The sequence below is a fragment of the Candidatus Palauibacter scopulicola genome (genome assembly GCF_947581915.1).
Lineage (GTDB): Bacteria > Gemmatimonadota > Gemmatimonadetes > Palauibacterales > Palauibacteraceae > Palauibacter > Palauibacter scopulicola.
Genome location: NZ_CANPWG010000068.1, coordinates 1 through 57,167, shown reverse-complemented (window position 1 = coordinate 57,167; position 57,167 = coordinate 1). Strand labels below are relative to the sequence as shown.

General features: G+C 69.6%; 52 protein-coding genes and 1 tRNA gene. 21 read left to right on the top strand and 32 right to left on the bottom strand.

Going from position 1 to position 57,167, the window contains the following annotated elements; genetic code table 11:
- Positions 1-345 (bottom strand): type II toxin-antitoxin system HicB family antitoxin, encoded by a 345-nt coding sequence (locus RN743_RS14955; protein WP_310780995.1) that lies wholly within the window; start codon positions 343-345, stop codon positions 1-3.
- A 140-nt stretch (positions 346-485) separates the two neighbouring features.
- Between RN743_RS14955 and RN743_RS14950 the strand changes: the two genes are divergently transcribed.
- Entirely contained in the window at positions 486-932 is a 447-nt protein-coding gene (locus tag RN743_RS14950) for an SRPBCC family protein (protein ID WP_310780994.1), read from the top strand.
- Between the two features lie 52 nt (positions 933-984).
- Here RN743_RS14950 and RN743_RS14945 read toward each other — a convergent pair whose 3' ends face one another.
- From RN743_RS14945 to RN743_RS14930, 4 genes are read right to left on the bottom strand one after another with little or no spacing between them, the layout of a single operon-like run.
- A complete protein-coding gene (locus RN743_RS14945) occupies positions 985-2,742 on the bottom strand; it encodes a M56 family metallopeptidase (protein WP_310780993.1) in 1,758 nt (585 codons plus the stop codon).
- Positions 2,743-2,747: 5 nt separating this feature from the next.
- Positions 2,748-4,016 carry a hypothetical protein gene (locus RN743_RS14940; RefSeq protein WP_310780991.1) on the bottom strand — a complete coding sequence of 423 codons (1,269 nt, stop codon included), beginning with the start codon at positions 4,014-4,016 and terminating at the stop codon, positions 2,748-2,750.
- Entirely contained in the window at positions 4,013-6,064 is a 2,052-nt protein-coding gene (locus RN743_RS14935; protein WP_310780990.1) for a M56 family metallopeptidase, read from the bottom strand. Before RN743_RS14935 ends, RN743_RS14940 begins: the two co-directional genes overlap by 4 nt.
- On the bottom strand, positions 6,061-6,444 hold the full coding sequence (locus tag RN743_RS14930) for a BlaI/MecI/CopY family transcriptional regulator (protein ID WP_310780988.1): 384 nt from the start codon (positions 6,442-6,444) through the stop codon (positions 6,061-6,063). Before RN743_RS14930 ends, RN743_RS14935 begins: the two co-directional genes overlap by 4 nt.
- Before the next feature lie 234 nt (positions 6,445-6,678).
- On the opposite strand from RN743_RS14930, the gene RN743_RS14925 reads away from it, so the two are divergent.
- Positions 6,679-9,159 (top strand): prolyl oligopeptidase family serine peptidase, encoded by a 2,481-nt coding sequence (locus tag RN743_RS14925; protein ID WP_310780987.1) that lies wholly within the window; start codon positions 6,679-6,681, stop codon positions 9,157-9,159.
- A gap of 97 nt (positions 9,160-9,256) precedes the next feature.
- On the opposite strand, the gene RN743_RS14920 is transcribed toward RN743_RS14925, so the two are convergent.
- The 3 genes from RN743_RS14920 to RN743_RS14910 form a co-directional block, all read right to left on the bottom strand.
- Positions 9,257-9,616 (bottom strand): helix-turn-helix transcriptional regulator, encoded by a 360-nt coding sequence (locus tag RN743_RS14920; protein ID WP_310780985.1) that lies wholly within the window; start codon positions 9,614-9,616, stop codon positions 9,257-9,259.
- Between the two features lie 165 nt (positions 9,617-9,781).
- On the bottom strand, positions 9,782-10,216 hold the full coding sequence (locus RN743_RS14915) for a type II toxin-antitoxin system VapC family toxin (RefSeq protein WP_310780984.1): 435 nt from the start codon (positions 10,214-10,216) through the stop codon (positions 9,782-9,784).
- Positions 10,173-10,484 (bottom strand): hypothetical protein, encoded by a 312-nt coding sequence (locus RN743_RS14910; RefSeq protein WP_310780982.1) that lies wholly within the window; start codon positions 10,482-10,484, stop codon positions 10,173-10,175. Before RN743_RS14910 ends, RN743_RS14915 begins: the two co-directional genes overlap by 44 nt.
- A 268-nt stretch (positions 10,485-10,752) precedes the next feature.
- Here RN743_RS14910 and RN743_RS14905 point away from each other — a divergent pair, with 268 nt between their 5' ends.
- From RN743_RS14905 to RN743_RS14870, 9 genes are all read left to right on the top strand, one after another.
- Positions 10,753-11,541 carry a glucose 1-dehydrogenase gene (locus RN743_RS14905; RefSeq protein WP_310780981.1) on the top strand — a complete coding sequence of 263 codons (789 nt, stop codon included), beginning with the start codon at positions 10,753-10,755 and terminating at the stop codon, positions 11,539-11,541.
- Positions 11,541-15,440, top strand: coding sequence for a hydantoinase B/oxoprolinase family protein (locus RN743_RS14900; protein ID WP_310780979.1), 3,900 nt, complete (start codon positions 11,541-11,543; stop codon positions 15,438-15,440). The genes RN743_RS14905 and RN743_RS14900 overlap by 1 nt, the downstream gene beginning before the upstream one ends.
- 68 nt (positions 15,441-15,508) lie before the next feature.
- Positions 15,509-15,856, top strand: coding sequence for a hypothetical protein (locus tag RN743_RS14895; protein ID WP_310780978.1), 348 nt, complete (start codon positions 15,509-15,511; stop codon positions 15,854-15,856).
- A 209-nt stretch (positions 15,857-16,065) separates the two neighbouring features.
- Positions 16,066-16,275 carry a hypothetical protein gene (locus RN743_RS14890; protein ID WP_310780977.1) on the top strand — a complete coding sequence of 70 codons (210 nt, stop codon included), beginning with the start codon at positions 16,066-16,068 and terminating at the stop codon, positions 16,273-16,275.
- Between the two features lie 4 nt (positions 16,276-16,279).
- Complete coding sequence (locus RN743_RS14885; RefSeq protein ID WP_310780975.1) at positions 16,280-19,135, top strand: leucine-rich repeat protein; 2,856 nt, start codon at positions 16,280-16,282, stop codon at positions 19,133-19,135.
- Between the two features lie 11 nt (positions 19,136-19,146).
- On the top strand, positions 19,147-19,374 hold the full coding sequence (locus tag RN743_RS16065) for an AbrB/MazE/SpoVT family DNA-binding domain-containing protein (RefSeq protein WP_343219051.1): 228 nt from the start codon (positions 19,147-19,149) through the stop codon (positions 19,372-19,374).
- A gap of 1 nt (position 19,375) precedes the next feature.
- Complete coding sequence (locus tag RN743_RS14880) at positions 19,376-21,184, top strand: AAA family ATPase (protein WP_310780974.1); 1,809 nt, start codon at positions 19,376-19,378, stop codon at positions 21,182-21,184.
- Between the two features lie 145 nt (positions 21,185-21,329).
- Positions 21,330-23,993, top strand: coding sequence for a M14 family metallopeptidase (locus tag RN743_RS14875; protein WP_310780972.1), 2,664 nt, complete (start codon positions 21,330-21,332; stop codon positions 23,991-23,993).
- A gap of 148 nt (positions 23,994-24,141) precedes the next feature.
- Complete coding sequence (locus tag RN743_RS14870) at positions 24,142-24,945, top strand: N-acetylmuramoyl-L-alanine amidase (protein WP_310780971.1); 804 nt, start codon at positions 24,142-24,144, stop codon at positions 24,943-24,945.
- Positions 24,946-24,967: 22 nt separating this feature from the next.
- On the opposite strand, the gene RN743_RS14865 is transcribed toward RN743_RS14870, so the two are convergent.
- Positions 24,968-25,612, bottom strand: coding sequence for a porin family protein (locus tag RN743_RS14865; RefSeq protein ID WP_310780970.1), 645 nt, complete (start codon positions 25,610-25,612; stop codon positions 24,968-24,970).
- A gap of 177 nt (positions 25,613-25,789) precedes the next feature.
- Here RN743_RS14865 and RN743_RS14860 point away from each other — a divergent pair, with 177 nt between their 5' ends.
- Positions 25,790-26,497, top strand: a complete 708-nt coding sequence (locus RN743_RS14860; RefSeq protein WP_310780968.1) for a hypothetical protein — start codon at positions 25,790-25,792, stop codon at positions 26,495-26,497.
- A gap of 10 nt (positions 26,498-26,507) precedes the next feature.
- Positions 26,508-29,255: a TonB-dependent receptor gene (locus RN743_RS14855; RefSeq protein WP_310780967.1), complete on the top strand. Its 2,748-nt coding sequence runs from the start codon at positions 26,508-26,510 to the stop codon at positions 29,253-29,255.
- Here RN743_RS14855 and RN743_RS14850 read toward each other — a convergent pair.
- A tRNA-Lys gene (locus RN743_RS14850) sits at positions 29,256-29,328 on the bottom strand. It lies immediately after the preceding gene.
- A gap of 93 nt (positions 29,329-29,421) precedes the next feature.
- Positions 29,422-30,000, bottom strand: coding sequence for a hypothetical protein (locus RN743_RS14845; protein WP_310780966.1), 579 nt, complete (start codon positions 29,998-30,000; stop codon positions 29,422-29,424).
- A 211-nt stretch (positions 30,001-30,211) separates the two neighbouring features.
- On the opposite strand from RN743_RS14845, the gene RN743_RS14840 reads away from it, so the two are divergent.
- Together RN743_RS14840 and RN743_RS14835 are read left to right on the top strand one after the other, a co-directional pair.
- Positions 30,212-30,427 (top strand): AbrB/MazE/SpoVT family DNA-binding domain-containing protein, encoded by a 216-nt coding sequence (locus RN743_RS14840; RefSeq protein WP_310780965.1) that lies wholly within the window; start codon positions 30,212-30,214, stop codon positions 30,425-30,427.
- Positions 30,424-30,822, top strand: coding sequence for a PIN domain-containing protein (locus tag RN743_RS14835; protein ID WP_310780964.1), 399 nt, complete (start codon positions 30,424-30,426; stop codon positions 30,820-30,822). The genes RN743_RS14840 and RN743_RS14835 overlap by 4 nt, the downstream gene beginning before the upstream one ends.
- 38 nt (positions 30,823-30,860) lie before the next feature.
- Here the strand turns inward: RN743_RS14835 and RN743_RS14830 are convergent, their stop codons facing one another.
- Positions 30,861-31,607 (bottom strand): class I SAM-dependent methyltransferase, encoded by a 747-nt coding sequence (locus RN743_RS14830; protein WP_310780962.1) that lies wholly within the window; start codon positions 31,605-31,607, stop codon positions 30,861-30,863.
- 189 nt (positions 31,608-31,796) lie between these two features.
- On the opposite strand from RN743_RS14830, the gene RN743_RS14825 reads away from it, so the two are divergent.
- On the top strand, positions 31,797-32,999 hold the full coding sequence (locus RN743_RS14825) for a hypothetical protein (protein ID WP_310780961.1): 1,203 nt from the start codon (positions 31,797-31,799) through the stop codon (positions 32,997-32,999).
- Here RN743_RS14825 and RN743_RS14820 read toward each other — a convergent pair.
- The 20 genes from RN743_RS14820 to RN743_RS14725 all read right to left on the bottom strand — a co-directional run bounded on the left by RN743_RS14820 (position 32,911) and on the right by RN743_RS14725 (position 48,300).
- Positions 32,911-33,687, bottom strand: a complete 777-nt coding sequence (locus RN743_RS14820) for a ribonuclease HII (RefSeq protein ID WP_310780960.1) — start codon at positions 33,685-33,687, stop codon at positions 32,911-32,913. The two genes, RN743_RS14825 and RN743_RS14820, sit on opposite strands and share 89 nt — an antisense overlap.
- Complete coding sequence (rplS, locus tag RN743_RS14815; RefSeq protein WP_310780958.1) at positions 33,660-34,031, bottom strand: 50S ribosomal protein L19; 372 nt, start codon at positions 34,029-34,031, stop codon at positions 33,660-33,662. The genes RN743_RS14820 and rplS overlap by 28 nt, the downstream gene beginning before the upstream one ends.
- 118 nt (positions 34,032-34,149) lie before the next feature.
- Positions 34,150-34,830 (bottom strand): tRNA (guanosine(37)-N1)-methyltransferase TrmD, encoded by a 681-nt coding sequence (gene trmD / locus RN743_RS14810; protein ID WP_310780957.1) that lies wholly within the window; start codon positions 34,828-34,830, stop codon positions 34,150-34,152.
- Positions 34,831-34,861: 31 nt separating this feature from the next.
- Entirely contained in the window at positions 34,862-35,431 is a 570-nt protein-coding gene (gene rimM, locus RN743_RS14805) for a ribosome maturation factor RimM (protein ID WP_310780955.1), read from the bottom strand.
- A 13-nt stretch (positions 35,432-35,444) separates the two neighbouring features.
- Positions 35,445-36,098 (bottom strand): 30S ribosomal protein S16, encoded by a 654-nt coding sequence (rpsP, locus tag RN743_RS14800; RefSeq protein WP_310780954.1) that lies wholly within the window; start codon positions 36,096-36,098, stop codon positions 35,445-35,447.
- A gap of 53 nt (positions 36,099-36,151) precedes the next feature.
- Positions 36,152-37,510, bottom strand: a complete 1,359-nt coding sequence (gene ffh / locus RN743_RS14795; protein WP_310780952.1) for a signal recognition particle protein — start codon at positions 37,508-37,510, stop codon at positions 36,152-36,154.
- Positions 37,511-37,704: 194 nt separating this feature from the next.
- The gene (locus RN743_RS14790; protein WP_343219053.1) at positions 37,705-39,009 is read right to left on the bottom strand and encodes an adenylosuccinate synthase; all 1,305 of its coding nucleotides are present in this window, start codon (positions 39,007-39,009) and stop codon (positions 37,705-37,707) included.
- Positions 39,010-39,042: 33 nt separating this feature from the next.
- The gene (locus RN743_RS14785; protein WP_310780949.1) at positions 39,043-40,452 is read right to left on the bottom strand and encodes a Fic family protein; all 1,410 of its coding nucleotides are present in this window, start codon (positions 40,450-40,452) and stop codon (positions 39,043-39,045) included.
- Positions 40,449-41,342: a dihydrodipicolinate synthase family protein gene (locus tag RN743_RS14780; protein ID WP_310780947.1), complete on the bottom strand. Its 894-nt coding sequence runs from the start codon at positions 41,340-41,342 to the stop codon at positions 40,449-40,451. The genes RN743_RS14785 and RN743_RS14780 overlap by 4 nt, the downstream gene beginning before the upstream one ends.
- Before the next feature lie 71 nt (positions 41,343-41,413).
- The gene (locus tag RN743_RS14775; RefSeq protein ID WP_310780945.1) at positions 41,414-41,593 is read right to left on the bottom strand and encodes a hypothetical protein; all 180 of its coding nucleotides are present in this window, start codon (positions 41,591-41,593) and stop codon (positions 41,414-41,416) included.
- 148 nt (positions 41,594-41,741) lie between these two features.
- The gene (locus RN743_RS14770) at positions 41,742-42,788 is read right to left on the bottom strand and encodes a D-2-hydroxyacid dehydrogenase (protein WP_310780944.1); all 1,047 of its coding nucleotides are present in this window, start codon (positions 42,786-42,788) and stop codon (positions 41,742-41,744) included.
- A gap of 13 nt (positions 42,789-42,801) precedes the next feature.
- Complete coding sequence (gene trpS, locus RN743_RS14765; RefSeq protein WP_310780942.1) at positions 42,802-43,854, bottom strand: tryptophan--tRNA ligase; 1,053 nt, start codon at positions 43,852-43,854, stop codon at positions 42,802-42,804.
- Entirely contained in the window at positions 43,851-44,144 is a 294-nt protein-coding gene (locus RN743_RS14760; protein WP_310780941.1) for a hypothetical protein, read from the bottom strand. The genes trpS and RN743_RS14760 overlap by 4 nt, the downstream gene beginning before the upstream one ends.
- Before the next feature lie 54 nt (positions 44,145-44,198).
- Positions 44,199-44,570: a hypothetical protein gene (locus RN743_RS14755; protein ID WP_310780940.1), complete on the bottom strand. Its 372-nt coding sequence runs from the start codon at positions 44,568-44,570 to the stop codon at positions 44,199-44,201.
- A 74-nt stretch (positions 44,571-44,644) separates the two neighbouring features.
- A complete protein-coding gene (locus tag RN743_RS14750; RefSeq protein ID WP_310780939.1) occupies positions 44,645-44,992 on the bottom strand; it encodes a hypothetical protein in 348 nt (115 codons plus the stop codon).
- A 134-nt stretch (positions 44,993-45,126) separates the two neighbouring features.
- Entirely contained in the window at positions 45,127-46,266 is a 1,140-nt protein-coding gene (locus tag RN743_RS14745; protein WP_310780938.1) for a DUF1611 domain-containing protein, read from the bottom strand.
- A complete protein-coding gene (locus RN743_RS14740) occupies positions 46,263-47,132 on the bottom strand; it encodes a PspA/IM30 family protein (protein WP_310780936.1) in 870 nt (289 codons plus the stop codon). Before RN743_RS14740 ends, RN743_RS14745 begins: the two co-directional genes overlap by 4 nt.
- A 29-nt stretch (positions 47,133-47,161) precedes the next feature.
- Positions 47,162-47,566 (bottom strand): CesT family type III secretion system chaperone, encoded by a 405-nt coding sequence (locus RN743_RS14735; protein WP_310780935.1) that lies wholly within the window; start codon positions 47,564-47,566, stop codon positions 47,162-47,164.
- Positions 47,566-47,886, bottom strand: a complete 321-nt coding sequence (locus RN743_RS14730) for a hypothetical protein (protein ID WP_310780934.1) — start codon at positions 47,884-47,886, stop codon at positions 47,566-47,568. Before RN743_RS14730 ends, RN743_RS14735 begins: the two co-directional genes overlap by 1 nt.
- A 150-nt stretch (positions 47,887-48,036) precedes the next feature.
- Positions 48,037-48,300 carry a hypothetical protein gene (locus RN743_RS14725; RefSeq protein WP_310780932.1) on the bottom strand — a complete coding sequence of 88 codons (264 nt, stop codon included), beginning with the start codon at positions 48,298-48,300 and terminating at the stop codon, positions 48,037-48,039.
- Positions 48,301-48,428: 128 nt separating this feature from the next.
- Here RN743_RS14725 and RN743_RS14720 point away from each other — a divergent pair, with 128 nt between their 5' ends.
- The 5 genes from RN743_RS14720 to RN743_RS14700 form a co-directional block, all read left to right on the top strand.
- Positions 48,429-49,643, top strand: a complete 1,215-nt coding sequence (locus RN743_RS14720; RefSeq protein ID WP_310780931.1) for an integrase arm-type DNA-binding domain-containing protein — start codon at positions 48,429-48,431, stop codon at positions 49,641-49,643.
- Between the two features lie 139 nt (positions 49,644-49,782).
- On the top strand, positions 49,783-52,914 hold the full coding sequence (locus RN743_RS14715) for a hypothetical protein (protein WP_310780930.1): 3,132 nt from the start codon (positions 49,783-49,785) through the stop codon (positions 52,912-52,914).
- 94 nt (positions 52,915-53,008) lie between these two features.
- Positions 53,009-55,015: a putative Ig domain-containing protein gene (locus RN743_RS14710; protein ID WP_310780928.1), complete on the top strand. Its 2,007-nt coding sequence runs from the start codon at positions 53,009-53,011 to the stop codon at positions 55,013-55,015.
- 49 nt (positions 55,016-55,064) lie between these two features.
- Positions 55,065-56,747: a putative Ig domain-containing protein gene (locus RN743_RS14705; RefSeq protein ID WP_310780927.1), complete on the top strand. Its 1,683-nt coding sequence runs from the start codon at positions 55,065-55,067 to the stop codon at positions 56,745-56,747.
- A 158-nt stretch (positions 56,748-56,905) separates the two neighbouring features.
- On the top strand, positions 56,906-57,167 hold a 262-nt coding region (locus RN743_RS14700; RefSeq protein ID WP_310780926.1), incomplete at its 3' end, for an Arm DNA-binding domain-containing protein.

Below are 57,167 nucleotides of genomic sequence, written 5' to 3'. Positions count from 1 at the left end.
TCATGCCGTCGCGGGTGCCACGCGGTCGCCGAGCGTGTCGGCGATCCATTGATTCAGGCTCTTCCCTTCGGCGGCCGCCGCGGCGGCGACGTTGGCGTGCAGCTCTGGCGGGATGCGCAGGTTGAACCGCCCCGAGTACCGGCGTCCCGGCTCGACGCCGTCCTCCTCGCACATCTCCAGAAACACCCTGAGCGATGTCTCGCCCTCCCTCCGGAGACCTGAAACGTCCCGGGCGTAGAAGTCCGCACCCCCATTCAGGCCGACGAACTCGCCCCGGAACATCTCGATGTCGGGGTCGAACTGGATGACGGCCCGATAGCCGCCGATCTCCATCGTGTTCCTCACGGCTCCACTCCGTTCTCCCTCAGCCAATTTCGAATGCTCGCCACGGCACCCTTTGTGTTCTTCGATGCTTGCGCTTCACAAGTCTATGGTATCGAATAATGGTACCACACGTCAACGACGGCACCGGGGGGAGGGGGACATTGAAAGACCGTGTCTTCACGGCGTTGCAGTGGGTGCCCAGCCCGCTGGAGCGGACCTTCGCGTTCTTCTCCGACGCCCACAACCTGGAGCGGATCACGCCGCCTTTCGTGAACTTCCGGGTCCTGACGCCGCCACCGATCGAGATGCGCGTGGGGACGTTGATCGACTACCGGCTGCGGCTGCACGGCATCCCGATCCGGTGGCAGAGCGAGATCACGCACTGGGATCCGCCTCACGGCTTCATCGACGAGCAGCGTCGAGGCCCGTATCGGAAGTGGATCCACGAGCATCGTTTCGAGGCGGAGGACGGGGGCACGCGCGTGGAGGACCACGTCACGTACGCGGTCCCGGGCGGCGCACTGATCGACCGATGGTTCGTGCGCCCCGATCTCGAACGCATCTTCGAATACCGCCACAGCGCCATCTCGGAAGTGCTGGGCAGGTAGCGCCACGTTCCCGCGGGAACGTCTTTCGCCTATCCGCGGGTGCGTGTGGCCGTCACCCGATCAGGCGCTGAAGCTCGGCGATCTCGTCCTGGAGCGCCCGTTCGACCTCGACCACTCGGGCAGCCGCGTCGAGGGTGTCGATCTCGCGCCGGACCTCACGAACCCTTCCATCGAGATCGTACGCCTCCATCTCCGCCCGGATCTCCGTGATCCTGCCGCGCAGAAGCTCAACCTGTCGCTCGGTCAGGGCTCCTCCCCGAGCCAGGCGGGCCACCTGTCCTTCGAGGGCCTCGACCAGACCTCGGCGGGCTGCGACGTGCCCGCGATGGTCAGAGATCCGCTCGCGCAGGCGAGCATCCTCGCCCCGGATCTGCGACGCGTCCTCGGAACCATGCAGCACCGTGAACATCAGGTGACGCCAGCGCCGCGCCGCCGCGTCGAACGTCTGGCGGACGCCATCGATGCTCCATTCGCGTTCGATCCCCCCTGAGCCGCGCGTGATCAGGAGCCGGTGGACGCTCCCGGCCCTCGACTCCAGGACCAGCCAGCTGCCGGCCCCCAGCGCCTGGACCGTCGTGCCGTCCGCACTCATGACCACCTCGCCGCTCTCCCGCATGCACAGGTGCATGCCCTCGACGAACCTCTCGATCGAGCGTTCGCCGCCGCGCCAATCCTCGAACAGCACGCCGTCGCCCAGCGGGAACATCGATGGTGCCGCATTCGTGGCACCCGAACACCGCACCGACTCCTGGATCGCGTCATCGACCGGGATGGGCCGGACGGCCGCGACGAAAACGCCAGCCGCACCAAGGACCGCGAGCGTCATGGCCGTGCGGAAGGCGCTCGAACGAGGACGTCGGCGTTCGAGAATGGACACGATTCTGCTCTCCAGTTGCGACGGGTGGACGATGGGCAGCGCCAGCACGCGGGGACCGGCGGAGAGACCCCTGGCCAGGACGAGAAGGTGCCGCGCGTAATGGGAGGGGCGGATGCCGAGAGCGAGGACCGCGTCGTCGCAGGCCTTCTCGCTGGCGAGGGTCGCGAGGCGGGAGGCGATCCAGCTCAAGGGATGGAACCAGTAGAGGGCGAGCACGGTCCGCCGCATGACCTGCCGCAGCGCGTCCCGCCGGCGCACGTGGATCAGCTCGTGGGTCAGGACGATGTCGCGCTGATCGGGGCCCCATTCGTCGGCGGACTCGGGAAGCAGAATCACCGGTTTCCACAATCCGCCCGTCATCGGCGTGAGCACCCGCGCGCTCGTCAAGAGCTTCACCTGGCCGCGGATTCGCAGTTCCTTGCGCATCACGCCGACCTGGCGCGCCCAGCCCGGATCTCGAAGCGGGTGAGCCGCACGTACCAGCGCGCGCAGGCGAAGCGCTCCGAACGCCAATGACGCCAGCGACACCGCGCAGCCCAGCACCCAGGAAACGAACAGGAGACGGACAAGGGCCGGGGAGAACTGCGTCGGCGGGTCGACCGCGAGACCGCCAACCGCGCCGCCGCGCGGATCTGCCGAGCCCTGCTCGTCCGCTGCGGCAGCCGCCGGTGCGACAGCGGGGGCTTCAACGGCGGGCGGATGGAAGGCCCCGTCGGCTTCCGGGAGGATCGGTACGTTCCAGTGCGGTGTCAGAACACCCAGCAGGGGCAGCGAAAGCACCACGCCGAACGTGATGGTCCACAACAGATGCAAGGTCTGCGGCGACCCGCGCCTTGCCAGCCACGCCAGCGCAAGTGCCAGCAGGAACAGGCACGTGACTTGTGCCGTCAGCGCGACGGCCCCCGGAGCCGTGGCCAGGAGCGAGGCGATCACCGGGCTCAGCGGATTTCGGGCGGCAGGCGCCGCACGGTGATGACAGGGACGTCGAACTCATCGGTCTCGACGAAGGCGACCAGGCCGCCCGGGCCGAACGCGCGCGGCATGCGGAGGACATCCGGCGCGAGCGTGCCGACATAGCGGCCGTCCGGCGCGAGCACGTCAACAGGGCCCGGCTCTTCGACGCCCGGCTCGGCGCTACGCTGGATCCACAGCGCACCGTCCCACGTCGTGCGGACGGCCGCGAGCACGGGCACCTCCGGATGGAACCGCATGTTCTCGACCGCTTGCCTCCGCCCCCCCATGAGGAAATCCATCGCCGCCATCGCCTCGGGCGACCTCGAACCCGTCATGATCGGATTTCGCACCCGCTCGAGGCGGCGTTCGCGCTCCTCCTGCCGCATGGACTCCGTAACCGGCAGCGGCCGGATGGGCCGGCGCAGGATACGCGACACCGCGCCGGAAGGATCGGTGAGCTTGATCGCGTAGGCCGACGAATCCGAGAACGCGACCCCGCCCGAGGGCAGCACGTCGAACAGCAGCCCCGGCTCGAACCCCCACTCGGGGCGCGACGCCATGGCCTCCGGGTCGTCGGCTTCGTGGTCTCGCTCCTGCAACGCGCGGGGCGCCCAGGCCTCCACCAGCGGTTGCTCCGACACCTCGTCCGCTGACAGGTCGAAGCGCCGGATGGCCCGCCCCTCCTCGCCGGTCGACGTGTCCCGGGCGCCGCCGACGGCGCTCCGGATTCCGGTGCGCTCCGGTCGCATGTCGCTACCCAGCTCCATTCCGAGCATATGCTCGAACTCGCCGCCCGGGGCGAAGACGTGATACCCCATGTGCATGATGTCCTGGACCAGCGTGCTCCCGTCGGCCCACACATACATCTGCCTCGGGGCGCGGAACTCGCCGGGACCATCGCCATCGCGTCCGAACTCGGTCGCGAGCCCGCCCGCGGGGTCCACGACAACGATGCGTGTCCGGCCCGAGAGCGGCGCCGTCTGGTCCATGAGGTGGAGGTTCCCCGAGCCATCGAACCACAGACTCGTGATGGACGAGAACTCGGCCCACGCGGCCTCTGCCGCGGCGGACCCGATGCTGTACACGAGTTCGAGATCGGGAGACAGCAGGCGATCCTCGGCGGGGAGATCCACGACCTCCTGCGCGACCGCTGCCTGCGCGTGGAAACCGACCGCGGCGAGAACCGCCACGAGGACCGCTGTGGGAGCCGCCGCAGCTCCGGCGCCGAGACGTCGGCGCGCAGCGGCCGTCATCGCGTCGCCCTCCGCAGTTCGTCGAGCACATCCCGAAGCGAACGCTCCACCTCCTCCAGCCGCTGCTCCAGACCCGGGCTTTCGGCCTCGCGTTTGATCAGTTCCGAGATCTCGAGGAGTTCGCGTTCGAGTTCGGACGTTTCGACCTCCGTCATCAGACCGGCCACGCCGAAGTCGATGTCCGCGATCCGTTCCGCGATGCCCGTGAGTTGGGTGTCGAGATCGGAGCGCCGGATCGTCTCCGTGATGCGGCGGAGCCCCATCTCCCAGGCCATGAGATCCTGCGCCAGTTCGCGGAGCGCCTCCGCCGGCTGCGCGTCGCGCAGGGCGGACTGCAGGTTCGAGAGTTCGTCGCGGTATCCGGAGATCCGGCCGTACAGCAGCACTCCGCCCGTGGTAGAGAACCACGCGTCCTGATAGTGGTTCATGACGGTGAACATCAGGTCGCGCCATCGGCGGGCCTCCGCGTCAAAGGGTTGTTGGACGCCGTCGACGCTCCATTCACGTGCGATCCCTTCCGGACCGCCGGTGATCGCGAGGCGGTGTGTCCGCTCGCCCGTCGATTCGATGACGAGCCAGCTGTCGTCGCCCAGCGAGCGGACCGCGGTGCCCGCGTCGTTCAGCGCGACATCGCCGTCTCCGCGCATGCAGAGCAACATCCCCTCGACGCGTCTCACCATCGTGAATCGCCCATCCGTCCACTTCCAGTTCGGCGCCACCCTGCCGCCACCCTGAAAGGCGAACGACCGGATCGAATCGGAGGACGCGACGCACTCCACCTCGTGCGGCGCGACGGATGAAGTCGTGCCGGCGGCGGGGGGCGTGGCGGCGCGAACGGCGGCGGCGCGGGCGGCGGCGAACGCGGCCTCTCGGGCGGATCGCTCGCGCGCGGCCTCGCGCCGGGTCTCGGCGGTGATTGTGGTAGCCTCGGGGGCCGCCTGCGAGATGGCGGCGGCTTCTTCGCCGACCTGGACCGGGCGCGCGGCGGCGACGAATACGCCCGCCATGCCGAGGACCGTGAGCGTCAGGGCCGCGCGCGCGAGGCTGGGGCGCGGACGTCGGCGCGCGAGGATGGACGTGATCCTCTGCTCGAGCTTTGAGGGTTTCACGATGGGGTGCGCCATGGGGAGCGCCAGCGCCCTCGGACCGCGGGGGAGGCCGGCGGCCAGGAAGAGGAGGTGCCGGGCGTAGTCCGAGGGCCGGGCACCGAGGGCGAGCACCTCTTCGTCGCAGGCCTTCTCGCTCGCGAGCTCGGCGCGGCGCGAGGCGATCCACACCAGGGGATGGAACCAATGCAGGGCGAGGACGACCCGGCGGATCAGTTGGCGGAGGGCGTCCCGCCGTCGCACGTGGATGAGTTCGTGCGTGAGGACCACGACCCGCCGCTCCGGACTCCACGTCCCGGCCGAAGCCGGGAGCAGAATCACCGGACGCCACAGCCCGCCCGTCATCGGCGTCGCCACCGCCGGGCCGGACAGCAGCCGAACCTCGCGGCGGAGGCCGAGCCGGCGTTGCAGCGTCGCGGCCGAGCGCATCCATTCGGGGTCGCGCACGGGCTTGGCCGTCCGCACCAATTTCCGGAGCCGGAGCGCCGCGAAGGCGAGCGAGGCCAGGGAGAGGACGCAGCCAACCAGCCACGCGATCCACGCGACCCGGACGACGGAGCGCCCCGCGGCCGCGCCCGCGGCGCTCCCCGCCGCATCCCCACGCGCGGCCAGCCGGGCCCGCACCGCCTGGACGAGGGCCTCCCGCATTCCGGCGACCTCCAGCGTCGTGATCAGGCCGGAGGGGCCAAGGGCGGGGTCGAACGTCGCGGAAGTGGCACGCTCGATCGCGGTCGCGGGCGACTCGCCGCCACGGGCCGGCAGGAGCGGGATCTCCCACGAGGGACCGAAGAGGCCGAGGACGGGGAGCGCGAGAACCAGAGCGAACGTCGCCGTCCACAGCAGATGCAGCGTCCTCGAAGACCCCCGCCGCATGAACCACGCCAGCGCGAGCGCCAGCAGGAGCACGAGCGTGACCTGGGCGATCAGCACGACAGGGCTCACCGTCCCTCCTCCGCCGCCTGCTCGATCATCTCCTGGAGGCGGGCGTGCTCCTCCGGCGAGAGACCGCCCTCGCGCAACTCGAGCAGCGTGGCCACGGCCCCCTCCACGGAGTCGCCGAAGAAGGTCTTGAGCACGCGCCGCATGGCCGAGCGTCGGGCGCGCAGCGCCGGCATGGTGGGCGAATAGAGGTAGCGGGGTCCGTCCGCTTCACTCACGAGGTGTCCCTTGTTCACCAGACCCCGCAGGATCGAGCGCACGGCCGAATAGGTCGGAGGATCCGCCATGTGCTCCCGGATCCGCGCGGCCGTCGGGTTCCCCAGTTCATACACGAGATCCATGACCTCGCGCTCTCGTCTGCTCAGCTCCGGAAGTGGGCTCACCGCGATCGTCTCCCTTCCCCTGCGACGTCTCACAAACCACTCGGGGGGCCGAAAATCCCCCTCGGAGAACGAAACCTGGCGCATGTGTGCTGAAAAATCAACACACCCTGCAGGCAACCGCTCTGATCAGAGGGTTGCACCTGGGAGCAAACGCCGTACGCCCATCGCTGTCACGCCCGGCTTGCCAGGCCTACTATGAGCGCAACCGGACCCATCCGCGCGGGAGCTTGCACCATGTCGATCCGTCGCTTCGCCGCCCCCATCTCTGCACGCGTCGCACTCGTCGCACTCGCCACCCTGCTTTTGCCGCCATCCGACCGGTTGGCCGCGCAGGAAGCCTACCGTACACCACCTCCGGACGTCGTCGACATCCTCGAGGCCCCGCCGTTCCCCCAGGCGGCGATGAGTCCGTCCGGTGACCGGATGATCCTCGCATACAGCGAGAGCATGCCCGGGATCGCGGACCTGGCCGCGCCGATGCTGCGGCTGGCCGGACGAAGGATCAGTCCGGTCACCAACGGCATGCACGCCGCGCCGCCATTCGTGCGTTTCTCGGTCGTCGACCTGGACGGCGGCGACACGCGCGACGTCACCGGCGCCGAGGACGGCCTGGGACCACCGCTCTGGTCACCTGCGGGCGACGGCTTCGCCTTCACGCGAACGACCTCGGACGGCGTCGCCCTCTGGCTGGCCGACCCGGAAACGGGCACCGCGCGAGCCCTTACGAGCCCAACGCTGAACGGCGCCCGCGGCGAACCCTGCGCCTGGATGCCCGACAGCCGTTCGCTGCTCTGCCATTTCGTCCCCGCTGGCCGCGGCGTCGCGCCCACCCCGGCGGCGATCCCCGTCGGCCCCATCACGCAGGAATCCGGCGGCGAGGCGGCCCCCTCCTGGACCTTCCAGGACCTGCTGGAAGACGCCCACGACGAGGCGCTCTTCGACTACTACCTCACGTCGCAGCCGGCCCTCGTCGACGCCGCCACCGGAGCCGCACAAGCCATCGGCGCCCCGGCGGTCTATGAATCCCTCGACCCTTCGCCCAGCGGCGACTACTACCTGTCCGTCCGCACGGTTCGCCCCTACTCGTACCTCGTGCCCGACTCCCGCTTCGCCAGGGAGGTGGAAGTCCTCGGCAGGGACGGCGCGCCCCTGCGCACGCTCGCCACGCTGCCGCTGGACGAGGGCGGCCCCGAGCACCTGGGCTTTCGCCGCGCCGGTCTCCGCCAGTTCTCCTGGCGCCCCGGCGTGCCCGCCACCCTGGCCTACGTGGAAGCCCTCGACGGCGGCAACCCCGCGCTCGACGTGCCCCACCGCGACCGGGTGCTGACCCTCGCGGCGCCCTTCGACGGCGAGGGCACCGAACTCGTCCGCACCGAGCACCGCCTGGGCTCGGGCGCCTTTGGCTTCGGCTACCCGGTCCTGTGGGGCGAGGACGGCGAGACCGCCCTGGTGTACGAATTCGACTGGCCGACGCGGCGGACCCGCGCCTGGGCCGTGCAGGCTGACGCTCCCGGCGCTCCCGGCGGCCAGCCCGCGCTCCTCTGGGACCGCAGCACGGACGACTGGTACGGCAATCCGGGCGACCCGGTCATGAAGCAGGACGGGGCCGGCAAGCCGGTCGTCCACATGGACGGCACGAGCATCTTCCTGGCGGGCCCGGGAGGATCTCCGGAAGGAGACCGGCCATTCCTGGACCGGCTGGATCTGGCGACCGCCGAGCGGCAGCGACTCTTCCACTCGGGCGCGGACAGCTACGAGACCGTGGTCGGTCTCGCGGACGCACGCGCCGGCCGGATCGTCATCCGGCGAGAGACCAGCGAGGAGCCCCCGAACTACCACCTCGTCGCGACCGCGAACGACGAGCGCACGGCCCTCACTTCCTTCCCCAACCCCCAGCCCCAGCTCGCGGGGATCACCAAGAGCAAGATCTACTACGAGCGCGACGACGGCATCCCGCTGTCGGGCGAGCTGTACCTGCCCGCCGACTACGAGCCCGGCCAGAGGCTCCCGGTCCTGGTATGGGCCTACCCGCGCGAGTTCGCAGACGAGGACGGCGCCGGCCAGGTCAGGGGCTCGGCCCACCGCTTCACGACCATCTCCGGCGCCTCGCACCTTCTGCTCCTCACGCAGGGGTTCGCGGTGCTCAACGACGCCGCGATGCCGATCGTGGGCGGCTTTGCGGCGAACGACACCTACGTGGAGCAGCTCGTGGCCAACGGCAAGGCCGCGGTGGACAAGCTCGTCGAGATGGGCGTGGCCGACCGCGACCGGGTCGGGATCGCCGGCCACAGCTACGGAGCCTTCATGACCGCCAACATGCTGGCGCACTCCGACGATTTCGCCGCCGGCATCGCGCGCAGCGGCGCCTTCAACCGGAGCCTCACGCCCTTCGGCTTCCAGTACGAGCGCCGCACCTTCTGGGAGGCGCCGGAGGTCTACTTCCGCATGTCCGCCTTCATGCACGCGGAGAAGATCAACGAACCGCTGCTCCTGACCCACGGCGTCATCGACAACAACTCCGGGACCTTCCCCGTCCAGTCCGAGCGCATGTACCACGCCGTAAAGGGTCTGGGCGGCACCGTCCGCCTGGTGATGCTGCCCCACGAAAGCCACGGCTACCGGGCCCGTGAATCGGTCCTGCACACCGTGTGGGAGATGTTCGACTGGATGCGCCGTCACGTGAAGGAGCGGCAGCCAAACGCCCTGGTCCCCTAATGAACCGTCTCCCTGCGATGCCCCCGCGTTCCCGAGACGTTCCCGCGGGAACGCGCAGGCAGGGGGGGCTGAGGGAACCGCCGTCAGCCGAGCACGATCACTCGTCGTCGAGGCCGAGCACGAGACGGCTCAAAGCCGGATCGTCGTACTGCTTCGGCCATCTCTCTCCGTCCCCTTCGATTCCAAGCCGCCGGCGCGACACCTCAAGCTTGTCGAAGTCGATCCCGGTCGCTTCCGGTGCGTGCGCGACCTGGGGTAGGGGCTCGAGCTTGAGGTCCACGCGCATACCGCAGGCTTGGGCGAGGGCCGCCAGGGTTCGCAGCGTCATATCGCGGGATCCGCTGAGGATTTGCGTGACGTTGGGACGGCTCGTACCCAGCGCCTCAGCGACCTCCGCGCGCGTGCGCCCCTGCATCTCCATGGCTTCGGCGATTGCCTCCGTCGCCCAGAGGATCAAGCGTTCCTCCTCATACAGCCTGCGAGACTCAGGACTGGCCGCCTGCCGCTCGGCCCACCCCCGATTGTTCGTCTCACTCATTTTGCGTTCCTGTTCTATCAGACAACGGACGCTCGGCCCAACCCTGCTACCTGTCTCTCCTCTCCTGGATCCACCCCGCACCTCCTACCGGATCTGGACGATGGTCACGCCCGAGATGTCGAGGTCGGCCCAGCTTCGGTCGGCGGTGAGGGCCGGGAGACCGAGGCTGCATGCGGTGGCCAAGCATGCCCGGTCACCCAGTCCGAGGCCGTGACGCTGCGTTTGCGGGCGATAGGCGCCGCTGAGCAGCGCCGCCTGGCGGTCGAAGGGAATGATCTCGACCCCCAATCCCCGGACGACGCTCGCCACCGTCACGGAGGACAGACCGTCTTGCGAGAGACGCGCCGCGACCTCGGCCACGTTCACGGACGACATGGCGGCTCCTCGCTTGAGCGCGCGTTCGACGCGAACCGCCCCCGGTTCATTTAGCAGGGCCGCCAGGACGGCCGAGGCGTCAAGGACGGTCTCGGCCGGTTCATTCACGGGCAGCTTCGGCTCGCCGTTCCAGGATGAATTCATCGACGACGCTCCCGGAGCCCTTCCGGTGCCGGCGCACGATGGCCTGCAGCCGCGCGAGTGCGGCGCTGGGGGTACGCAGCCGGATCGTGTCGCCCTCCAAGGCCATGATCAGTTGCTGCCGGCCCCGAATGTCCAATGCCCGGCGAAAGCGGGCGGGAACCACCACGCGGCCGGCTTCGTCGATCGTCACGCGTTCGGTGTCGGGCACCGAATCCGGCGTGGAGTCCGGCGAAGCATCGGTCGGCGACTTCCGACTCTCTTTCTTCATGGTATACTCCGTGTTTCTGGTATATTTTACGAAGATACCATGCCGAGAACCTAAGCACGAGAGGTAGACTTTGTAACCCGTCCGCGGTGAGATTCCGCTGTTGCATGCCACACGCCGCTTTCGTCGATACGATAGGGACCGCCGCTCCGACCTCCCCAGCTTCGCTCCGACGATCAACGCGGGATCATCACCGTGCAGCGGAGCGTGGGAAGCGCCGCATCGAGGAGGCGCGACAGGGGCACGTCAACCGAACCAGGAAGGGCTCAGCGTGATCACACTCGAGGGGAAGACGGCCATCGTCACGGGGGCGGCGAAGGGGATCGGCGCCGCGTGCGCGCTCGCCTTCGCCCGTCACGGGGCGGATGTCGTGCTGGGGGACGTGCTGGAGGAGCGCTGCGCGGACACGGCCCGCCGCATCGCGGAGGAGACGGGGCGGGAAACCCTCGCCGTGCGCGCCGACGTGAGCCGGGAAGACGACTGCGCGGCCCTGCTCGACGCCTGCACGGAACGCTTCGGCCGCTGCGACATCCTGCTCAACAACGCGGGGATCGTCGCCGCGGGCTCGATTCTGGACGCCGAGGTCGAGGACTTCGACCGGGTGCTGGGCGTGAACCTGCGCGGGACCTTCCTCGTCTCCCGTCTCGTGGCGCGGGACATGGTCGCGCGCGGGGTGAAGGGGTCGATCATCCACATGTCGTCGACGAACGCGGTGGTGACAATTCCGAACCAGCTCGCCTACGCGGCCTCCAAGGGCGGGGTCATGCAGCTCACGAAGGTGATGGCCATCGCGCTCGCGCCGCACGACATCCGGGTCAACGCGATCGGGCCGGGGACGATCGTCACCGACATCCTCGACTCGGTGATCGCCGACGAGGAAGCGCGGCGCACGATCCTCTCCCGCACGCCGCTGGGACGGTTCGGGGACCCGGCCGAGATCGGGACGGTGGCCGTCTTCCTCGCGAGCGACTACGCCTCGTACCTCACCGGGGAGACGATCTACCCGGACGGCGGACGGCTGGCGCTGAACTACACGGTTCCGCTGCGCGAAGACGGGTGATGGGCGGACCAGTGCCCGACGCACGGCTCGCCATCGACATCGGCGGCACCTTCACGGACGTGGCGCTGGAGACCGGCGGACGCCTCGTCACGACGAAGGTGCTCACGACCGCCGCCGCGCCCGAACGGGGCGTTCTCGAGGGCGTGCACAAGGTGCTGGGGCTCGCGGACGTCCCACCCTCCGCCGTCCGGCTCGTCATCCACGGCACGACGCTGGCCACGAACGCGGTCATCGAGCGGCGGGGCGCGCGCACGGCGCTCATCGTGACGTCGGGGCACCGCGACGCGCTGGAGATGGCGCACGAGAACCGCTTCGAGCAGTACGACATCGGCGTCGACCGCCCTGCCCCGCTCGTCCCCCGCCGTCTCCGGCTCCCGGTGGAAGAGCGGGTCGACCACCGCGGCCGCGTCCTCATCCCGCTGGAGGAGGACTCCGTGCGGGCGCTCCTCCCGACGCTCGAGGCGGAGGAGGTGGAGTCCGTCGCGGTCGGGCTCATTCACGGCTACGCGAACCCGGCCCACGAGCGGCGGATCGGGGAAATCCTCGACGCGTGGAGGCCGGGCCTTCCGGTGACGCTGGCCTCGGACGTGTGTCCGGAGGTGCGGGAGTACGAGCGGCAGTCGACGGCGTGCGCGAACGCCTATGTCCAGCCGCTCATGGCCCGCTACCTGACGGGACTCGCGGCTTCGCTGCGCGAGTCGGGGCTCGCCTGCCCCTTCCTCCTCATGACTTCGGGCGGGGGCCTCACGACGCTAGAGACGGCGGTCGCCGCGCCCGTCCGCCTGGTGGAGTCCGGGCCGGCGGGGGGCGCCATCCTCGCCAGCCACCTCGCGCGGAGCCTCGACCTCGGAGACGTCCTCTCCTTCGACATGGGCGGAACGACGGCGAAGCTGTGCGTGATCGACGGCGGACGGCCGCTCCACTCGCGCACCTTCGAGGTCGCCCGCAGCTACCGCTTCAAGCAGGGGAGCGGGCTCCCAGTGCGGATTCCCGTGATCGAGATGGTGGAGATCGGGGCCGGGGGCGGGTCGATCGCCGGCGTGGACGACCTTGAGCGGATCCAGGTCGGGCCCGGGAGCGCCGGGTCGGAGCCGGGGCCGGCGGCGTACGGCCGCGGCGGGGACGAGCCCACGGTGACGGACGCCGATGTCGTCCTGGGGCGGATCGATCCGCAGCTTTTCGCCGGAGGCTCGATCTCCCTCGACCGGGGACGGGCGGCGGCCGCGATCGAATCCCGCGTGGGACGCGAACTGGGGCTCGACGCGAGGCTCGCCGCGCTCGGGATCAGCGAGATGGTGGACGAGAACATGTCCAACGCCGCGCGCACGCACGCGATCGAGTGGGGGAAGGGGGTGGCGGGACGCACGCTCATCGCCTTCGGCGGCTCCGCCCCCATCCACGCGGCGCGCCTGGCGGACAAGCTGGAGGTGGACCGCTTTCTGGTGCCTGCCGACGCCGGCGTGGGATCGGCCGTCGGCTTCCTCCTCGCCCCGATCTCCTATGAGGTCGTGCGCAGCCGTTACATGCGCCTGTCCGGGTTCGATCCCGCCGTCGTGCGGGAGGTGTTCGATGAAATGAGAGACGAGGCGGAGGCCGTGGTCTCGCGCGGGGCGCCGGGCGCAGCGACGAGCGAGAAGGCGCGCGCCTACATGCGCTACGTCGGGCAGGGGCACGAGATCGGCGTCGATCTCCCCGGCGACCTCGATGACGCGGCGGAGCTGCGCGACGCGTTCGACCGCAGCTACGAGACGGTGTACGGCCGCACGATTCCGGGACTCGACATCGAGGTGCTGAGCTGGACGCTCGTCGTGTCGGCGCCCGCTGCGGAGGGCGCTGCGAAGGCCACAGACGTTCCCGCGGGAACGTCACCCCGTGACCGGACCCCGCCCGTCGGGCAACTGGCCGAAGCGGACGTTCCCGCGGGAACGTCGGCCAAGGGGCGAGCCGCCGCGGGGGAACCGGAGCCCGAGCGGCGGACCGAGCTGTGGGACGGAACGGGCGCAGAGTCGATGACCGCTGCGGTTCACACGCGCGCCGCGCTCGCGGAGGGGATCCGCGTCGGAGGCCCGGCCCTGATCGCCGAGGACCAGACGACCACCGTGGTCCCGGACGGCTGGGCGGCGCGGGCCGTCGCCGGCGGCCACCTCCTCGTCGAGCGGAGGGCGGCGGAGCGGGGGGCAGCGGAGCGCGCGGCAGGCGCGGGGGGCGTGGCGGGCGCGGCGGGCACCGGCGCGCCAACCGGGATCGCCGCCCTCGAAGGGCAGATCATGTGGAGCCGGCTTCTGTCCGTGGTCGAGGAGCAGGCCCGGACGCTCGTCCGCACCGCCTTCTCGACGCCCGTGCGCGAGGCGGGCGACCTCTCCGCCGGCGTGTTCGACCTCTCCGGGCGCATGCTCGCGCAGGCCGTCACGGGCACGCCCGGGCACGTCAACGCGATGGCCGCCTCCGTCGGGTTCTTCCTCCGGGATTTCCCCGTGGACACACTGCACGAGGACGATGTCCTCGTCACGAACGATCCATGGGAGGGCACCGGACACCTCAACGACTTCACGGTGGTCACGCCGACCTTCCTGGACGGGCGCCCCGTCGCGCTGTTCGCGGCCACGAGCCACATCGCCGATGTCGGGGGCCGCGGCTTCGGGGCGGACGCGAACCAGGTGTTCGAGGAGGGGATCCGCCTTCCCATCGGCTACCTCATCCGGGGCGGACGGGTGGACGAGACGCTCATGCGGCTGGTGCGGGCGAACGTGCGGGACCCGGATGTCGCCCAGGGCGACCTCTACTCGCTGGCCGCCTGCAACCGCACGGGGTGCGAGCGGCTGGTGGCGATGATGTCGGAGTTCGGGATCGATTCGCTGGAGCCGCTGGCGGAGACGATCATCTCCACCTCCCGGCGGGCGATGCGGGAGCGGATCGGCGCGCTCCGCCCGGGGACGTACCGGAACCGGATGCGGATCGACGGCTACGACGAGGACCTCGACCTCGTGTGCGCGCTCACGGTCCTGCCCGATGGGACGATCACGATCGACTGGGACGGCACCTCGCCGATGTCGTCGCGCGGCATCAACGTCCCCGTGACCTATACGCGCGCCTACAGTTCGTTCGGCGTCCGCTGCATCGTCGGTTCCGAGGTCCCGAACAACGCGGGGTCGCTGGCGGCGATCGAAGTCTCCGCCCCGCCCGGCTCGCTGCTCAACGCGCCCCCTCCCGCCGCCGTTTCCGCGCGCCACGCGATCGGACAGATGCTGCCGGACGTCGTCCTCGGCTGCCTCGAACAGGCGCTGGAACCGGGAGCCGTCCCCGCGGAAGGCGCGTCGTGCCTCTGGAACCCCGTCATCATGGCCGGGCCGGGACTGACCGGCGCCTACCGGTACGGCGGCGCGGAGTTCGTCGTGAACCCCTTCCACGCCGGCGGCACGGGCGCCCGCCCCGGGAAGGACGGGCTCTCGGCGACGGCGTTTCCCTCCGGAGTCCGCAGCACGCCGATCGAAATCACCGAGACGGTCGCGCCGCTCATCTTCTGGCGGAAGGAGTACCTCCCCGACTCCGGCGGCCCCGGCGAGTTCCGCGGCGGCCTCGGCCAGGTGATGGAGATCTCGCACGCGGACGGCGAGGCGTTCGCCGTCTCGAAGATGTTCGAGCGGGTCCGCAACCCGGCCCGGGGACGCGACGGGGGCGGGGACGGGGCCGCGGGGCGAGTCCACGTGCCCGGCGTGGGCGAGTTCCGGCCCAAGGGCCGCGAGATCGTCCCGCCCGGCCGGCGCATCGTGCTGGAGACGCCGGGGGGCGGCGGCCTCGGCGACGCGGCACGGCGCCCGCCCGACCGGGTACGGGAAGACATCCTCGACGGCTACGTCTCCCCCGACCGGGCGGCCGGCGCGCGCGGAGGCGGAGAATGACCAGCTTGTCGTAACGACCGTAATAATGTACGGTATGGCTCATACCGTCCACTATCATGGCCGTTACGATGAAGAACAACATTCACGGCACGTTGCCGCTTCCGGTTCGACGACTCCTCCGCAAGCTCGGCTCCGACATCAGGGATGCCCGTCTCCGTCGCCGCATCCGTGCGGCGACGATGGCGGAACGGGCACTGATCAGCCGAACCACCCTCGGCAAGGTCGAGCGGGGTGATCCGGGCGTCTCGATGGGCAACTACGCGACCGTGCTTTTTGTCCTGGGGATGGAGGACGGCCTGGCGGAACTGGCCGACCGCAAGCGGGACGGGCTCGGGCTCGATCTGCTCGAGGAACGCCTGCCGCAACGCGTACGCGTCTCCACGCCCCGCTCGCGGCGTGAGCGCGGGGGCACCTGAGGCGACCCGCGTGGAACGCCAGATACTGGTCCATCTGGAGCTGAACGACGCGCCCCTCCTCGTCGGCAGGCTTTATTCAGCATCCTCATCTGTATGAGGACGGACGGGGCTGGCGGCTTTCCCCGGCGTACGACCTGAACCCGACCCCGGCAGAGGTCGGCCCCCGGGTCCTGCAGACGTACATCGACGAGTACGACGGCACCGCCTCGGTGGAACGCGCGCTGGCGACCGCGGAGTACTATGGTCTGGATCTCGACGACGCGAAGCGGATCGTGGGCCAGATCGGGCGGGTAGTGTCCGCCTGGCGCGACACCGCAACGGATCTCGGCGCTCCCCCGGAGGAGATCATGCGGATGGAGTCCGCCTTCGTTCACGAGGATCTGGACCAGGCGGCCGGTTACGGGACGTCTTCACGGTGAGCTGATGGTGGATCGGACACGGAGCGGGCGGACGCTGGCGGGCGTTGCGGCGGGCGTCGCGGCGGCGGTCGCCGGGTGCGGCGGCGGCAGCACCGACCCGGGGCCGGGGCCGGACCCCGCGCGGACGCCGGTGGCGACGGTCAGCGCCTTGGCGGGAGGCGTATCCGAGGGCCTGGACGCGATCGTGTCGGTCCGTCTCGATCCCCCGCCGGGCTCGCCCATCGCCGTCCGCTACACGCTGAGCGCGGACGGAGACCCGGCCACCGCGGACGCGGACACGGCGGACTATCGGACCGATGGTTCGGTGTCCGTTCCCGCCGGGACAAGCGTCGCGGAGGTCCGGATCGCGATCCGGGACGACGACGACATCGAACCCGCGCGCGAAGCCTTCCTCTTCAGCCTGGATGCGCCGGCCACGGGCGCGGGATACGCACTGGGAGCGACCACCTCGACTCTGGTGACGATCGCGGAGGGCGTCTGCGACCGAACTCCGGAGATCCGGGACGCCCTCGTCGTCCGGAGCCGCGCCGAGAGTTGCTCGGGCGTTACGACGGCGCACCTGGGGATCACGACGCTTAACCTCGCGGGCATCGCGATCCCCACCCTCAGGCCGGGCGATCTTTCAGGCCTGTACAACCTCCGGAACCTGGACCTCTCCGGCGTCGGCTTCACCGCGTTCCCGGTCGGCGTATTCGCCGATCTCACGAGCCTCGAGACACTGCGCCTGCGGAACAACGGCTTCGAGACGCTGCCCGCCAACGCGTTCGCGGGTCTCGGGCGCCTGAAGACGCTGGATCTCGGCGACAACGCACTCGCGACGCTCTCGGCAGACGCCTTCGCGGGACTCACGTCGCTCGAGACGCTGGAGGTGCGGTCCAACGCGCTCGCCACCCTGCCGGCGGGCGCGTTCGCGGAACTCGCGGGCCTGGAGCGGCTGCACCTGGGCGCCAACGCCTTCAAGACCCTGGGCAACGGCGTCTTCGCCGGACTCGACAACCTGAAGTGGCTCTACCTCGGCAACGGCCGGATCGGTGCGCTGGAGGCGGGCACGTTCGGCGGACTCTCCGCGCTCGAGAGCCTGCTGCTCCAGGACACCGGGCTCGAGACGCTTCCCGCCGGCGTCTTCGCGGGCCTCTCCAGCCTCCGCGAGTTGCGGCTGGACCGGAACTTGCTCGCGGCGCTGCCGGAGGGCGCGTTCGCAGACCTGTCCCGCCTGGAGTCGCTGCGTCTGTACGGCAACCGGCTCGCCGACCTGCCCGAGGGGCTGCTCTCGGGCCTCTCCGCGCTCCGCGTGCTGCGGCTGGACGGGAACCGCCTGGCCGCGCTGCCGGAGCGGGTGTTCGCCGGCCTGTCGAGTCTCGACACGCTCCTCCTGGCGGAGAACCCGGGGGCCCCGTTCGCGCTCGCCCTCGAGCTCCAGCGGACCGACAATCCGGATCCCGCCGCCACGGGTCCCGCCCGGATCGCGCTCGCCGTGGCCGAGGGGGCACCGTTCGCCATGCCGGTTCCGCTCTCCGCGCGGGGAGGCACGCTCTCGGCGGAGGTGGCGGGCCTCGAAGCGGGGAGCGAACGGAGCGCGGAGATCACGGTGACGGCGACCGAGGGCGGCCAGGACGAGGTCCAGGTGGTGGCGGGCCCGGCGCCCGCGGTCCCGCGACAGGTGACGGGCATCGAGATCGGGCTGGGCGACCCACTCATCCTCTTCGGGGAGGGGACGAACGCGCCGCCGGTGCCGGAGCGCGAAGTGGCGCCCCAGCGCCTGCAGTCCGGCGCCCACCCAACCACGTTCACGGCGTCGGACTACTTCCGGGACCCCGAGGGCGCCGCCGTGCGCATCTCGGCCGCCACAGTCGACGCCGGCGTGGCGACCGTGACCGCCGAAGATGGCGTCGTGACGCTCACCCCCGTCGCCGCGGGTTCCACGACCGTCACCCTCACGGCGACCGACCCGCCGGGCGCGACCGCGGAGCTTTCCTTCCCCGTGATCGTGAGAGAGGCGGCTTCACGGCCCTTCGACATCGACCTCATCCTCCTCGATGAGGTGACGGATTCCCAGGCCGAGGCCTTCGCCGACGCCGTCGATTCCTGGACGGCCATCCTGGCGGACACGGAACTGGCGGATGTCCCGCTCGGCCAGGATATGGCGCCCGGCTGCTGGGACATCACGACGGATCAGCGCATCGGCACCGTGGACGACATCGTGGTCGTGGCGTCCGTCCGGGAGATCGACGGCGAGGACGGCGTCCTGGCCCGGGCCGGTCCGTGCGTTGTCCGCGAAGAGTCCCGCTTGCCTGCCGTCGGCGCCCTCGAACTCGACGCGACGGACCTCGCCCGGCTCGAGGAGAGGGGGAACCTCAAGGATGTCGAGGAGGTGATCCTGCACGAGATCGGCCACGTCCTGGGGATCGGGACGGTGTGGGTCGACCACGGCCTGCTCCGGAACCCGTCCGTCCACAACACGGGAGCGGACACCCATTTCACGGGGCCTCTGGCCATCGCCGCGTTCGACGAGCGGGGCGGCGCGAACTACGACGACGGCGAGAAAGTCCCGGTCGAAAACGCATCGAGCCCGGGGGCGGCCGACTCCCACTGGCGGGAGTCCGTGCTGGGCCACGAGTTGATGACGCCCTTCCAGGCGGCGGGCGAGCGCGACCTCCTGAGCCTCATCACCGTCCAGTCGCTGGCGGACCTGGGGTACGACGTCAAGGTCGGGCTCGCCGAACTCTACCGGATCCCCGGATCCACGGGAGGCGCCCGCGCCACGCCCGAACGCCGAATCCCCTACGGCGACGACATCCTCCGCGGCCCCATCCGCGTCGTCGACCGCAACGGCCGCGTGGTCCGCATCATCCCCAACTGACGGATTGCACGTTGAGCATTGTGACCGTTTCTTCCCGGTATCGGATCGTGATTCCCAAGGCGGTGCGGGAAAGCCTGGGTCTCCGTCCGGGGCAGGAAGTGCAAGTCCTGGCTTTCGACGGGCGGGTCCAGTTGATTCCGCTCCAACCCATCGAGGCCGCTCGGGGATTCGTCCGCGGCATCGATACGACCGTTGACCGGGACCACGACCGGTCCCATATGGCGAGAAACCGGACCTGAGATGAGGCCACTCCACTACCTCGAAATACGGAACTTCAAGCAGTTCGGTGATACACAGCGCATCGAGCTGGATCATCCCACGGTCCTCATCGGCCCGAATAACTGCGGCAAGACGACGGCAATTCAAGCGATGGCGCTGTGGTCACAGGCCGTGAAGACCTGGTTCGAGCGCAAGGGCGAAGCTCCCCCCCGTAAGCGGACGGCGACAGCCCTCAACCGGCTGAGCATTGTCTCCGTACCTGTGCCGCGCACCCGACAGTTCTGGCACAACACGGTGGTCCGCACCGGCCGAACGAACATCATGATGGAAATCACACTTGGTGTTCTGCACGAAGGCGACGTTTGCCCCGTCACCATGAGTTTCCGCAATTCGGGTACTGAGCTGATCTACTGCACGCCGGACGAGAGCACACTCGAGAATCCCGGTGCCATCGCAACCGCCGCGGGAATCGACGTGCGGCTTCTGTACCCCATGTCCGGGATCGACATCGAGGAGCCGCTTCTTCAGCCGGGCCGGATCGATGTGCTGCTTGGCCAGGGACAGACGGCTCAGGTACTGCGCAACCTCTGCCTCATGGTGTATCATAGCGACTCCGACACCTGGGCACGCATCGCCCAGTTGATGCGTCGCCTGTTCGCGATCGAACTCGAGGATCCTGCCGAGACGGTGCGCGGTGGCATTGCTCTCCACTACCGGCAGGCCGGCCTCCGAGAACCACTTGAGGTCGCACTTGCCGGTCGTGGACTCCAGCAGATGCTCCTGATTCTCGCTTATGTTCACTCTCATCCACCCAGTGTCCTCCTCATCGACGAGCCCGACGCACACCTCGAGATCCTCCGCCAGAAGCAGGTCTACACGGTGCTCCGCGAGATCGCCGCCGAAAACGATTCGCAAGTGGTGATCGCCACGCATTCGGAGGTCGTGTACGGGGAGGCGCTCAACGACAATCTCACCCTCCTCCTCGAAGGTACGGCACACGACCTGGCTGCCCGGACGGATCTGCTCTCCGCTCTGAGGTACTACGGAACCGAACACTATGTCAGAGCCCGGCAGCGCGGTCACGTGCTTTATGTGGAAGGGCGGACGGACCTCGACATCCTTCGCGCGCTCGCGAGAAAGCTGCGACACTCGGTCGCGGAAGTTTGGGATGGCGGAGGCGGAATTAACACATACTACGAACAAGACAACCACCCGGAACCCGATCTGCTTTCAGAACTCGAGCGGGCGGAAGGCGCCTACGGAGAACAGCCGCAGAGGCACTTCGGGGCGATGCATGGGATGGTGCCCGGACTCAGAGGATTGTGGATTCGCGACAGTGACGGTCGAGAACGAGAGGATTCGAGGGAAGGTAATCTGACTATTGCCTTTTGGGGACGCTATGAGGTCGAGAACTACATCGTCACACCTGATATCCTGAGGCAGTTCGCCGAGAAAGCGCTTGCCGACGGAGATTCCGCCGAGGATCTGGACCCAGACGTTCGCGAGACCATAAACAGAGTTCTTGACGATCTCGTCCTGGAACGCGTCTTCAACGGGGAAGTGGAGGATTACTCCACCTGGCAAGCGCTCGAACCCGGAGCTGCGATGCTTCTCTGGGATGCCACGACACGCACGATCAAGCTGAGCGATTTCGCGGAAGAGTTCTTTCGTCGGGCCGGAGAACAGTTGGGCCTTCCGATTCTGCTCAGGAAGGGCGAGTTCCATCGCCTGGTTGCCCTTTGGGAGCCTTCCGCAATCCCGCGCGAAGTCCGGGGGAAGCTGGATCTCCTACTCGAACTCACGCAGCACGAGGACGGAGTCGAAGTGTGACTCGCCGCCGTCCCGGACGGACCGAAACGACTCCTCAAGCGGAGATTGACAAGTGACAAGATCTACATGGTCCGGTAAGGGGCTACGTCCTCGGCTCGCTGCCGCGGTCCTTAGTGTCTCGGGCGTACTCGTTACGGGGTGCGCGATGGATTCGCGGGGCGGCACCGCTGACGTGCCGATGCCCGCGGAGATCATCGGGTTCGCGCCCGGCGAGGACTACAAGCTCACGAACTACGACGGGATCAAGGCGTATTTCGAGGCGCTCGCGGCTTCCACCGATCGCATGCTGCTCGAGCAGATCGGGGAGAGCACGCGCGGCGAGCCCCTCTACCTTGCCGCGATCTCATCGCCGTCCAATCTCCGCCGCCTGGAACGGATCAAGGAGATCACGCGGACGCTGGCCTATGCCCGCGACCCGGAGGCGGGGTACGGATCCGTCCTCGACGAGGAGGAGGCGCGGGCGCTGGCGCGGGAAGGCGTCGCCGTCGTGTGGATCGACGGCGGACTGCACGCCACCGAGGTCGCCCACGGGCAGCTGATGCCGGAGATGGCGCACTACTTCGTCACGGACGAGTCTCCGGAGACCCGGCGCGTGCGCGAGAACGCGGTCGTCCTCCTGATGCCGAACATGAACCCGGACGGTCTGAATATCGTCGCCGACTGGTATATGTCGAACGTGGGCGGCGAGTTCGAGATGGCGCGCGTGCCGGAGCTCTATCATCACTATATCGGACACGACAACAATCGCGACTGGTATATGCTGACGCAGGTCGAGACGCGGGCCGTCACGCGGCAACTGTATCACAACTGGTTTCCGCAGATCGTTTATAACCAGCATCAGTCGAGCCCCTTCCCCGGCCGCATCTGGATGCCGCCCTTCGAGAACCCCGTGAACCCGCACCTCGATCCGCTCGTCGTGAGTTCCCTGAACCAGATGGGACATTCGATGCGGCGGCGTTTCGACGAGGAGGGGAAGCCGGGCGTCAACAGCGGCATCGTCTTCGATCTGTGGTGGAACGGTTCCATGAGGGGCGGACCCGACTATCACAACATGCTCGGGTTCCTGACGGAGACGGCGGGAGCGGGTTACGCGACGCCCCGCTGCTACGACGAGGACGAGATCCCGGACACCTTCGGCGCGCGCGCCGGGCACCTGCCCGCGAAGACGCCGTCGACGAACTACAACAACCCGTGGCTCGGCGGCTGCTGGCACCTGCGCGACGCCATGGACTACATGATGACGGCGGCGAAGGCCGTGGCGGACATGGGAGCGAAGCTCAAGGAGGAATACCTCTTCAACCATTACCTCATGGGCCGGCGCCAGATCGAGCGCGGCAACGCGGCCGAGGGCGGCCCGTTCGCCTACGTGCTCGACCCCCGGGCCTCGCACGATCCGGGAGCGGTCGTCGAGTTCATGGGCCTGATGTCGCGGTCCGGGATCGAGTTCCTGCGCGCCTCGGAGCCGTTCTCCGTGGCGGGGCCGGAGGGAGATCTCGCCTTCCCCGCCGGGTCGTACGTGATTCCACCCCAGGCCTTCCGGCCCTACGTGGTCGACCTCATGGAGCCCAAGGAATATCCCGACCGGCGCCAGTATCCCGGCGGACCGCCGGAGCCGCCGTACGACATGACTGGCTACGAACTCCGCTTCCAGATGGGGCTGGCGGTCGTGAACGTGGACGAACCGTTCGACATGCCGCCGGGCGAGTGGGGCGAGGTCTCGACCGACATCGGCGAGGTGCGCGGCGAGGGGGCGGCCGGGTTCGCCGTGCACGGCAACGCCACCGCGATCTACCGCGGGCTGTCCGCCGCGGGCGGCGAGTCCGGCGCAGGCGGGGATCCGGGCGAAGGCGGGGGCGCGAACGAAGCCCCGGAGCGCTTCCGGACCGTGCAGGCGCTCGCGACGCCGGACGGCGACATCCCCGCCGGATCGTACTGGCTGCCCGACCTGTCCGCCGATGAGGCCCGCGCGCTCGCCGCCGACCACGGACTCACGCTCACGGGGGTCGCCTCCCCGCCCTCTCCCGGCGCCGCCGCCGAGGCACGAGCGCCGCGCGTGGCGATCTACCGCTCGTGGCAGGCCCCCATGCCCGAGGGCTGGACGCGCTGGGTGCTCGACGAGTACGGCTTCGAGTGGGAGAACGTGTGGGACGAGGACGTGCGGAGCGGCGACCTGTCGCGCTTCGACGTCATCCTCCTCCCCTCGCAGGCCGGGGGCGGGATCGCGAGCGGGAACCTGCCGGGCACCATGCCGGACGAGTACACGGGCGGCCTCGGCGAAGCGGGCGCCGCCGCGCTCCGCGCCTTCGTCGAGGGCGGGGGTTGGCTCGTCGCCTCCGACCAGGCGGTCGACTACGCGATCGAGACCTTCGGACTCCCCTTCCGGAACCGGGCGCGGGGGCTCTCATCGCAGGAGTTCTTCATCCCGGGATCCGTGATCCGGCTCCGCGTCGACCCCTCGCACCCGCTCGGCTACGGGATGGACGAGGAGGCGGTGGCCCTCTTCTCCCGCAGCCAGGTGCTGGAGCGGACGGGCGGCGGGACGGCGGGCAACATCGGCCGGGTCTCGACTCCGGTGTGCTACGCCGACGCGGACTTTCTCGTGAGCGGCTGGACGCTGGGCGGCGAGGAGGTGCTCGCCGGCTACCCGGCCGCCGCGCAGGTCGGGGTCGGCGCGGGCCAGGTCGTGCTGTTCGCCTTCCGGCCCCACTTCCGCGGCCAGCCGCGCAACACGTTCAAGCTCCTGTTCAACGCGCTCGCCGCTTCCGCGACCGAGGGACTCCCTCCGAGCCCCGGGCTGAACTGCCGCTAGAACGTCGCGGGGCCGCCGTCGCCGGACCGTTGCCGGGCGGGCGCCGTGCGGGTTAGCGTCAAACGCGCCGAGCGGCTCGGGGGTTGAAGGCGTGGGGGCGTAGGTGGGGCGTAGGCGTGGCGACTGCGTTTCGCGAGGAGGTCTCAACTTGAAGCTGACCGTACTCACCGCCGCCGTGGTGCTTGCCGCCGGAGTCGCGGGACCCGGCGCCAGCAGCGCCGCAGCCCAGGAGCAGCGCGCTACGGAACGTGACGCCGCCGCGGCCGAGCGGTGGCGCTCGTGGCGGGACTACAACCGCTACCCCGGCCCCATCCCCACGCCCGAGGACTGGGAGCCCCCCGCGGGCCCCATCCGGATCGGCCTCCAGGCCGGACACTGGCTCGCCGCCGAAGCCCCGCCGGAACTCCGCCGTATCCGCTACAACGGCACGCGGTGGCGCGAAACCGCCGAGTGGGAGGCGAACCTCGTCATCGCCCGGCTGGCGGCCGAGGAACTCGAGGCGCTGGGCTACGAGGTCGACATCCTCCCCGCCGTCGTGCCCCCCGGCTACCGGGCGCACCTCTTCATCTCGATCCACGCGGACGGGAGCGACAGCCCCGCCGCATCGGGATACCGCATCGCCTCCCCGCGGCGCGACGCCACGGGACGGGCCGAGGATGCGGCGCGCGCGCTGCGCGAGGCGTACGGCGCCGCGACCGGCCTGAGGGAACTTCCGGTCGCGACCCGTCGCATGCGGAACTACTACGCCTTCAACTACCGCCGGTACGAGCACGCCCTCCACCCGATGACGATCGCCCTGATCATCGAGACGGGGTTCATGACCAGCGCACGGGACCGCGAGATCATCCTCGGGGCGCCCGAGCGGGCCGCGCGCGGGATCGTCGAGGGAATCAAGGCGTTCTCGGTCACGGCACTGCCGGCCGCGCCGACCCCGGGCCGAGAGGACGGTTAGGCGGCCGCGCCGCGGATTCGGGTCACCCTCCCACGCGAACGCCGAAGCCGGCCAACGCGGACAGGTTGCGCGCCTTGGCTCCGTCGGACGCGGGGTCCCAGTAGAGGTTGCGGATGCCGTAGTGGTAGCGGCCTTCGAGCGTCACGAACCAGGCGCCGGCCGTCGCCACCTCGATGGCCGCGCCGACGATCAGACCCACGTCCGCGACGCCGCGCAGTTGGAAGCGGCCCTCGCAGCTGTTGCTCTCCTCGAACTGCGCCACGCCGCCCTCCAGACGGCAGCCGACCTCGTGGCCCCAGTACGCGCCCGCCAGGAGGATCGGGCGCAGACGCGCGGCCGACGGCGTCGGCCGAAACCTGAGGAGGATGGGGAAATCCAGGTAGGACATCCTCGTCCGCGAGCCGTCCTGGTGCAGCCCCGAGGTCGAGAATCCCCGTTCCATATAGAGCACTTCGAGTTGGACCGTCGAGCGCTCCGACAGGGGCAGGGTCACGAACCCGCCACCCGCCTTTCGCATGAGCGCTTCCGAGGTGAACTGGTCGATGAAGGCGGCGTCCGCCCAGGTCACCCCTCCCTTGATTCCGAACGCGGTTTGCGCCGCCGCGGATCCGTGATCCAGCAGAGCCGTGACGGCCGCGAACGCCGCAAACCACCGGATCGCTCTCACATCCCGCTCCTTGTCTCGCTTGCCCGCCCGCCTCGGTGCGCCCCCGGCACGGCTCCGTGCGTCCGCCGGCGCGGCGTACGCCGACAAGCTGCGTCGGCCGAGCCCGTTCCGCCATCATCCGTCCCGCCATCGTTCATCTTTCCATCGCCCGCCGATGGCCCACAGATTCACGCCGCCATGAACAGCGAACGCAGGTACGGAGAAGACGAAGTACGGCAGATCTTCGCACGCGCCGCCGAGGCGGCCGAGGAGGAGCGCGCCCGTCTGCCCTCTCGCGTGGACGGCGGACTGACGCTCGGCGAACTCCAGGCCGTGGGTCTCGAGGTCGGGCTCCCCGAGGAGCGCGTCGCGGCGGCCGCCGCCGAACTCGATACGCCCCCGCGGGTCGTACCGCCGCGAAGACTGCTCGGCGTTCCGATTTCCGCCGGCCGGATCGTCCAACTCCCCCGGGAGCTGACGGATCGCGAGTGGCAATTCCTCGTCGCCGAACTGCGGGCCACGTTCGACGCGAAGGGCGAGGTCACGGCCGAGGGCGGGATTCGCGAATGGAGCAACGGGAACCTGCACGCGGTCCTCGAGCAGACCGAGGCGGGCCACCGCCTTCGGCTGGGCACACGCAAGGGCGACGCGCTCGAAACCACCTTCGTCGGCGCCATGTTCTCGGTCATGGCGGTGATCGTCGCCTTCATCATGGTCGCGGACGGCAGAGCGGACGCGGCGCTGATGGTCCCTGCGCTGATGGGGTTCGGCGGGGGCGGCGTGCTGGTCGCCAACGCCCTCCGGCTGCCCCGGTGGGCGGGCGAGCGCGAGCGGCAGATGGAGCACATCGCGGCCTGGACGCAGAGCCTGCTCGCAGCCGCTCCGCCGGGCGCGGAGGAGGCGTAGGATGCGGAGGATGCCCAGGATGTGGAGGATCCTCGTCCTCGCGGCGATCGGGCTGTTGGCGGTGCCGGCCGGAGTTCTCGCACAGGGCGGGCTGGAGGTCGTCGTGCGGAACGCCGACACCGGGGCGGGTCTGCCGCGGGCGCAGGTCGTGCTGCCGGGACTCGGCTACGGGGGGATCACCGATGTCGAGGGCCGCTTCCGCATGCCGGACCTTCCCTCCGGCGGCATCGCGGTCGAAGTGCGGCTTCTCGGCTACGCGATCGCGCGGCGGGAAGCCACCGTCGTGGACGATTCCGTCGTCGTGCTCGAGGTCCCCCTGACTCCGACCGTGATCTCCGTAGCCGGCCTCGTCGCCGTCGGCAGCCGGTCGCGACCCCGGACCGCCACGGAATCGATGGTCCCCATCGACGCGCTCGCCCCCTCGGAGTTGCTCGACCAGGGGGACACGGACATCGACGATCTTCTGCGAGCGACGATCCCCTCCTACAACGTCAACCCGCAGGCCGTCGGAGACGCGGCGAGGATCATCCGGCCCGCGAACCTCCGGGGCCTGGCCCCCGACCATACGCTCGTGCTCGTGAACGGGAAGCGGCGGCACCGGGCGGCGGTCATCACGTGGATCGGCAACGGCGTCGCCGACGGCGCGCAGGGCCCGGATATCTCGACCATCCCGGCCATCGCCCTCCGCCAGGTGGAGGTGCTGCGGGACGGCGCCTCGGCCCAGTACGGCTCCGACGCCATCGCCGGCGTCATGAACTTCCATCTCAAGGACGCCCGGTCGGGCGGCGCGCTCGAAGTGCGCGGAGGCGGCTTCGCCGACGGGGGCGGCGAGGGCTACACGATGTCCGGCAACACGGGACTGCCGCTCGGCGCGACCGGCTTCGCCAACCTGAGCGCCGAGTACGGACACTCGAACTCGAGCAGCCGCAGCGTGCAGCGGGCGGACGCCGCGCTCCTCGTCTCCCGCGGGAACGCGCACGTCCGCGACCCGGCCCAGATCTGGGGCGCGCCGAAGATCGAGGACGACCTCAAGCTGTGGGGCAACTTCGGCTACTTCCTCGGCAGCGGCACCAAGGCCTACGCGCACGCGAACCATGCGAGCCAGCGCGTGACCGGGGGCTTCTTCTACCGCAACCCGAACACGCGGAGCGGCGTGTTCAGCCTCGACGCCGGCGAGACGCTCCTCATCGGCGACCTGCTCGACGCCGAGGACGGGGTCCTCGACGGTTCCGCCGGCTGCCCCGTCGTCCGGGTCACCGATGGGCTGCCGGACCCGGCCGCCCTCCAGCACGTCCTCGCGGATCCGAACTGCTTCACCTTCCAGGAGCTGTTCCCGGGTGGTTTCACGCCGCAGTTCGGGGGAGATGTGACCGACGCCTCGCTCGTCGCGGGCGTGGAGGGCCAGATCGGGCGCCTGAACTGGGACGTGAGCGGGAACTACGGCCGGCACGAAGTGGACTTCTTCATCTTCAACACGGTCAACGCCTCGCTGGGCCCGGCCACGCCCACCGAGTTCGATCCGGGACTCTACCGGCAGGTGGACGTCAACCTGAACGTCGACGCGGCGTACGCCGTGAGCGACCTGCTCGACCTGGCGGCCGGGGTCGAGTGGCGCGACGAGCACTTCACGGTCGGACTCGGCGAGGACGAATCGTGGACGCTGGGCCGCCTCGCACCGCAGGGGTTCAGCGCGGGCTCCAACGGCTTTCCCGGCTTCAGCCCCATCGCGGCCGGCGACTGGCACCGCACGAACACCGCCTTCTATGCGGACGCCGAACTGCGGGACTACCGCGACGACCGCTGGACGCTCGGCGCCGCCCTCCGCTTCGAAGACTTCGAGGACTTCGGATCGACGCTGAACGGCAAGCTCGCGGGGCGGTACGCGCTCACCGACGCCCTCGCCCTGCGCGGCAGCCTCAGCTCCGGCTTCCGCGCGCCCACTCCCGGCCAGCAGAACGCCTTCAACGTCTCCACCATCTTCGACCGCAACCTCGGGGACCTGGTGAACAGCGGGACGATCCCCTCCACCTCCAGAGTCGCGGAGCTGCGGGGCGGGGTGCAGCTCGATGCCGAGAAGTCCCGCAACTTCGCGGCCGGAGCCGTGCTGGAGCGCGGCGATTTCCTGCTCACGGCGGACTACTTCCGCGTGGCCCTGTCCGACCGCATCGCGCTCACGCAGCGCTTCAATCTCACGCCCGACGAACAGACGAGACTCGTCGAGGAGGGCATCGTGAGCGCGCGCAACCTGCAGGAGTTCCGCTTCTTCACGAACGACTTCAGCACGCGCACGCAGGGTCTCGACGTCGTCGCCACGTACGCGCCCGCGACGCTGGCCGGCGGGACGGCGCTGAGCCTCGCCTTCAACCACACGCAGACGAAGGTCACCGAGTTCGATCCGACGAAGCTGGACGACACCCGCATTCGCCAGCTCGAGGGGGGGCTTCCCGGCACGCGCTGGATTCTCACGGGGAAACACGCGCTCGGCCCGCTAAACCTCCTGGGGCGCGTGAGCTACTACGCCGGCTGGTTCGATTCACGGGACGATGTCTCGTATCCCGGCGCCCATCTCGTCGACCTCGAGGCCTCGTGGTCGATCGGCGACGCGCTCACCGTCACCGCGGGGGGGCAGAACGCGCTGAACCGGTATCCGGCGGAGAATCCCGGCGCCACGTTCTCCGGCAACCGCTACGGCCCCGGATCCCCCTTCGGCTCCAACGGCGGCTTCTACTACGTCCGTCTCGCGTATCGCTGGAACTAGTGACCGGGGTGGGGGTCGAACCCACGACCTGCGGATTAAAAGTCCGTTGCTCTACCAACTGAGCTACCCGGCCGGGAAGCGGGGCGGACCCGACGGGGCCTCCGCCCGGCGCGGCTCAAGTTAACACCGGCGCCGACGCCGTACACCTTTCGCGGTCACCTCGCGGTCAGCCCGGGGGACGCGGCAGTCCGCGGAGAATCCGCAGGCCGGAACTGTCGGCCGCCAGTTCCGCGGGGAGCCCGCCGGCCGCGTTGCGGAGGATGCTCCGCACCTGCCCGGTGGCGCGATCGATCGCCATCATCGCCCGCGCGCCCGCCTCCCGGCCCACCGTTGTCACGCCCTCCGGCCCGCTGAGTTCCAGCCGGTCCAGCGCCTCCGTCCAGGCAGGATCGAAGGGAATCGAGTACGAAAACCCCTTGCTCCCATCCGAGATCTCGCCCGGCGTGAAGCGGATCGAGAACAGCGTCTCCCCCTCGCCGTCGAGCCCCCGCACCCGGTAGTCACCCGACGCCCCCGGACTGCGGACCCTGCCCTCGTACGCAAAGGCGGGCTCGAGCACGAGTTCCCCGTCCGCCCGGATCCCTCCCCAAATCATGAGCACCGTCGACGCCTCCGGCTCACCAGACGGGTCCTGGCCCGCCGCGGGCGCCGCCGCCAGAAGGGCCGTTGACGCGACCGCCGCCGCGGTCGCGAGGAAGCGGGTCTGCGGCGCAACCCGCCGCCGGTGCGTTTCCAATCTGTTCATGGTGGCGTACTACCCGCGATCCCCCGGTAGTGCTCCTTCGTTGATCCTCCGTTGATCCTCCTCTCCATCATGCTGCCTGAACACTCAACGTGAGGCAACGCTTCGGCCGACCCGTCGTCTGCGCCCCGGCCCCTGCCTTGCCAATAGTATGGATGATAAAATATGATTTTCCGTTGTCAGTATTCATACCTCGAATCGTCGAGCCTGGAACATGCGCATATCGGAGCGGGGGCAGATCACGATCCCCAAGAAGCTGAGAGACCGTTTCGGCATGAATCACAACGTCGAAGTCGAACTCGTTCCAACGGAAGGGGGCCTTCTCATTCGAAAGCGAACGGCCGCCGGGCACCCGGTGGACCGGGTGTACGGCATCCTGGGGACGGGTGGGAACACGGACGACTACATCGAGGCGATTCGGGGTCGATGATCACGGCGGTGGATACGAGCGTCCTGCTCGACATCTTCCTTCCGGACGAACGTCACGGCCGCACCTCGCGCGAGTGGCTGGTGGAGGCATATGACGCCGGGGCGATCATCGTCTCTCACGTCGTGTACGCCGAGTTGGCCCCCGCGTTCCCGGACCGGGAGGCGCTGGACCGGGCGCTGCGCGAGGTCAACGTCGTCGTTTCTCCGATCGATGCGGGCATGGCCCACGATGCGGGGCGCCGCTGGGGACGATACCGCCAATCCGGAGGGGCCCGGGACCGCATCATCACGGACTTTCTGATCGGCGCCCACGCCGTGGCCGCCGCCGACCGCTTTCTCACCCGCGACCGTGGCTTTTTTTCCAGCTACTTCCCCGAACTCGAACGCGGCGACTGAACCGCGTTCCCGCGGGAACGTCTCGTCCGGTGGGGACGCTACCGGGCGCGGCGGGAGAGCCAGGCGCCGTAGAGGAGGGCGCGGTAGTAGCGCCAGGCGTCCTCGAAGCCGGCGCCGGCCAGCAGTTCGAGGATGCGGGCCTCGGAAGCCCAGTGGATGCCCTCGTCGATCTTCGCCCGGAACGCGGCCCGTTCCGCCTCTCCCATCCCCTGGATCTCCCAGTACCGGGCCCAGGCGGCGAAGAGTTCGTCGAAGCGGGGGCCGTTCCGGTCTCCGTGGAGTTCGAACAGGAGGAAGGGGGCGCCGGGCGCGAGGCGGCGGGCGATGTCGCGCAGGAGCGCCTGCTTCGCGCCGTCGTCCGGGAGGAAGTGCATGACGTTGAAGCAGGTCGCGGCGTCGAAGCCGTCCTCGTCGAGGTCGGAGACGTGCCCGTGCACGAGACGGACGCCGTCTCCCACGCCGGCCTCCCCCGTCCGGTCCCTGGCGATGTCGATCATCTGGCGCGACGGATCGACGCCGGTCAGCCGCCAGCCGGGCTGCGCCGCCTTGAAGGTGACCAGCTCGATGCCGGTTCCGGCCCCGACGACCAGCACCCGCGGACTCGGGCCCCGGCGTCCCTCCAGGCGTCCCTCCAAGCGTCCCTCGAGGAGCGCGAGCGCCTGCCGGAACGAGCTCCGGTAGCCGGGTATCACCGTGCGGGCGATGTACTCGTAGTCGCCGCCGTACGCGCCGTCGAAGTCGAATGGGGCCTCGTCGAATGGGGCCTCGTTGCCGGGTGTACTCATGGGCACAAGAAACCCGCCGCCCGGGATTCGTTCAAGTGTGCCGTCGTGGGCGGGCGGGTGTGACGTCGCGGCCGCGCGGGGCGTGAACCCGACACGAGGTCGCGACTCGTAGGGAGAAGGGTCGCGGCCCGCATGGCAAGGGTCGCGGACGTATTGAGATTCAGATTGCCGAAAGGCACGATGGTATAGATGAAAACGAAGAGATTGGCCGCCCGCGCGCTGGTCGCGGCGCTGGCCGCATTGCCCCTCCTCGCCGGTTGCGGCGCTGCCGGAACGGGGAGCGATCCGGGCGTGGCCGGCCGGCCCGCCGCCGCAATGGCGCACATCGGGCCGGAAAAGAAGATCCGCGGCGTCTCCTTCTCCGCCCCGCGGCGCGAGATGGCGCCGGATGCCCTCGTCCGCGCCTCGCTGACGGGAGCCAACTGGGTCGCCGTCGTCCCCTACGCCTTCGTCGACCCCGCCCAGCCGCGCGTCGCGTTCGACCGCGAACGCCAGTTCTGGGGAGAGAGGACGGAGGGGGTCGCGAAGACCATCGAGTACGCGAGGGAGAGCCGGCTCTCCGTCCTCCTCAAGCCGCACCTCTGGGTGCGCGGACAGGGCTGGCCGGGCGAGTTCGAGCCCGACACGGAGGAGGACTGGGAGATGTTCCTCTCGGGATACCGGGAGTACATCCTCCGGTTCGCGCACGTCGCCGACTCGCTGGACGTGGAGATGTTCAGCGTGGGCACGGAGGTCGATCTCGTGGCGCTCGCGCGGCCGGACTACTGGCGATCGCTCATCGAGGAGGTGCGGGCGATCTACGGCGGGCGCCTCACCTACGCGGCGAACTGGGACAAGTACGCCCGGATCGAGTTCTGGGACGCGCTCGACCTCGTGGGCGTGGACGCCTACTTCCCGCTCGCCGACGACGCCACGCCGGACGTGGAGACGCTGGTCGAGGCGTGGGAGCCCTGGAGCGAGGAGTTGCGCGAGGTCGCCGTCGCCACGGGCAAGCCGATCCTCTTCGCCGAGTACGGGTATCGCAGCGTCGACGGCGCGGCGGGCCGCCAGTGGGAGTTGCCGGAGGGACGCCGCGCGCGGGGCGTGCCGGCGAACTACGAGGCGCAGTCCGGGGCCTACGAGGCGCTCTTCCGCGTGTGGTGGGACCGACCCTGGTTCGCGGGTGGATTCGCGTGGAAGTGGTACGCCGGATCTCCGGCCGGGGAGTGGATCGCGACCGACTACTCGCCGCAGGGGAAGCCGGCCGAGACGGTCATGGCCACCTGGTACGGCGGCGATGCGAGCCCGGGCACGCCGCCGGTTCTCACACCTCTGGGTCTCGCCGAGGATCTCGCTGAGGATCTCGCCGCGGATCGGATGTCGGGGCAGGGGCCGGGTCCGGCGCCGGAGTGAACTCCAGTTCGGTCTGAAGGACCCCCTGGAAGGTGATCCGGTGGTGCGGGGTCGGGCCGTGCCGGCGGATCGCTTCCATGTGCTCGCGGGTCCGGTACCCCTTGTTGGACGCCCAGCCGTAGAGCGGGTATCGCGCGTCGAGCCGCCGCATCAGGCGGTCGCGCGTGACCTTCGCGAGGATCGAGGCGCAGGCGATGGAATGCGAGGCCCGGTCTCCCCCGACGATCGAGCGGTGCTCGCCGAGTTCCGGGACCGGGTTGCCGTCCACGAGGACGAGTTCGGCCGGGAGCGCGAGACGGTCGAGCGCGCGGCGCATGGCCACGATCGTCGCGGCGCGGACGTTGAGGCGTTCGATCTCGCGGGTGGAGGCGGCGGCGACGCGCCAGGCGAGACTCTCGGCGCGGATGCGGCGGGCGAGTTTCTCGCGGCGGGAGGGTGAGACCTGCTTGCTGTCCGTGCAGCCCTCGAACCGCTGTCCCGGGTGGAGCGCCACGGCACCCACCATCACGGGACCCGCCACCGGACCCAGCCCGGCCTCGTCGATCCCGACCACGACGCGGAGGCCGGCAGCCCAGCCCTCCTCCTCGTAGTCGAGCGGCGCCGTGGCCGGCGCTTCCGGAGACGCCCCTGGAGCCGCTTCCGGAGCGGGCGTCGCCGGTGTCAGCTCTCCTGCTTCTTGTCGAGCCACCACTTTCGCTCTGGCACCCGGGCCCGCTTGCCGCGGCGGTTGCGCAGATAGTAGAGCTTGGCCCGCCGGACATCGCCGCGCCGAACGACCTCGAGCCCCACGATCCACGGGGAGTGGAGGGGGAAGATCCGCTCGACGCCGACGCCGCCGGAGATGCGCCGCAGGGTGAAGGTCGCGTTGACCCCCGCCCCGCGACGACCGATGCAGACGCCCTCGAACGGCTGCACGCGCTCCTTCTGCCCTTCCTTCACGCGTACGCGAACGCGCACCGTGTCCCCCGGCGCGAAGGCCGGGAGGTCCGTGCGCTTATATCCCTCCTCGATACCGGCGATTCTGGGATCCATCGTTCGTCTATCCTTGTTCGCTGCGTCTCCATGTGCGTTTCCGGCGGACGCAACCATCTGTTGTCACGGGAGGGTGGCGGCGATGTGACGATGGGTACGGCCACAGCCCTTCAGTATATCAGTCGGCGGCGTCGAGGTCGAGGAGGTCGGGACGGCGGCGGCGTGTCGCCGCATCGGCCCGCGCGGCACGCCAGCGTTCGATGCGGGCGTGATCACCCGACCGGAGCACGTCCGGCGCCGGTCGGCCGCCGTGCTCGGCGGGCCGCGTGTAGGCGGGGGCGGAGAGGCGCCCCTCGTAGAACGAGTCGGAGGAGGCCGAATCGTGATCGCCGAGCGCTCCGGGCAGGAGGCGCACCACGGCGTCGATGACGACGAGCGCGGCCGGCTCGCCCCCGCTGAGGACGTAGTCGCCGATCGAGACCTCCTCGTCCACCCAGGCGTCGACGACCCGCTCGTCGATCCCCTTGTAGCGCCCGCACAGCAGCGTGAGGTCGGACTCGAGCGCGAAGCGCACCGCCGTCTCGTGGTCGAACGGCCGCCCGCGCGGGGAGAGCGAGATCACGCGCCCCGGGCGGTCCAGCGCGGCGAGCGCGGCGTCGAAGGGCTCGGGCTTCATCACCATCCCGCCCCCGCCTCCGAACGGCTCGTCGTCCGTCGTCCGGTGGCGGTCCGTGGCGTACGCGCGCACGTCGATGAGCCGGTAGTCGACGAGCCCCGCCTCGCGGGCGCGGCCCGGGATCGAGAGGCCGAGCGGGCCCTTCAGGTAGTCGGGGAAGATCGTGAGGACGTTGATTCGCATGGGACCGTTCCCGTCAGATGCGTCAGCTGCGTCAGATGTCGAGCAGGCCGTCGGGGAGCTTCATGCGGACCTCGCCGGCCTCCAAGTCCAGTTCCACGACGAGGTCCGCCTCGAACGGGACGAGCCGCTCGCGGCCGTCGACGTCGAGCGCGAGGAGCGGCGCGCCGGGTTGATCGTACACCTCCCGGATCACTCCGATCGTCGTGTCCTCCTCGCAGACCGACATGCCGATCAGATCGTGCAGCAGGTAGCCCCCGTCCGGCAGCTCCGGAAGCTCTTCGCGGGGGACGGCCAGGCGCGCGCCGCGGAGCCCCTCGGCCGCGGTGCGGTCCGCCACCTCGCGGACCTCGACGAGCCACCGCCCGCCGTGGAGCCGCGCCGTCTCCAGCGTGAGCGCGCGGGGCGGTGGCGCGCCGCCTGTGTCGGCATGCCCGCTCGTGGCCGTGCGCGTACCCTTGTCCGTGCGCGCGTCGATGAGATGGAGCCGGCGACCCGCTTGAAAGAGCGCCTCGGCGTGGTCGGTCTCGGCTTCCAGAAGCAGCCCGCCGCGGATCCCGTGCGGCCGGGCGATGCGGGCCACGATCACGGGCGCGTCAGACATGGTGGACGCGAGGCTAGTCGGCGTCGGCTTTCGCCGCGTCGTCGGCGCCGTCCGCCGCGTCGCCGGCGTCGTCCGCGTCGCCGGCGTCGTCGGCCGCTTCGGCTGTGGCTTCGGCCGCGTCAGCAGGAGCGTTGTCGGCCCCAGCGGCCGCCTCGGCCTCTGCCGTCGCCTCCGCCTCAGGCGCCGCCTCAGCGTCGGGCGCTGCCTCCGCTTCCGCAGCCGTTTCCGCCTCGGGGGCCGCCTCGGCTTCCGGCGCCGGCTCGGTCGGGGCGGCCTTCTCGGCGGCGGGCTGCTCCGGCTCGGGTTCCGGCGGGGCCTCGGCGCTCGGCTTCGGACGCTGCGAGGTGCCGCGCTGTCCCGGCGGCGGACCGATCTCGATGATCGCCGTCTCGAGCGACCCCGGATCCACGCCGTCGTGGAACTGCTTCCAGACGCCCGTCTTCCGCAGGAGCGAGCGCACCGTGTCCGTCGGCTGCGCGCCCTCGTTGAGCCAGTGCAGCGTGCGCGCGGCGTTGATCCGCACGAGCGACGGCTGCGTGCGCGGGTTGTAGAGCCCGAGGCGCTCGATCGACGCGCCCGCCGTCCCCTCCCGCGAATCCGTCACGATGATGCGGAACGAGGCCGCCTTCTTCGCCCCACGCCGCTTGAGCCTGATTGTCGTCGCCATTCAGTTCTCCGATTGTCTCCCTGATCTGCCCGGAACCGTCCGCGGTCCGGCTTCTATCCCAATCCCCGGCCCAGCCGGCCGAGGCCGCCGGGACCTCCCGGCATCATCCCGGGCATGAGCTTGCCCATCTGTTTCATCATCTTCCGCATTTCGCGGAACTGCTTGAGGAGCCGGTTCACCTCGTGCACCGGCCGCCCCGATCCCTTCGCGATCCGCGCCCGGCGCGACCCGTTCAGGATCTCCGGCCGCCTCCGCTCCTCCGGCGTCATCGAGAGGATGATCGCCTCCAGGTGTCTCACCCGCCTGGGGTCGACGTCCGCCTGGTCCAGCATGCGCGCGTCGACGCCCGGCATCATCTTCAGCAACCCCTTCAGGGGTCCCATCTTCTGGATCTGCTGGATCGACGTCAGGAAGTCCGCCAGATCGAACTCCCCCTTCCCCGCCAGCATCTTCTTCTGCAACCGCTCGGTCTCGCCGAGGTCGACCGTCTGCTGCGCGCGCTCCACGAGGCCGACGATGTCCCCCATCTGGAGGATCCGGCCGGCCATGCGCTCCGGGTCGAAGACCGTGAGGTCCTCGGGCCGCTCGCCCGTTCCGACGAATCGGATCGGCACGCCGAGCACGCTGTAGATCGAGAGCGCCGCGCCCCCGCGGGCGTCCCCGTCCATCTTCGTGAGGACGATCCCCGTCAGCCCCACCGCGCCGTGGAATCCCTCGGCGATCCGCACCGCCTCCTGCCCGGTCATCCCATCCGCCACGAGCAGGATCTGCTGCGGCTCCACGGCCGCCTTCACGCGGCGGAGTTCGTCCAGCAACTCCTCGTCCGCCTGCAACCGGCCGGCCATGTCGAGGAGCAGGTGCGTGACCCCGCCCCGCCTCGCCTCGTCCAGCGCGCCGCGGGCGAGTTCCGACATGTCCTCGCCGCTCGGCCGCGCCAGAAGCGGGACCCCGATCCGCGCCGCCAGCGCCTCCAACTGCTCGGGCGCCGCCGGGCGGTAGGGATCGCACGCCACGAGCGCCGGCCGCCGCCCCTCCTTCGCCAGGCGCCGCCCCAGCTTCGCCGCCGTCGTCGTCTTCCCCGACCCCTGCAGGCCGACGAGCATGACGACCGTGGGCGGAACCGGCGCCTCCGACTCCTCCGGCGCCGCCTCGCCCAGCAGGGCGACGAGTTCGTCGTGGACGATCTTCACGATCTGATCGCCCGGCCGGACCGACTTCAGCACATCCTCGCCGAGCGCGCGCTCCTTCACCTTCGCGAGGAAGTCGCGCACGACCCGGAAGTTGACGTCCGCCTCGAGCAGGGCCCGCCGCACCTCGCGGAGCCCCTCGTCCAGCAACTTTTCCGTGATGACGCCGCGCTGGCGCAGTTTCTTCAGCGCACCGTCCAGCCGGTCACCCAGGCGTTCGAACATCTACCGTTCCAGGCATCGTTCCAGGCATCAAAAAAACGCGATTGGAAGGTCTCCATTCGCGTCTCGAGAAGGCGCCGAACCGCCCGCACCCGATCCGTATTGAGCCGCGCAGTCTAGGGGTTTTCACGACTTCAGGCAACGAATCGGGGCAACGAATCCGGGCAACGATCCGGGCAACGATCCGGGCAACGAATTCAGGCCGCGGCGCCCGCGGGCAGCGCGATCGTCTCGCGCCGGGCCGCGCCGACACCGACGAAGCGGATGGGCGCGGCGCAGACTTCCTCGATCCTCGCGAGGTAGCGGCGCGCGGAAACCGGCAGGTCGCCGAAGGTCCGGCACCCGGTCGTGTCCGCGTTCCAGCCCGCCCAGCTCTCGTAGACCGGGCGCACGCGGGCGAGATCCGCGACGGAGTCCGGGAACGACGCGGTCGGCGCCCCGTCGAGTTCGTAGCCGGTCGAGAGCCGGATCGTCTCGAAGGTGTCGAGCACGTCCAGCTTCGTGACCGCGAGGCCGGTAAGGCCGTTCACGCCGGCCGCATAGCGGGCGACGCTGCCATCGAACCAGCCGGGGCGCCGGGGGCGGCCGGTGGTCGCTCCGAACTCGCCGCCGAGCTGCCGCAGGCGTTCGGCCTCCGCCTCCGGGAGTTCCGTCGGCAGCGGGCCCTCGCCCACGCGCGTGATGTAGGCCTTCACGACGCCGATCACCTCGTCGATCAGGGTGGGCCCGATCCCGACGCCCGAGGCGGCGCCTCCCGCCGTCGTCGTCGAGGAGGTGACGAACGGATACGTCCCGTGGTCGATGTCGAGGAGCGCCCCCTGCGCCCCCTCGAGCAGGACCCGCCCCCCCGATGCCAGCCCGCCGCGGATCTCGTCCCCCGCGTCCGTCAGCAGTTCCACCATGGCCGGGCGGACCGTCTCCAGTTCCGACATCACCTCGTCCGCATCCACCCGCCGCTCGTCGCCGAGTCCCGCCAGCGTGACGTTCGCGTGCACCGCCGCCCCCGCGACGATCTCACGGGTGCGGTCGAGGTCGCGCAGATCGCCGACACGGAGCCCGGTGCGCGAGATCTTGTCGCGGTACGCCGGACCGATCCCCCGCCCCGTCGTCCCGATCTTCTTCGAGCCCCGGCTGTCCTCCTGCGCCGCATCGAGCAGCCGGTGATAGGGGAGGACGAGATGCGCGCGCCGGCTCAGCCCCAGGCGCCCGTCGAGATCGATCCCGCGCTCCCGGAGCGTGTCCATCTCCCGCGCCAGCACCCACGGGTCCACGACCACGCCGTTTCCGAGGAGGCAGCGCGTCTCGGGATTCAGGATCCCGGAGGGGATGAGGTGGAGGATATGCTCCTCCTCGTCCGCGCCCTCCCCCACGCGCACCGTGTGCCCCGCGTTCGCGCCCCCCTGATAGCGCGCCACGATCGTGGCCTGCTCCGCGAGCACATCCACGATCTTCCCCTTCCCCTCGTCCCCCCACTGCGCCCCCACCACAACGACGCAACGCACCCTGTCACTGAACACGTGTCTCCTGTTTCCTCTCTAAGCCGGATCCGGCTGCTGCGACAGAGTACGGATCTCGTCCATGACGGCCCGACAGATCTTCTCGACTCTCTCCTTTACGTTCGTCGACTCTGTTTCAAGCCGCGCGAGCGGGAGTCCCTGGGACGCACCCTTTATCTCCTTCCCATTGATGTTCGCCGTGAACCGTCGCCCGCTCTTCCCCAGCCACCATTTGACCTCAAGTAGCAGAGAAAATCCCTCATCGGACGGACCGCAATAGTCCTCCAACGCATACCTGCGCGTGAGGTTTATGTCGGGCTGGCCGAGAGCGAACCCGTCCGTGTCAAATACCGGGTCGGCGCGGAACCGATCCCAGTCCGGAGATTGCAGGACGGCACGACCTTTCATCGTGCACGAGCCCGCGACGATAAAGGAAGTTCCCGTGCAGTCGCGGAAAAGTGGCACGAACTTCTCCATACGCTGGTCGAGGGTCTTCACTGTGGGACGAACGTCCGAGTCGTAGATGGCGTCAACGGTTTCGGCGTCGGACTTGATCGTCTCGCGAGGCCTTCGGCTCTCCACGAACAAGAACATCTCCTTGTCCAGGTCCTCCGGGCCCGCGATCGGCTCGCCCCGGGCCGCGCGGACGCCGAGATCGAGCGACCATAGCAGTTGAGCCCGCATGAAGTCGGCGAGCGGCTGGCCGTTTCCCGCATCCGCCTGCCTAAGGGCAGCGAGGTAGCGGTCGCGGTCCTCGCTCTTGATCACAATGGGAAGCAGGTCTTTGCGCAGCAGGATGTAGTTCGTGATGAGTCGCGCGGTGCGCCCGTTGCCGTCGTCGAAGGGATGGATGTTAACGAACGACCAGTGCGATTCGGCCAGGAACGCCGGGAGCGAGTCGTCCGTCTGGGCCAGGCCATTGCGGAAGCGGCGTAACCATTCCTCCATCCGTGAGGGCGTCTCCTCGGGTTCCGCGAACCGGTGAAGTTCCCCCGTGCGCGTCCGGACATGATTCGGCTGCTTCTTGTACTTCCCGGGCTCGATCCACTTGCGCGTCCTGTCACCGTCGGGGGTCTCGACCCACTTCCAGAAGGGCTCCTTGAGGAGAATTCGGTTCAGATCTCTGACGTCACCTTCGGTCAGGGGTTGTTCGTCGGTTGCGAGTCTGCGGACATGGTCGATCGCGACGTTGTGCGCCTTCATCTCCTCGTAATCGCGAAACGGACGAGAACCGGCGGTCTGGCCATGGATCAGGAGAAGCTCTGTCTCGGAGTACGTAAGCGTGTTCCCCTCGATGTGATTGCTGTTGTAGTTCCACTCGAGGCGGAACTTCGTCCACAGATGTTGCTCGTCCTCGGGTGCGATTTTTTCGCGAACCTCGTGCCATTCGGCGATGGCGGCGGCGAGTTCGTTCATTGCGCGGGTCTGGAGATCTGCCGTCGGCTTCACGCGGAGACGCCGAGGGCGGCGGCTTCGAGGGCGGCGTCGACCTTGGCGAGCTTGGCGGCGTCGGCGGGCTGCAGCGGGCTGCGGGGGCTGCCGCCGTAGAGGCCGAGGCGGTCGAGCGCGGCTTTGACCGCGGCGATGCCTCCCTCGGCCACGAGGCTCTTGTGGAGCGGCGCCACGCGTTCCTGCATGGCTCCGGCGCGGCGGTGGTCGCCCTCCTTCCAAGCGTCGTAGATCTGGCAGCAGGAGCGGGTCGCGATCACGGCCACGCCCAGGATGCCGCCGGCCGCCCCGGCTTCGAGCGCCGCGTAGAGGAGCGCGCCGGAGCCCACGAGCACCTGCGCGTTGCGGCCGCACGCCTCGGTGAGTTGGCCGAGGTTCCGGAGGTCTCCCGAGGAATCCTTGATCCCGATGATGTTGGGGTGTTCGACGAGCCGGCCCACGAGATCCGGCGTCAGGTGCACGGGCACGAACTGGGGGATGTGGTAGAGGACGACGGGCACGGGCGACGCGTCCGCCACCGCGAGGAAGTGATCGCGCACGACATCCGGCCGCATCGCCTTCAGGTAGTATGAGGGAGAGCGCACGAGGACGGCGTTCGCGCCGAGTTCCGCCACCTTGCGGGTCACGAATATCACCTCGCGCGTGGACTCGGCTCCCGTCCCGACGGTCAGCGTACGGTCTCCGATGCGCGCGGCGGTCGTCTCCACCAGCTTCCACAGTTCCCGGCGGTCGAGGAGCGGCGCCTCCCCCGTGGAACCGGCCACGACGATGCCGGCGATCGGGTGTGAGAGCCACTCGCGCAGGTTGTTGTCGAACGCTTCGAGCGCCAGCTCGCCGTCCTCGCCGAACGGCGTGGCCACGGGCGGATGCACACCTGAAAGATCTCTCATGGAACTTCCGAAGTTAGGGTCAGTGGCGGGTCCCACGCGTTCCCGCGGGAACGTCTCCGGGGGTTCGCGCCTCAGGCGGAGTGGCTCGGCGCCTTATCGTCTCGGCGGATGAAGCCTTCGAACAGACCTTCGAGTCTGGCCATGCGTTCACGCAAATCCGTAAGGTCGCGGCGGATCCCCATCAGCACCGGCGCGAATATGCCGACGAGCGCGATGGTCGCCCCGATGATTGTCCAACCTTCTGCCGTCATCACCGTCTCCTCGTGTCTCGGGTTCGTTTTCGGTGTCTCGAACCCAAGTTCCGGGCAGGGCTCAATGTGGTGTCATCGGGGACCGCCTTCAAGGTAGCGGGAGGGATCCGGGGACGTTCCCGCGGGAACGTCGCGGCCGGCGCGGGGCTCAGTAGCCGCGGGTCTTGTCGACCTGGTTTTCGAGGGGCTCGCCGCGCTGGTAGCGGGAGATGTTGCGGACGATGAGGTCCGTCTCGCGCTCCCAGAAGCGGGCGGAGGTGCCGCCCACGTGGGGGGTGATGAGGACGTTCTCCAGGCGCCATAGCGGGTGGTCGACGGGGAGGGGCTCGGTCTCGAACACGTCCAGCATGGCGGCGCGCAGGTGGCCCGCTTTCAGCGCCCGGACGAGGGCGGCCTCATCCACCAGGGTGCCGCGGGCGAGGTTGATGAGCACGGCGCCCGGCTTCATTCGCGCCAGTTCCGCGGCGCCGAGGAGGCCCTCTGTCTCCGGCGTCTCGGGGGCGGTGAGGGCGACGAAGTCCGAGGACTCCAGGAGTGCGGGCAGTTCGTCGGGCCCCGCGAGGCGGTCGAGCTCGGGGGGCTTTGGGCCGACGGTGCGGCGAATGGCCTGAACTCGCATGCGGAGGGCGTGCGCGCGGCGGCCGAGCGCCGATCCGATGCCGCCGTAGCCGATGATGCCGAGCGAGGCCCCGGCCACTTCGCCTGCGGCGGGTGCGGCATGCAGGGGGCTGCGGGGCGAGTTCAGCGCGGACTGGACCCACTCCCGCTCGCGCTGCGCCCGGACCGCGAGGTCCAGGCCGCGGACGAAATACAGGATGCCGGCCATGGCGTGGTCCGCCAGCGAGTCCGCGTACATGCCGGCCGAGTTCGTGAAGATGACGTCGCTCTCCCGCATCTCCTCGAAGAGCGAGTTCCGCGCCCCGGCCGCGCCCGAGTGGAACCAGCGCAGCTTGCGGGCGGCGAGGAAGACGTCTCGCCGGATTCCCCACCCGCAGTAGACCTCCGCGTCGGCCACGGCTTCCAGGAGTTCCGGCGGCGTCACGCGCACGCCGTCGCCCGTCGCCTCGAGCGCGACGCGGACCGACTCGATCTCCCACTCCGGGTCCAGGGCGCCGCGAATGCGTTCGAACGACCACTCCGGCATCGACCAGTGGGGGGTCTCAGGCGCGTACATCCAGATCACGAAGCGGCGCAACGCGACTCCCGGCTCAGCCCTCGCGGACCGTCGCGGCCAGGCCGGGCAGGTCGGAGTCCAGCGTGCGGGGGCCCACGCCCATGCGCTCGCGCACGACCTCCATCGTGCGGGCGGCCTCGGCGCGGGCGCGCTCCGCCCCCGCCGCGAGGATCTCGATCACCCGCTCCGGGTGCGCGCGCAGTTCCGCCGCGCGTTCGCGCACCGGGGCGAGGTCCTCGGCCACGTTGTCCGTGAGCTGCCGCTTGCAGGCGACGCAGCCGATCCCCGCCGTCTGGCAGAGGATCTCGATCTCCTCGCGATCCGCCGGGTCGGTGAAGAACTCGTGCAGGGCGAACACGTTGCACACGTGCGGGTTGCCGGGGTCATCCTTCCGCACCCGCGCCGGGTCCGTGACCGCGGTGCGCAGCCGCGCCCACAGTTCGTCCGGATCGGCGTCCATCCGCACCGTGTTGTCCTTCGACTTCGACATCTTCGCCACGCCGTCGAGCCCGCGGACGCGCGCCCCCGTCCCCACCAGCGTCTCCGGCTCCGGGAAGACATCGCCGAAGCGCGCGTTCCAGCGCCGCGCGACCTCCCGCGACAGCTCGAGATGCTGGCGCTGGTCCTCTCCCACCGGCACGAAGTGCGCCCGGTAGAGGAGGATGTCGGCCGCCTGCAGCACCGGGTAGTTGAGGAGGCCCGCGTTCACCGACTCCCGGCCCTGGGACTTCTCCTTGAACTGCGTCATCCGCCCCAGGTCGCCCACCGGCGTAACCGTGTTGAACAGCCACTGGAGTTCGCTGTGGTAGGGGACGTGCGACTGCGCGAAGAGCGTGCAGCGCTCCGGGTCGATCCCCGACGCCACGAGCGAGACGGTGAGATCGAACACGCGCCGCAGCAGGTCCTCGCGCTCGTACTCGCGGGTGATCGCGTGCAAGTCGACGATGCAGTAGTAGCACTCGTACTCGTCCACCATCGCCGCCCAGCGCCGGAACACCCCCAGGTAGTTCCCGAGATGCGCGTGCCCCGTCGGCTGGATCCCGCTGAAGACCCGCTTGCGCGGCCCCGAAGGGCCCCGGTCGGTCATGGCGTACCGACGCCCGAGGTCTCTCGCGCGCGGATCAGGGCGCCCAGTTCCCGAATCTCCTCGCGGAGACCGGCCACGCTCTCACGCATGTCCCCGCGAAGGGTTGTGACGTCCTCCTGGAGGACCGTCACCTGCGCCTGGATGTACGACACCCGTTCGACGAGTTCGAGGTGCCTCGCGTGAAGGGCGTTCGTCCGGTCCCAGAGGAGAAAGAAGGCTCCCATCCCCACCGTGAGCGCGAGGGCGAGCGAAAAGCCCAGACTCCAGCGCGTCATCGTGATCCCGTTCATCCGCTGAACGTAACCCGTCGGCGTGTCACGCGTAACTCGTGCCGGCGACGCCTGCTAGCTTTCGCGCAGCTTGTTCCAGTTGATGATGAGCGCAAACCCTCCTCCGCCACCGATCACACCCGTAGCGATGGGAACAATCTCCTCGAAGAGGTACCGGATGAGGTCCGTATTGTTCGTGAAAACCAGCACGAGAATCACGGCGACGACGGAGACGAGTGTCAAGCCTCCGAACCGCCCCCAGACACGGCGCCGATCACGACGATCATCGTAGAATCGCGCGTTCGTCTTGTCCGTCAGTTCGATCGACTGCTCGATGTGCTCGGGCTCCAGGACGCCGGAGATGTCGGGCACCTGAGGGTGGTGCGGCGGTGACGTACGCTGAACGAACTTGAACAGTTCGTCGAGCCGGTCGCCGTTCGAGGACATGCTCCTTGCGCCGGTCGCTTCGATCTCATGGCCGCCCGAGCTTGCGGCATCGTGGTTCCGCCCGGATTCGTCGGTCACGGTGTTGCAAGTTGCGCGTCGAACGATCCGTGCAGCTTGAATGGCTCGCCGACGACCTCCCGGACCTGATCACCGATGACGATGCTCGCGTGCCGTCGCAATGCCATCTCGAGGATCTTGAGGATCTCCTCTCGGGAAAGCTCGACACCAAGTTCATCGGCTGCGGCCAGTAGCGTCTGCATGAAATACTGCACGGGGAAGCCTGGCGGCGGTGTCCTGGGGCTTGGGTTGAACGTCTCCGCGATGGCCTGATGGACGGCTCCGGCGATTCGCGAAGCGTCTTCCGGCTTGACTTCCGATACCCGCGACCGATCGTCACTACCTGCGATGCCGCGCTGTCGCATCGGCTTTGCTCCTGTCAGTGGCAAGCCCCCTCCGTCCCGAAGGGGAGCAAGCTAGCTCATCGGGTGGCATCGATCTCGCGATACCGAGTCACACGGAAGATAAGGGCGTCCATCAACGGCGTATCATCGACCGGTCAGGCGTGGGCGGCGTGGGCTTGGAGGATGGCTTCGACGAGGGGGGTGGTGCCGAAGCGGATGGGGTCGGTGGCGGGGAGGCCGGTGACCTTGCGGGCGTGGCGGACGGCGGCGCGGGCTTCGGTCTCGGAGATGTCGTAGGTCGCGAGGGAGACGCCGATCACGCGGCCGGGGACGTCGGGGCAGGCCCAGGCGAGCGCGTCCTCGTAGCGGCGGATCACCTCGTCCAGTTCCGGGAGGACGACCCAACTGTGGTTGCCGCCGTAGATGCGGGGGCGGCTCGGCATCCAGGTGAGGATCATCGCGTGCGGCAGCGTGCCGTGCAGGAGGCCGTGCGTGACGCCGGAGTAGCCGGGGTGCATGAGCGACCCCTGGCCCTCGATGAGGACGATGTCGACCCCCGCGCCGTCCCCGCCGTCCTCGCCGTCCCCGCCGTCCTCGCCCCGTGCCGCCTCCAGCGTGAGGCGTTCGGCGGCGCCGGAGATGAAGTCCGACACCACGGCGTCGACCGCGATCCCCGTGCCCGCGATGAGGATCCCCGTCTGGCCCGTGGCCGCGAAGCCGGCGCGCACCCCCCGGGCCTCAAGGGCGCGCTGCAGTTCGAGCGAGACCGTCATCTTCCCGGTGTTGCAGTCCGTGCCGACCGTGAGCACCCGGAACGCGTCGGTCCCCATGACCCGTCCCGCCCCCACCGGCAGCTCCGGCGGCGGCTTGCGGAGATCAAACAGCGTGCAGCCGTGCCGCTCCGCCAGCGCCGCCAACTGCGGATCGTCGCAGAGGAAGAAGTGAAGGCCGCTGATGATGTCGAGCCCCTCCTCGAGCGCGGCCACGAGCACGGCCCGCCACGCCTCCGGAAGCTGCCCTCCCTGGGGCGCGATCCCCACGAGCAGGGCTTCGGGGCGGGGTTCCGCGGCGAGCGCCTCGGCGAAGGTCGCGACGATGGGGATGTCGCCGCCGAAGCCGAGCGTCTCCCCCACCGTGCTCCCGGCGAAACGGGAATCGATGACGGAACTCACCCGCTCCGGCTGGTAGCGCACGGCGGACGAGGCGGTCTTCGCCGTCTCGACCCCGAAGGCCCCCTCCGCGAGGATCGCGAGCCGGGAGGAGGAGAGCCGCTTCCGCCCCGGGCCCGGGCTCATTCGCTCCCGGCCCGCTCCGTCTCGCCGGACTCGCCCAGCAGTTCGAGGAGTTCCGCCTCGGGAATCTCTTCCGCGTCTGCGGCTTCGGCGGCGTCGCCGGCGTCACCCGCCTCCGACCCGGAATCCGACCCGGCCCCCGCGTCCTCGCCGGCACCGAGCGCCTTCACCTCCTCGGGCTCGGCCGAGGGGAGGAGGCCCATGGAGGCCTTCATCTCCAGCAGCCGGTCCTCCACGGCGGCGTCGCCCCCCGCCTCCAGCGCCTTGAACTCGCTGAGCAGCGTGTCGCCGGTGAGTTCCTCGGTGACCTCCGCGCTCGCGAGCGCCTGGCGCTCCGCCTGCTCGATCTTCTCGGTCATCTGGTCGAAGGCGCGGAAGGCGCTCTTGTCGTGCAGCCCCTGCATCGTGTCGTGGATGCGCTTCTGGGCCTCCGCGCGCTTCTGCTTCGCGATGAGGAGATTCTTCTTGCGCTTCGCCTCCTCGATCTTCGCGTTCAGTTGCCGCAGCGAGTCCTTGAGCTTCTCCGTCTCGGCGCGGTGGTTCTGCCACTGCGTCTCCAGTTCGCGCGCGTGCTCGGCGTGCTCCTGCCCGCGCACGAGCGCCTGGCGCGCGAGGTCGTCGCGCCCCTCACGGATCGCGAGCCGCGCCCGCCGCTCCCACTCCTGCGCCGTCGAGCGCGACTCCTCGAACTGCGCCCGCAGCTTGCGCTCGTCGGCGATCGCGACCGCCACCTCCTGCTTCGCCTGGGCGAGCTGGCGGCGCATGTCCTCGATAATCGTGGTGAGCATCTTCTCGGGGTTTTCGGCCCGAGCGATGAGGTCGTTGAGGTTCGATCGAATCAGCCGGGAAAGTCGGTCCAGGACACCCATGGTGTATGCTCGTTTCCTGTGCTTGCTCTTCAGTCGTTCGGAATGTCGACGGTGAGGCTGTCCCAGTGGGACGTCAGCGCGAGGGTGAGGCTCTCGAGCGTGGCGCGGAACTCGGAGAAGTCCAGGTTCTCCAGTTCGAGCGTGTCGCTCAGGATGACCTCGCCGTCCTCGAGGCCGTAGGCCCCGTGGATGAGGTCCACCGCGTTCAACTCCAGGAGCCTCCGGTAGAGCGCGAGCTGGTCCTCATCGTCGATCGGGAGGTCGCGGATGTCCGCGCGACACACGAGGACGGGCGGCTGGTAGTTCACCAGGATCCTCGGCTGCCGGGCCGCGCTCGCGCCGTCCGGGTGGACGATCCACAGGCCTTCGTCGAGTTCCTGGTAGTCCGCTTCCGTGCGGATGAGGAAGCTCTCTATGTCTTCTCTGTTCAGCATCAGTTCGGTCCCCGCATTCGTGAATCGGGTCGCCCTTCCGGGCGAGACTCATGCGATGGCGCTCCGCCCGCGAGTCCGCCGCCGAGTCCGCCGCCCTCGCGCCCGCCGCCCTCAAGGAGGCGGGTCATGAAGCGCTGCTCCTCCGTCAGCCGGTCCACCTGGCTCGCCAGCAGCGCGACATGTTCGCGCAGACGCTCGATCTCGTCGTCCCCGCCCGGCGCCACCGGCGTGGGCGAGGGGCGGGCCGCGAACCACTTCTGGGCCACTTCCCCGAACGTGACGAGCGCCACGATGATGATGATGAAGACGAAGACGCTCATCGCCGTCCTTGCCGCAACTGGTGCCATCCGGAACCGGCCGCCATCGGTGCACGGAATCTACGAGGCGGCCCGAACCGGAGTTTCCCCGCGGCCGGCCGCGCAAGCCGCCGGCGGCGGGCCATGATAACGCCGAACCCCCCGCCACGTAAGCTAGGTGGGCTGACCGGCCTCGCCGCCGCCGCCGAAACCGATCGTTGGGCGGCGGCGGTCGATCTCGTCCAGGCGTATCTCGACGCGATCGAAGCGCCGGTGGACCGCACCGAACATGTCGTCGTAGTGGTCGCGGTCGTCGGCCGCGCGTTCGCGCATGGCCAGGACGGACTCTCGCACGCCGCTGAGGATCGTCTCGACGGCGTTTCGCAACTCGGCCACGGTCGCGGCCCTGTCTTCCTGTGCGTTTCCGCGGGTCGTCAACGGTGTCTTCTCCCTGTTCCGCCCGGTGAACGTTAGCCGTGTCGGCACGGTCACACAAAAGATCGTGGAAGCGATCAACGGGTTATCAAGAGAAGACGGCAGCGGCAGTGGGGCTCTATTATGGTGCGATGAGAAACCCGAACCCTTACGCCATTCGACCCCGGAGACGGAAGCCGAAGGGGCGCCATCCGGACAAGGCGCTTTCGGCCCAGTTCGTGCGCGCGGCGCCGCCGGGGCGGTACTGCGACGGCAACACGCTGTACCTGTTCGTGCAGCGGAGCGGCGCGCGGAGCTGGGTGCAGCGCCTCGTCATCCGCGGGCGGCGCCACGACCTCGGGCTCGGCAGCGTCGCGCTCGTCTCGCTGTCGGAGGCGCGGGTGAAGGCGCGGGCGAACCGCAAGCTGGCCCGCGAAGGCGGCGACCCGCTCGCCGAGCGGCGGCGCGCCCGGAACGTGCCCAGCTTCGCCGACGCGGCCGCGCGCGTCCTGGGGCAGAAGCAGGCCGGCTGGCGCAGCGAGAAGCACGCGAGCGACTGGATGGCGAGCCTCCACCGCTACGCCTTCCCGCGCATCGGCAAGGTGGCCGTGTCGGAGGTAACGAGCGCCGACCTGCTCGAGATCCTCTCCCCGATCTGGTACACGAAGGCGGCCACGGCCCGGGTCGTGCTGCAGCGCGTTCGCGCGGTGCTGGACTGGGCGGTCGCGATGGAGTTCCGCGACGCCAACCCCTGCGACCAGTTGAAGCCCGTGCTCGGCTCGCAGAACCGCGTGATCCGGCACATGCGGGCCCTGCCGCACCGGGAGGTCGCGGCGGCCATCCGGGAGGTGGGCCGGTCGAGGCGGTCGGTCGCCGGCCCGCTCGCCTTCGAGTTCCTCGTGCTCACGGCGGCGCGCTGGGGCGAGGTGCGGTGGGCCGAGTGGGAGGAGATGGACCACGACGCCAGGGTGTGGACGGTGCCTGCGGCGCGCATGAAGTCGAAGCGCGAGCACCGCGTGCCCCTGTGCCCCCGCGCCATGGAGATCCTCGACCGCGCGCGAACGATCGACTGCGACGGTCCGTTCGTGTTCACCCGCGGCGGCGCGAAACCGCTGTCGGAGAAAACGCTGAGGCGGCTCCTGAAGAAGCACGAGGTCCCGGCCGTGCCGCACGGTTTCCGGTCGAGCTTTCGCGACTGGGCCGCCGAGAAAACGGACCACCCGCGCGAGGTCGTCGAGGCCGCCCTGGCGCACGTCGTGCACAACAGGGTCGAGGCCGCGTACCGGCGCACGGACCTGTTCGAGCGCCGCCGCCACCTCATGAACGACTGGGCCGCCTACCTGGCCGACGACCGGAATCGCGGTTGAGGGATTAAATGAGGTAATTGACCCCATCATCACATCCTCAACACATTGATTTGCAGACAGTTATGAGATTCTAGCCGCTGTCACTATCACAGCGGCCGATCCCGCGGGCCTCCTGGCGAACCAGGGATTCAGCGTCACGGTGGGCGGTCAGGACCCCGCCACGGTGGTGATTTCCAGGCTCCTGGACGCGAATCGCCAGCTGATCGGCGACCCGTCGGACATCTCCGGCACGATCTACGTGCTCCTCGACGTGCAGCCCAACGAGGAGACCGTGGCGGACATCGCCCTGACGCTGAACGGCGAGACCGTCACGCCGCTGTGCCGAGGCACCGCGGGCGACGCGGCCTCCGCCATTCCGGGTCTCGCCGAGACCGGCGCGAGCGTCGAGGTCGAGTGCCAGCTCAAGACCAGCGCCGCCATGACGAACGAGTGCGTGGGTCTGCAGATCGATCCGAAGTACGCCAACGGCGACTACGAGCTGAGCGCCTACGTCGAGACGACCAGGGGCGACAAGCGCGAGGCGTTCGCCGGCCAGCAGATCGCGCTCAACAACAGCGGGTACGTGATGGTCGCGCATTCGCCGGGCGGCATGTCCGAGGTCGGAGAGCACACGAACGGCCTCACCTTCTACGGCGGCCCCGTCGCCGAGGGCAACGTGAATCAGTTCCACGCCTGCCCGGTGGCGTACGACGGCACGATCGTCGGGAAGATGCGGCTGTCCTCGAAGACCACCGACACCAGCCAGAATGACGTGGCCGGGCCCTCGCTGAGCTTCAGGGAGACCCGCTTCGGCTCGGACACTCCGTCCAAGGAAGCGCCGTTCACGTGGACGGCGGGCACGGACTGGTGGAGCCCCAACCTCGGCCTGGAGAACATGGCGGGCGAGACCGAGACGTGGGTCATCAACGATGGTCTCATCACCGACCCGGACGGCCGCGACGTCACCGCGACGTTCCGCTCGGGCGGCATGGCCATGACGGGGCCGCTGCACTTCGACTTCAAGGCTCCGGCGCGCGCCAATACTTCGCAGGTCGTGGTCACGACCTCGAACAATCCCGCACATGCCAGCTGGACTCCGGCGACCGACCCGATGTACTACCGCGACGGCTCGGGTGGGAGCGTCCGGCGTTTCCGGATCACGGAAATGTCCGACATGGGCGTCGGGCACGTGTACGGCATGACTTCGGCGATCGCGGTCGGTGACTGCGGCGTGGGCGCCAACGCCGACACGCGCGGCGCCACGGCATTCGTTCCGCTGGACGAGGATGCCGCGAACGTGACGCTGATCAGCCAGCTGCCCGAGGAAGACCCGGTGGCCGATGGCGTCGCCGACGGCGGCGGGTACGACTGCTTCGTGGCCGAGGTCCAGTCTCTGGCCGACCGGCTGGGGAACGCCGTCGGTCTCGGCAACGTGCCGAGGATCCGTACGGCCACGACCTTCGGCGTGGACCGCACGCCGCCCGTGATCAGCCGCAAGCGGCCCTCCGAGCCGATCGTGCTGTCGAGCAACATGCTTCACTTCGAGGTCGAAGAGCCGCGGCTCGGGACCGGCGAAGACGGCAGCCAGCTCGCTGGCACGGTGACCGCCTGGGCCGGCAGCTCGAGCATCAACTCCAGCCGGGTTTACTGGGGTCGTGGCGGAAGCGTGACGTTCCCGGTCTCCGACAACGGCTCGGCCGAGATCGACATTACGCCGGCCGACGGGAGCTTCTTCGCCCGCGAACAGAGTCACACGGTGTACGCCTGGACGGCAGACCGGGCCGGCAACGGGGCGTCGACGACGTTCACGTTCATCCGCGACCAGACGGATCCGGCGCTCTCGCTGTCCGCGGTGCCGAACAACTTCGGCGCCACCACGGCGGCCTCGATCAGCGTGGCCGTGGCGGGGACGCTGAGCGACGCGACCGAGATCCGGCGCGCGTTCCTGAGTGTCCACAAGGGCGACACCTGCGATATGGACAGCGATCCGTTGCCCGCCACGCAGGCGGCCGGCCCGGTGCGGCGGCTCGATAACGGCAGCAACACGATCGAGTTCTCCGAGGTCTTCACGATCAAGCAGGGCGGCGATCTCGGCCCGACGGACTACTGCTTCTATCTGCATGCCGAGGACGATGCCCGCGACGCGGATGACCGCGCGGCCGTGAACGACTACAGCGACCAGGTCGCGACGTTCAGCGTCGGCTGGCCCGGAACGCCGCCAACGGCACCGACTCCAGGCCCGACGTTCGAGTTCACGACTGTGGCCGGAGCGGCCATCGCCGGGGCGCTCGAGGTGACCGAGGGCGATGCGACCGGCGTCCAGTACGCCGTCTCGCTGACGGCGGGCGACACCGCGATGGTGACGCTCACCACGTCGCCCGGAGTCGTCGTGGCTCCCACGACGCTGTCCTTCCCCAACACGAACGTGACGGGTGCGGACACGCTGCTCGTGACGGTCACGACCAGGCACGATCTCGACATCCTGACGGACATGGGCACGGTCTCCCACTCGGCGACCGGATACGCCGCCGCGTCGGTGGCGGTGGAGTCGCAGGACGACGACTTCGAGATCATGGTCAGCCCATCGTCGATCCGTGAGGATGACGGTCCCACGGCGGTGGTGGTGACCGTGAACGCCGGCGAGGCGGCGGACGTTTCAGCCGCTATAGTCGTTGGCCTCGCTGAGGGCCCGGATACGGGCACGGCAAACACTGACCTCGAAACTGCCAGCGCCGGCGAGGCGTCCGTGACGGTCAGTGCGACGACGCGGACGGGGGTGGACACGGTCATGGTGGATGCGGCCGACGACTCCACGCGCGGCGAGGAGAACGAGTCGATCGTACTGACCATGACGACGCCGACGAGCACCGTGGGGGGCGAAGGCGTGTACGCCGAGCCCACCAACATCATGATCATGGACGACGATCCCGACGTGACGTTGTCGCTGAGTCAGAGCGAGGTTGACGAGGATGCGGGCACCGTAACGGTGACGATCACGGCGACGGCGGACGCGCCGGTGGACGGGATCACCACCTTTGGGCTCGCCCTCACAGGTACGGCGACGGGTGGCGGTACCGACTATGCCGATCCCGACGGGGCGTCGCTGGCGCTGACGATCAACCGCGGCAGCACGACGGGGACGACAAGCGTGACGCTGACGATCACGGACGACGGCGACGACGAGTCCAACGAGACGATCATCTTCGATGATGCGGACGGCGCGTTGGTCGGAACCAAGAGGTACACGGTCGGCCCCGCGACGCTGACGATCATGGATAACGACGACACCTAACCCCAGCGGTCTCTGACGAGAGGCATCACGGAAGGGGGTCCCGCGCAGTGTGCGGGACCCCCTTCTTTTCTTTGAACTCCTCCGGAGTATTTCGATGAAAGACCTTCGCCTCGCCCGGCTTCCGCTACGACGCGTCGGTTCCGCGTCGTTCCTCTGCGCTCTCATCGCGGGCCTCGCTTCATGCGGCGGGGAGCCGACGATGCCCCCACCGCCGCCGCCCCCTCCCCCGCAGCCCCCGGTCCGGGTGAGCACGATTCCCGCTCAGACCGTCAACGTCGGGGAGTCGGTCGAGGTCGACGTCGCCTCCTACTTCCTCGACCCGGACGGAGGGCCGCTGACCTACTCGGCGGCGACGTCCGCCCCGGCCGTGGTCTCCGTCTCGATATCCGGCAGCAGCCTGACCATGGTCGGCGTGGCGGACGGCCAGGCGACGGTGACCGTGACGGCGACGGATCCGGGCGGGCTGAGCGCGACGCAGAGCGTGAACGTAACGGTGCAGACGCCCAACCGCGCCCCGGAGCCGTCGGGCTCGATTCCCGCCCAGAGCGTCCAGGCGGGGCAGACGCTGACGCTCGAGGTGGCCGGGTACTTCAGCGATCCAGACGGCGACGCGCTCGGGTATGGCGCCACGACCTCGGCCGCCGGCGTGGTCTCCGTCTCGATCTCCGGCAGCACGCTGACCCTGGTTGGGGTGGCGCAGGGCACGGCGACCGTGAACGTGACGGCGACGGATCCGGGCGGGCTGAGCGCGTCTCAGGGCATCGGCGTGACGGTGACGAGGCCCAACCGGGCGCCGACGGCGTCCGGCTCGATCCCCGCCCAGAGTCTCAACCCCGGGCGGACCGCGACGCTCGACGTGACTTCGTACTTCAGCGATCCGGACGGCGACACGCTCACCTATCGCCCCGCCACGTCGAACGCCGGCGTCGTGTCGGTCAGCGTGTCCGGCAGCACCGTGACGTTCGTCGGGGTGTCGGAGGGCACGGCGACGGTGACCGTGACGGCCACCGACCCGGGCGGCCTGAGCGCGACGCAGAGCGTTGCCGTGACGGTGCAGACGGCCAACCGCGCGCCGACGGCGGTCGGCGCGGTCCCGCCGCAGCGCCTCAATGCCGGGCGCACGGCGAGGATCGACATGGCCGGGTACTTCACCGATCCGGACGGCGACCGGCTCAGATTCGCGGAGGAGACATCGGACGCCGCCGTGGTGCTGGCGTCGATGTCCCGCAACACGCTGACGATGATCGGCGTGGCCGGAGGCACGGCCACGGTGACCGTGACGGCGACCGACACCGGCGGCTTGACCGCCACGCAGACCATCCAGGTCTCCGTCACCGGGCGGGCGGGCGGCTTCCGGGAGGACTTCGATACTCCCGCGAGTCTCAACGACTGGGAGATCAACAACGCCGACGCGGTGGTGCCGGTGGTGCCGCCCGCCGACAGCCTCTTGCAGTTGACCAACCGCGTCACGGGCCGGCTGGGGACCGCGGAACGCCGGTTGCCGCCCAAGTTGCGGGCGTGGGAACTCTCCGCGGAGATCAGCCGCGCCGCGGGCTCGGCGGAGGCGACCCCCGGCCTGATCTGGTTCACGACCCACAGCCGGTTCCTCGCCGTTCGGCTGCTCCTGCCGAGGCCGGCCGCGGCTTCAGACATGAACTACGAGTTCGCGGTCTTCGATGGCGGGCAGAACGCCTGGGTCACGGTGGAGAACCTGTCCGGGCGCTCGAACAGCATCGCGGCGGCCCCGAATGCCTATGATCACATCCGGCTGGCGCATGACGCGACGGGCGGAGGCTTCTTCGTGTTCGAGGTCGGCGGGGGCACCGCGATCTTCAGGGTCAGCCTGGACGCGTCGCTGGGCGGCATTCGCCTGGGCGACATCCTGGAAGGCGTCGTGGACATCTGGCTGGCGAACCAGGGCCCCATCGGTCTCACGGCGCTGTTCGACTGGGTGGAGCTGTCCGGCGAGGAGATCGGCGCCGACGTCGCGAGCGACGTGGACGCCGCGCACGCCGATCGCGTGCGGGCGCTCGCCGGCGCCCCGGCCGCGAACCGGATCCGGGTGAGCGGCGCGGTGGACCGGACCGGCGGCAGGCCCTAGCGATTCGATCGCGATGCGTGGCGGCGAACGGGCCGAGTCGATGCGACGGTTGACTGGAACCGCGCGCCTGACCGCGGTCCTGGTGGGGATCGCCGCGTGCGGAGGAGACGGGATGGCCCCCCCGGCCGTCCCGCCGCCTCCGCCGACTCCCCCCCCGCCGCCCCCGCAGTCCGCTCCGGTCGCGGTGGGCTCGATCGCCGACCGAACCGTCGACGCGGGGCAGACGTTCACGGTCGACGTGTCGTCGAACTTCCGCGATCCGGACGGCGACGCGCTCAGCTACGCCGCGGCGTCGAGCGACGAGGGCGTGGCCATGGCGCGCGCGGCGGGAAGCCAGGTGAACGTGGAGGCGGTCGGGCCGGGCACCGCGTCGGTAACGGTGACGGCGTCCGACCCGGGCGGCCGGACGGCCGCGCAGAGCTTCGGCGTCGCCGTGCGCGGCAGCTTCGAGGACGACTTCGGCTCCGCCGCCAGCCTCGCCGACTGGACGGAGCGCAACAACACGGGCATCTCCGTCGGCGGCGGCGTGCTCAGCGTGACGAACCGCACGCAGGGCCGGCTGGGGATCGCCGAGCGCACCGCGACGCCGACCCTGGCCTCCTGGGGGATTCAGGCCAGGATGGGACGGACGACGCGCCGGGCGAGCCCGGGCGTGGTGTCGGTCACGGGCCACCGCCGGTTCACGGCCGCCCGCCTCGTGTTGCGGACGATCGACGATTCGGGCAGGAGCCGCTCCGGCGACGCGGCCCGCGCCTCCGCGAACTACGAGTTCGCCCTGTTCGACCGCGACACGCGCGAGTGGGTCCGGATCGCGAACATGTCCGGCAGGTCGGCCGAGGTCCGCGAGGCGCCGAACGAGTTCACGGACGTCTCGTTCGGGCACGAAGGGGCGGACTTCGTCGGGTACGCCGGCGCGGGCAACGCCGAGGAACTCTTCCGGTTCGATCTGGACGACTCGAGCGTCGACGGCGTCGCGCTGCGGGAGGTTCTCGAGTACGTGACGGGCGTCTGGCTCGTGAACCAGGGCGACGCGGGCCTGACCGCGCTCCACGACCGGGTGGAGGTGACGGGCACCGGCAGCAGCGCCACCGCGCCCGACGTGGCCGAGGTGGCCGCGGCGCTCGACGCGGCCATCCGCAGCGTGAGCGTCGGAGGCCCGGACGCGGACCGCGCCGCACTCGTGGCGCTCTACGAGGCGACCGGCGGACCCAACTGGACGAACAACGACGGCTGGCTGACGGACGCCCCCGTGCACGACTGGCACGGCGTCGAGGAGACGGACGCCCTGGGCCGGGTGAGGGCGCTGCATCTCGACGAGAACAATCTGGCGGGCGAGCTTCCACCCGAAATCGGGAACCTCACCGCCCTGCGCAGGTTGTTCGTTTCGAGAAACCGGCTCGTCGGTACGATCCCGCCCGAAATCGGGAACCTCACCGCCCTTGAAAGCTTGTCCGCCGAGGATAACGAGCTGATGGGCGAGATCCCGCCCGAAATCGGCGGCCTCGCCGCCCTGCGCAGCCTGTGGGTACCGAGAAACCAGCTTGTCGGTGCGATCCCGCCCGAATTCGGCAACCTGGCTGCTCTTGTGACACTGTCCCTCGGCGATAACGGGTTGACAGGCGAGATCCCGCGCGAGTTCGGCCGCCTTGCCAATCTCGACTGGATGAACCTCGGCGGGAACCGCCTGACGGGCGAGATTCCGCCCGAACTCGGCACACGTCTTCCAGTGTAGTCCGGCAAGGTTTACCATGTAGGCCATAACACGTTATTGGACAACGTGTTCTGTAGGATACGCTGCGTCCGGGCGTCCCTTGCGGTCCATCGCCATCCCGTGTATTCTTCCCGGTGTAGTGCTGCAATGAGTGATACACCACAAGGAAGGAACCCACCATGAAGCGACCGAGGACACTCTCCGCCGCGTTTGTGCGGACGGTCAACCGGCCCGGCGTCTACGGCGACGGGCGTGGCGGACGCGGGCTGAGCCTCCGGGTTCACCGGACATTGGATGGCCGGATCACCAAGACATGGCGGCAGCGCGTCAGGATCGAGGGGCGGCTCACCTCGATCGGACTCGGGCCGTATCCCGAGGTGACGCTCGCCGAGGCCCGCCAGAAGGCGCTGGACAACAGCCGGGGCGTCCTCTTGGGCCAGG

What these genes read in the sequence shown, in the direction of transcription:
- RN743_RS14825 (WP_310780961.1), top strand. Translation starts at nt 31,797, where the DNA reads ATGAAAACGAAGAGATTGGCCGCCCGCGCGCTGGTCGCGGCGCTGGCC.
- RN743_RS14895 (WP_310780978.1), top strand. Translation starts at nt 15,509, where the DNA reads ATGAAGAACAACATTCACGGCACGTTGCCGCTTCCGGTTCGACGACTC.
- trpS (WP_310780942.1), bottom strand. Translation starts at nt 43,854, where the DNA reads ATGACCGACCGGGGCCCTTCGGGGCCGCGCAAGCGGGTCTTCAGCGGG.
- rplS (WP_310780958.1), bottom strand. Translation starts at nt 34,031, where the DNA reads ATGGATCCCAGAATCGCCGGTATCGAGGAGGGATATAAGCGCACGGAC.
- RN743_RS14900 (WP_310780979.1), top strand. Translation starts at nt 11,541, where the DNA reads ATGGGCGGACCAGTGCCCGACGCACGGCTCGCCATCGACATCGGCGGC.
- RN743_RS14880 (WP_310780974.1), top strand. Translation starts at nt 19,376, where the DNA reads ATGAGGCCACTCCACTACCTCGAAATACGGAACTTCAAGCAGTTCGGT.
- RN743_RS14855 (WP_310780967.1), top strand. Translation starts at nt 26,508, where the DNA reads ATGCCCAGGATGTGGAGGATCCTCGTCCTCGCGGCGATCGGGCTGTTG.
- rimM (WP_310780955.1), bottom strand. Translation starts at nt 35,431, where the DNA reads ATGTCTGACGCGCCCGTGATCGTGGCCCGCATCGCCCGGCCGCACGGG.
- RN743_RS14720 (WP_310780931.1), top strand. Translation starts at nt 48,429, where the DNA reads ATGAGAAACCCGAACCCTTACGCCATTCGACCCCGGAGACGGAAGCCG.
- ffh (WP_310780952.1), bottom strand. Translation starts at nt 37,510, where the DNA reads ATGTTCGAACGCCTGGGTGACCGGCTGGACGGTGCGCTGAAGAAACTG.
- RN743_RS14750 (WP_310780939.1), bottom strand. Translation starts at nt 44,992, where the DNA reads ATGCGACAGCGCGGCATCGCAGGTAGTGACGATCGGTCGCGGGTATCG.
- RN743_RS14740 (WP_310780936.1), bottom strand. Translation starts at nt 47,132, where the DNA reads ATGGGTGTCCTGGACCGACTTTCCCGGCTGATTCGATCGAACCTCAAC.
- RN743_RS14915 (WP_310780984.1), bottom strand. Translation starts at nt 10,216, where the DNA reads ATGAATTCATCCTGGAACGGCGAGCCGAAGCTGCCCGTGAATGAACCG.
- RN743_RS14840 (WP_310780965.1), top strand. Translation starts at nt 30,212, where the DNA reads ATGCGCATATCGGAGCGGGGGCAGATCACGATCCCCAAGAAGCTGAGA.
- RN743_RS14875 (WP_310780972.1), top strand. Translation starts at nt 21,330, where the DNA reads ATGGATTCGCGGGGCGGCACCGCTGACGTGCCGATGCCCGCGGAGATC.
- RN743_RS14780 (WP_310780947.1), bottom strand. Translation starts at nt 41,342, where the DNA reads ATGAGAGATCTTTCAGGTGTGCATCCGCCCGTGGCCACGCCGTTCGGC.
- RN743_RS14830 (WP_310780962.1), bottom strand. Translation starts at nt 31,607, where the DNA reads ATGAGTACACCCGGCAACGAGGCCCCATTCGACGAGGCCCCATTCGAC.
- RN743_RS14710 (WP_310780928.1), top strand. Translation starts at nt 53,009, where the DNA reads ATGAAAGACCTTCGCCTCGCCCGGCTTCCGCTACGACGCGTCGGTTCC.
- RN743_RS14885 (WP_310780975.1), top strand. Translation starts at nt 16,280, where the DNA reads ATGGTGGATCGGACACGGAGCGGGCGGACGCTGGCGGGCGTTGCGGCG.
- RN743_RS14910 (WP_310780982.1), bottom strand. Translation starts at nt 10,484, where the DNA reads ATGAAGAAAGAGAGTCGGAAGTCGCCGACCGATGCTTCGCCGGACTCC.
- RN743_RS14755 (WP_310780940.1), bottom strand. Translation starts at nt 44,570, where the DNA reads ATGTCCTCGAACGGCGACCGGCTCGACGAACTGTTCAAGTTCGTTCAG.
- RN743_RS14735 (WP_310780935.1), bottom strand. Translation starts at nt 47,566, where the DNA reads ATGCTGAACAGAGAAGACATAGAGAGCTTCCTCATCCGCACGGAAGCG.
- RN743_RS14730 (WP_310780934.1), bottom strand. Translation starts at nt 47,886, where the DNA reads ATGAGCGTCTTCGTCTTCATCATCATCATCGTGGCGCTCGTCACGTTC.
- RN743_RS14860 (WP_310780968.1), top strand. Translation starts at nt 25,790, where the DNA reads ATGAACAGCGAACGCAGGTACGGAGAAGACGAAGTACGGCAGATCTTC.
- RN743_RS14745 (WP_310780938.1), bottom strand. Translation starts at nt 46,266, where the DNA reads ATGAGCCCGGGCCCGGGGCGGAAGCGGCTCTCCTCCTCCCGGCTCGCG.
- trmD (WP_310780957.1), bottom strand. Translation starts at nt 34,830, where the DNA reads ATGCGAATCAACGTCCTCACGATCTTCCCCGACTACCTGAAGGGCCCG.
- RN743_RS14835 (WP_310780964.1), top strand. Translation starts at nt 30,424, where the DNA reads ATGATCACGGCGGTGGATACGAGCGTCCTGCTCGACATCTTCCTTCCG.
- RN743_RS14775 (WP_310780945.1), bottom strand. Translation starts at nt 41,593, where the DNA reads ATGACGGCAGAAGGTTGGACAATCATCGGGGCGACCATCGCGCTCGTC.
- rpsP (WP_310780954.1), bottom strand. Translation starts at nt 36,098, where the DNA reads ATGGCGACGACAATCAGGCTCAAGCGGCGTGGGGCGAAGAAGGCGGCC.
- RN743_RS14925 (WP_310780987.1), top strand. Translation starts at nt 6,679, where the DNA reads ATGTCGATCCGTCGCTTCGCCGCCCCCATCTCTGCACGCGTCGCACTC.
- RN743_RS14760 (WP_310780941.1), bottom strand. Translation starts at nt 44,144, where the DNA reads ATGAACGGGATCACGATGACGCGCTGGAGTCTGGGCTTTTCGCTCGCC.
- RN743_RS14845 (WP_310780966.1), bottom strand. Translation starts at nt 30,000, where the DNA reads ATGAACAGATTGGAAACGCACCGGCGGCGGGTTGCGCCGCAGACCCGC.
- RN743_RS14940 (WP_310780991.1), bottom strand. Translation starts at nt 4,016, where the DNA reads ATGACGGCCGCTGCGCGCCGACGTCTCGGCGCCGGAGCTGCGGCGGCT.